Here is a 55,636-nt window from a genome sequence, read left to right on the forward strand (position 1 = left end):
CCAAGTTTCTGGGTAGCGCCTACAGCCCGCAACAGGCGCAGGGCTTTGCGCAGTACTGGAACAAGCTCACCCCGGAAAACGGCGGCAAGTGGGGCACGGTAGAGGCGGTACGCGACCAGATGGACTGGCGCACATTGGATACCGCTTACCGGTTCGCAAAAGCCAACGGCATGCCGTTCCAGATGCATGTGATGGTGTGGGGCAATCAGCAGCCGGAATGGATCAAGACCTTGCCCCCGGCCGAGCAGCGCCGCGAGATCGAGCAGTGGTTTGCCGCCGTGGCCCAGCGCTACCCGGACATCGACCTGCTGGAAGTGGTCAACGAGCCGCTCAACGACCCGCCCAGCAAGGCCGATACCGGCGGCGGCAATTATCTGCAGGCGCTCGGCGGTGACGGCGCCAGCGGCTGGGAGTGGGTGCTGCAGTCGTTTCGGCTCGCGCGCCAGCACTTTCCGCATACCAAGCTGATGATCAACGACTACAGCATCACCAACAACACGCAGGCCACGCAGAAATATCTGCAGATCGTGCGGTTGCTGCAGCGCGAACAATTGGTCGATGCCATCGGCATCCAGGAGCATGCGTTCGAGACCACGCCAAACGTGGCGATGTCGGTGCATCGCACCAATCTGGATGCATTGGCCGCCACCGGCTTGCCGATCTACATCACCGAATTCGACCTCGATGGGCCAAGCGATGCGCAGCAGCTGGCCGATTACCAGCGCGTGTTTCCGATCTTCTGGGAGCACCCGGCGGTGCGCGGCATCACGCTGTGGGGATTCCGCCCTGGCCTGTGGCGCGACAAGGAAGCCGCCTATCTGGTGCGTGGCGATGGCAGCGAGCGCCCGGCGATGACCTGGTTACGCGATTACGTGGCTGCCCATCCCGGCACACCTGCGCCCTGACGCGTGCGTTGCACGACCCATCTCAACTGTTCGGTGCCCCGACCCCATGCCCACCTCCTTGCCGCTGACCTTGCACGACGACCGCCTGTTGCCAGCCGACCCCGGCACGCGGGCGATTGCGCGCCGGTTTTATGCGCAGATCGCCACGCTCCCCATCATCAGCCCGCACGGCCATACCGACCCGGCCTGGTTCGCGACCAATACCGCGTTCGCCAATGCCACCGAACTGTTGCTGGTGCCCGATCACTACGTGTTCCGCATGTTGTACAGCCAGGGCATCGATCTGGATGCGTTGGGCATCCCGCACGCCGATGGCACGCGCGCGCCGGTGGACCCACGCGTGGCCTGGCGCGTGTTTGCTGCGCACTACACGCTGCTGCGCGGCACGCCGTCGGCGGTGTGGCTCAATCATGTCTTCCACACCGTCTTCGATCTGCGCATCCGCCTGGATGCCGGTACTGCCGATCATTACTACGACCACATCACCGCCGCGCTGCAGACGCCGGGCTTTCGTCCGCGTGCGCTGTTCGAGCGTTTCAACATCGAGGTGATCGCCACCACCGAATCGCCGCTGGACACGCTGCAGCATCACGCGACCATTCGCGACAGCGGCTGGGCCGGCCGTGTGGTGACCGCGTACCGCCCGGACCCGGTGGTGGACCCGGAGCATGAGCAGTTTGCCGGTGCGCTGCAGCAGTTCGGCGCGCTTACCGGCGAGGACGTGCTGACCTGGCCAGGCTATCTGCGCGCGCATCGGCAACGCCGCGCATTCTTCGCCGCGCACGGCGCGACCTCCACCGATCATGGGCATCCCAGTGCCGCCACCGCCGATCTGTCGCCGGGCGAGGCGCAACGCCTGTTCGACACCGTGGTACGCGGCGCTGCAACGCCGCAACAGGCCGAGTTGTTCCGTGCACAAGTGCTGACCGAAATGGCGGCGATGAGCCTGGACGATGGCTTGGTGATGCAGCTGCATCCGGGGTGCTTTCGCAATCACAACCGGCCGTTGTTTGAGCGCTACGGGCGCGACAAGGGCGCCGATATTCCGATGCGCACCGACTATGTGCATGCACTCAAGCCATTGCTGGATCGCTACGGCAATGATCCGCGCCTGCGCCTGATCGTGTTCACGCTGGACGAAACCAGCTACAGCCGCGAACTGGCACCTTTGGCCGGCCATTACCCCTCGCTGCTGCTGGGCCCGGCATGGTGGTTTCACGATGCGCCGGAGGGCATGTGGCGCTTCCGCGAGCAGACCCTGGCCAGCGCGGGTTTCTACAACACGGTGGGTTTCAACGACGACACGCGTGCATTCCTGTCGATCCCGGCCCGCCACGATGTCGCGCGGCGCGTAGACAGCGCGTTCCTGGCCAAACTAGTCGCCGAGCATCGGTTGGAGGAAGACGAAGCGGTGGAGGTGGCGATGGATCTAGCGTATCGGCTGCCCAAGCAGGCTTACAAGCTGTGACGCAACCGCAGCGCTGCGTGTGCGGCAGTGATACGACGCAGCAGCGGCGTGCAAGGTCGCGTCATACGCAATGCAGGGGGATGAGGTCATGACCAGCGGACAGTCGCCACGCGCTGCAACGTGGCGCAATGCCATGCGCGTTAGCTGCACCAACATGATCTGCACCGTCATGATCTGCGCCGGGTTTGCACTGCCCACCCTCGACGCCATCGCACAAACCAGCGCACCGCGCGAGCGGGTGTCGCTCAACGCGCAATGGCGCTTTCAGCGTGACGACCCGCCGGGTAATAGGGTGGTGCTCGATTACGACGCGCGCCCGCAGGTGATCCGCAGCGAAGACGGCAAGGTGGCCGATGCGCGCCCGGATCAGGCGCAGCAGCTGCGTGCAGCGGCCAAGGACGTGCTCAAGCCGTGGATTCTGCCAACCGCCAACGCCCTGATCGCCGACCCGGCGCAACGGCATCGACGCCCGCCCGGCAATCCCGGCAACGACGTCGCGTATGTGCAGCCGCAGTTCGACGATAGCCGCTGGCAAACCGTGGATCTGCCACACGACTGGGCCATCGCCGGGCCGTTTCTGGTCGATGGTCCATACGGCGGCATGGGGCGTCTGCCGAGTTGGGGCATCGGCTGGTATCGCAAAACCCTGGACATTCCGGCCAGCGATCGCGGTCGCTCGCTGTTTCTCGATCTCGATGGCGCGATGTCCTATGCCACGGTCTGGCTCAACGGCAGGCTGGTCGGCGGCTGGCCTTACGGCTATAGCTCCTGGCGTGTGGACCTGACACCGTATGCGATTCCCGGCGCGCGCAACCAGCTGGCGATCCGTCTGGACAATCCACCCGACTCGGCGCGCTGGTATCCCGGTGGCGGGCTGTATCGCAATGTGTGGCTGACCAAGACCGCGCCGCTGCATATCGCGCAGTGGGGCACGCAGCTGACCACCCCCCAGGTGTCGGCGGCATCGGCACAGATCCAGCTGGCCGTGACGCTGGATAATGCTGCGCGCACTGCGGCGCAGGCGCAGGTCAGCACCGCCATCTACGTACTCGACGCGGCAACGGGCACACGCAGTGGCGATGCGGTGGCGCAGATTCCCGTAGCGCAGATTGCCGTGCCTGCCGGCGGTAGCACCCGCGTGCAGGGCAGCGTGCAGATCGACGCACCACGCCTGTGGGGCCCACCGCCGACCCAGCAACCGCATCGCTACGTGGCGGTGACCGAGGTGCGCCAGCGGGGGCAGGTGGTGGATCGCTACGAAACCCCGTTCGGCATCCGCAGCATCGTGTTCGATGCGGACAAGGGCCTGCTGGTCAACGGCGAGCATGTGCCGATTCGCGGGGTGAACAACCATCACGATCTCGGCGCGCTCGGTGCCGCGTTCAATGTGCGCGCCGCCGAGCGGCAGTTGCAGTTGCTGCAACAGATGGGTGCCAACGCCATCCGCATGAGCCACAACCCACCCGCACCGGAGCTGCTGGAACTCACCGATCGCATGGGCCTGTTGGCGGTGGACGAGGTGTTCGACAGTTGGGAGATGAAGAAGACGCCGCTGGATTTCCATCTGGTATTTGGGCAATGGCATGAGCCGGATCTGCGCGCGATGTTGCGACGCGACCGCAACCATCCGTCGGTGATGCTGTGGAGTGTCGGCAATGAAGTCGGCGAGCAGTACACCGGGCAACAGGGCGCCGCCATCGCGCGCACGCTGCACGCCATCGTGCATGACGAAGATCCGTCGCGGCCGGCCACGGTCGCGATGAACTACGCTTCGCCGGACATGCCATTGCCGGCCGCGCTGGATGTCATCAGCCTCAACTACCAGGGCGAGGGCATCCGCGATGCCCCCGAATTCGCAGGCACCGAGCGCATCCGCAAACCGCCGCAATACCCGGCATTTCATACCGCATTTCCGCACAAGGCCATTGTCAGCAGCGAAACCGCATCGGCCCTGAGCAGCCGCGGCGTGTATCTGTTTCCGGTGAGCCCGGACATCAGCGCGCCGGTGCGCGACGGGCGCGGCGGCGACTCGGTGGCGCATCAGGTCAGCGCCTACGAACTGCATGCGGTGGACTTCGGCTCCAGTGCCGACAAGGTGTTTGCAGCGCTGGACCGGCACCCGTATGTCGCCGGCGAATTCGTCTGGACCGGCTTCGACTATCTGGGCGAACCCACGCCGTATTACAGCTCGCGCAGTGCGTATTCGGGCATCTTCGATCTGGCGGGGTTTCCCAAGGATCGCTACTGGTTGTATCAGGCGCGCTGGCGCCCGCAGCTGCCCATGGCGCATCTGCTGCCTCACTGGAGCTGGCCCGGCCGCGAGGGCCAGGTGACGCCGGTGCATGTGTTTACCTCTGGCGATGAGGCCGAGCTGTTCGTCAATGGTGTCTCGCAGGGGCGCAAGCGCAAGCGCGCGCTGCACTACCGGCTGCGCTGGGACGATGTGGTGTACCAGCCCGGCGAGCTGCGTGTGCAGGCCTACAAGGACGGCAAGCCGTGGGCCAGCGACCGCGTGCAGACCGCCGGCCGCGCGGCGCGCCTGCAGATCACGCCCGACCGCAGCCGCATCGACGGCGACGGCCGGGATCTGAGCTTCGTCACCGTGCAATTGCTGGATCGCGACGGACGGCCTGCGCCCACCGCCGGCGACCGCCTGCGGTTTCGGATCGATGGCCCGGGCGAACTGGTCGCCACCGACAACGGCGACCCCACCAATCTGGAGTCGTTCGCTTCGCCGCAACGCAACGCCTTTAACGGGCTGTGCCTGGCGATCGTGCGGGCGAAGGCAGGCGCACGCGGCACCATCACGCTGCATGTCGAATCGGACAGCCTGGACGCCGCGCAGGCGCAGATCGTGGCGCAATGATGGGATTGCGCATGACCTGTCGCCTGCAGCACCTCACCTTGGAACCTGCCATGCACACGCACCTGCCCACTCTTGCAACCCTGTTGCGCATTACCGTTGTGGGCATCAGCGCGATCGCCGCCCTGCCCGCAGCCGCGCGTTGCGACACCGCCGCCACATCGCTCAAGCACGCGTATGCCGACGGGTTTTTGCTCGGCACTGCGGTCAATGCCGACATCGTCTCCGGCAAGGACGCCGCGGCCGCCGCATTGGTGGCCTGCCACTTCAACGCGGTCACCCCGGAGAACGTGATGAAGGCCGAGGTCGTTGCGCCGCGCCCGGGCGTCTTCGACTTTCGTGCTGCAGATGCGTTCGCGGACTACGCGCAACGCAATCACCTGTTTGTGGTGGGGCATACGCTGGTCTGGCACAACCAGACCCCGGACTGGTTCTTTGTGGATGCCCAGGGCAAGCCCAACAGCTCGGCCGCGCAGATCGAGCGCATGCGCGCGCACATCGCAGGCGTGGCCGGGCGCTACGTCGGCAAGGTGCAGGCCTGGGATGTGGTCAACGAGATCATCGACGAAGACGGCAGTTACCGTTCCACCAACTGGGTACAACGCGTGGGCGATGGCGACACCGTGGTGCGCAATGCGTTTACCTTTGCGCAGCGGTATGCACCGGATGCAGAGCTCTACTACAACGATTTCAATGCATGGCGACCGGCCAAGCGCGACGGCATCGTGCGCATGGTCAAGATGCTGCAGCAATCCGGCATCCGTATCGACGGTGTCGGCATGCAAGGACACTGGGGGCTTGACTATCCCAGCCTGCGCGATATCGAAGACGCCATCGACGCCTACGCCGCACTCGGCATCAAGGTCATGATCACCGAACTCGATGTGGACGTGCTGCCGCTCACCAAGGAAGGCCAGGTCATCGGCACCGGGATGGCACACAAACAGTTCCAACTACCGGAGTTCAAGCGCTTTCTGGACCCCTACCGCGATGGGCTGCCGCCTGCTGTGCAGGCACAATTGCGCGACCGCTACGCGGAGCTGTTCGCACTGTTCTGGCGCAAGCGCGACAAGCTTGCGCGCGTGAGCGTGTGGGGCGTCAGCGACGGCATGTCGTGGAAGAACGATTACCCGGTGCCAGGCCGCACCAATTACCCGCTGCTATTCGACCGCAATCACCAGCCAAAACCGGCGCTGGATGCGGTGTTGGCGGTGCCTGCGAGTGCTGGTCGATAGTCGCGTTCGCCAACATGCGCAGGGACCCTGCCGCCGCATGATGGCATGATGCACTCACCTGGATTTCCGGACTTCCCGATGCGCTTGCCGTCCTATCTGTTGTTGGCCGTTCCGTTGTTGGCGATTGTCGCTGCCTGCACCAAGAAGGATCCGCCGCCGCCGCGCTTCCCAGCCATCGGGCATGTGGAAACGTTCGATCGCAGCTTCGGCGAGGTGGTTGCTGCAGACGCGCGGATCGAGAAGCTCACCGAAGGCTTCACCTGGTCCGAAGGCCCGGCATGGGTGCGCAATGGCGGCTATCTGTTGTTTACCGATGTGCCGGAAAACAAGCTGTATCGCTGGTCCGAAGAGGCCGGCCTGTCGGTGTTGCTGTCGCCCTCGGGCTATGTCGGCCCGGAGCAGGCCACGCTACGCGAAGCCGGTGCCAACGGGCTGTATGCCGAGCCCGATGGCACCGTGTTACTCGCGGACTCCGGTACCCGCATCGTCGCCAGGCTCGACCCGGCCACACGCAAGAAAACACCGCTGGCTACCAGCTTCGATGGCAAACGTTTCAATAGCCCCAACGATGTGGTCCGTCGCACTGACGGCGTGGTGTTCTTCACCGACCCGCCGTACGGCTTGAAGGATCTGAACGACTCGCCGGTCAAGGAGCTGCGTTTCAACGGCGTCTATCGGCTGGACACCGATGGCAGCGTGCATCTGCTGGACGACAGCCTGAGCTTTCCCAATGGCATTGCGCTCTCGCCCGATGCGCGCACCTTGTACGTTTCCAATTCCGATCCGGAACGGCCGATCTGGATGGCGTACGCGCTCGACGCGCGTGGCGCGGTCACCAGCAAGCGTGTGTTCGCCGATGCCTCGGATCTGGTGGGCAAGGACTCGCCAGGACTGCCGGACGGCATGGCGGTGTCCGCCGACGGTCACTTGTTTGCCACCGGCCCCGGCGGCGTCATCGTCTTCAACCCGGCCGGCCAACGCCTGGGCCGTATCGAAACCGGCGAAGCCATCTCCAACTGCGCCTTCGGCAACGACGGTCACACGCTCTACATGACCTCGCACGCGATGCTGACACGCGTACGGGTCAAGGCGCTGGGGTTGCAGTTTGCGCGGTAGCACCTATCGGGCGATCAAACCTTGGCCCATCCAGTCGCCGCTCTTGTAGGAGCGGCCCTGGCCGCGATGGAGCGTTAGCGATATCCCTGCATGACAAGTAGCCCTGCATGACACGTCGCTTTTCCTTCAAGCCACTCCTGCGATTCGACTCGGCTGTCGCCCACGCTGCTTAGCGCATGGCTTCCGCGTCACCCAACATCAACACATCATCCAACTCCGGCCCACCACCCCGGTTGCCGCTGCCTGCAACGATGTAGAGATCGTCGCCGACTGCTGCGGCCTGGGTGCCGTGACGCCCTTGCGGGAGTGCGGCCAGCGCTGTCCAAGTAGATTTAGCCGGGTCGTAGGCTTCTACCTCGTCATGCGCTTTGACCTGACGCATGCTCTCGCCACCGATGATCAGCAGCTGGCCATTGCGCACGATGGCGGCGGTGCCCGCACGCTGTGTCGGCAAGGCCGCCGGCGCGACTGACCATGTGCCGCGTTGAATATCGTAAATGTCCACTTCCGGAATCGTCTGCGCCAGGGTGTTGCCGCTTTCATGCGCAGACCTGCGCCCACCGGCGGCGTACAGCTTGCCGTCGATCACTGCCGCATGAAAATGGTCGCGTGCGTGCGGGGCGTCGGCCAGCTGCGTCCACTGCTGGGTCTTGGTGTCGAAGGCGTCCAGCCACGGCACATAGCCACTCATGTGTCCGCGCGTGTTGCCGCCCACCAGATACAGCATGCCCTCATGCACAACTGCGCCTGACGCGCCACGCCGACGGTGCGCGGGGATTTCCGGCCCCACCTGCCAGGTGTCGGTCTGCGGATCGTAGATCAGCAGGTGGGTCAGCGAGGCTTCCTCCGGGTAATCGCCGGTAAATCCGCCTACAAAATACAGCTTGCCCGCTACCACCACTGCCTGCGCGTGGCTCACCATCAGTGGTGGCGCACTGCCTTGCGACCAGCGACGCGTTCGGGTGTCGAAGATATCCAAGGGCCGCTGGTCGCGCCCGCCGATCAGATACAACCGCTCGCCGATGGCCACCATGCTGTTCTCGTGACGTGCATGCGGTGTGCTGTCGGCGTGGATCTGTTTCCAGCTCTCGCCTGCAACTATCTGATCGTGCGATGCCCGCTCTACAGCACGCGCGTCCTCGACCGGCAGTGCAAGGAGCGGCGCGGCGAACGCGACGGCGGTGATGACGGCGAGTGCTGACAGTTTCAAGGCATGTTCCCTCCGATGACAACGTGTGATCGAGTGTATCGGCACGACGATGCCACGTCTTCGCTGCGAGCAGACTGATCCATAGATGATCAATCGCGGTTTGATGGGCAATTCGACGTGGCAAGCCTTTCACGAGCATGCAGCAGCGCGGGTTCGCGTCGCCGCTTCAGGCGGCTGCCATTCAATCGACGACATACGCGGTGCACCGCAGGCTTGCGGCAATCCTCGGCTGATCTGCTGGGTCATCGCGCAGCACCGACGCATGGCACCAGGGAGTACGCGTCATTCTTCGGCGATTAGCTGATTGGCGTTGCGCGGGCAGTCGCTGCAGCGCATGTAGCACAGACAGGCCAACGATACTCGACCGCTGCACGTCTTCACGTAGGCTGCATCGCGGATGCGAACACTACCGGTCACGCTTCCTGTCAGGACTCTTCGCATGGCGCGCACCGCTACGACGCACACGGTTGATCTCTCACCGCCAAAGAATGTCGCGCAGGCGGCCGCACGCGGCCTGAAGCTACGCGAGCAGCATGGGCGTGGCGGCACCGCGATTGGTGTGGCGCGGGCGCGCGATCTGTCCGCGCAGAAGTCGCTATCTGCACAGACGATACGGCGCATGCATTCTTACTTCGCACGTCACAGCGTGGACAAGCAGGGCAAGGGGTGGGCAGATGCCAAGGCACCTTCGGCCGGCTACATCGCCTGGCTATTGTGGGGCGGCGATGCCGGGCAACGCTGGGCAGAGCGGGTGTTGCGACAGCTGGACGCGCAAGCCACCACCAAGACGGCCACCCCATCGAAGCGGAGAACCAGCGGTACCGCTGCCGCAGGCAAGAAGGCAGCGACCAAGACAAGCGCAGCCAAGAAAGGCGCACCTAAAAAGACCGGCAAGAAGGCCGTAGCGAAGAAGGCCGCCACTAAAACGACGGCAAGTAAAAAAGCAGCTGGAAAAAAGAGCGACGCGGATTCTGTCGTGAAGAAGGTTGCAAGGAAAGCCAGCAAGAACACAGCCAAGAAAGCCGCAGCCAAGAAGACAGCAGCCAAGAAGGTGGCTACCAAGAAGGCTGACACTCGCAACGGCGCTGCAAAGAAACGTGGTACTGCGCGTAGTGCAAAGACGAGCGGCACGAAACAGGCCGCGCCTTGGACCAAGCCCAATCCGGTCAAAAAGTCGGCCTCAACGTCGCTGTCTCCTACCCAGAAAGCCAAAGCCAAAAAGCGCGCCAAGGCAGCTGGCCGGCCGTATCCGAACCTGGTCGACAATATGGCAGTCACCAGCAAGCGCAGCAGCACCAAGCGTGCAAGCAAGTCGAGTACGACGAAGAAGGCGGCAACAAAGCGTTAGCGGTTGTCAGTGGATACCCGTCATCGGGTTGCGCTGCGTCAGCGTCAGACGCCTGGCCGCAACAGAGCAGCGACCTTATCAAGCCAAGCAGCCGGCAAACGTTGCCAGCATTCTTCATCTGGCATTAGTGGCGGGTACGGCACGGCGCACCTTCAGCGGCCGTATGCGGCATACCGATCCGAGCACCGACCCTGCCTGTTCGCCGACGACGCTAGCGCTAGGCCAGCTTCGCTAGGGGACGGGTCGGTGCCGCTTGCTATCGCCGCGGCATCGATCCGAGCAGTACTTCACCTCGTCCCAGACCTTCTCCCACTTCTTGCGCCAACGGAATGGCCGCCCGCATTGAATGCAGACCTTCTCCGGCAGATCCTGCTTTTTGCGCATCGCCATGTCTATGGTGGTAACGCATGTGGTCGTGAACACGGAGGTCAAGCATGTCACAGCGACACGCAGCGCCGAAACCCATACGTGATGTGTCTCGCCTGGCGTGCCGCAGATTCATCGCGGACGTGTCGGTCCGAAATCCAAGATCACCTGCCTTGATATAGTGCAGGCCAATCTTCCAGCGCAGATGCTGCCGCACAACACCGCAGCTGTGCATCATTTCAAGATAGGGACGTGTGTGAAGCTATTCCTGCTCGTGTCGTCGGCGCTTCTCTACCTCGTCGCGCTATGCCTTCCCGTGCTGCATGGGGGCGGAGATTACATCGGCGGTCTGGTCATCCTGCTGTTCGGCTGGATGCAGGTCTTCGACGGTCAATGCATTGCCTGGATGAGCAATCCGCTGTTTTTCATCGCCTTGCTGTGCTATTTCCTCAAGCTGTACCGGATGGCGTCGGCTTTGATGCTGTCGGCTTGCCTCATCGGGCTGGACACCTTTCGTGCCACGAAGTTTGCAAAGAACGAAGCCGGGCACGAGGTGCTGATCGATCACATCGGTGTGGCGTTCTATGTGTGGGAGTTGAGCTTCCTGGCGCTACTTGCGCTGGTACTGATACGTCTTTCAGAATCCAGGCGTCAGGTCGCAGTAAGTTAAAGCCACCACTGGCGTTTGAACGCCGATCATCTGCAGGCAGGAGTCCACGATGAGCACCCAGAGCAACGTAGTTGACCAAACCATCCCAATCCTGCCCAGCCGCTCGATTGCGCAGACGCTGGCGTTCTATCGGCAGCTCGGGTTTGAGGGCGATGCGCATCCGCATGATGCGGGATACGCGATTATGCGGCGTGGCGCGGTGGAGCTGCATTTCTTTGCGCATACGGATCTCGACCCGGCCGCTTGTTATGCGGGGTGCTATCTGCGGGTGGGTGATGTGGATGAGATCTACGCGGCGATGCAGTCAGCGGCACTTCCGCAGCGCGGCATTCCGCGGATCGACCCGGTGGGCGACAAGCCTTGGGGGATGCGCGAGTTTGCGATTGTGGATGAGAGCGGCAATCTGCTGCGGATTGGTCAGGTCATTGCAGCCGGGTAACCGGGCAGGGGCTGACGACGCTGGAGCAGCGGATTCGACTCCCGTCGACAGCGCTCGACGGCAATGCTGACGCTGGTGCCGCGTCAGATTGCATGCCCGCTGATCTGCCATCGCGTCAGGCCGTGGCGCATTGCGCATCGCAGCGCTTTCAAAGCAGCGCTTTCAAATCCACGGCCGACTTATCGCTGGCCGAAATGGCACCCAGCGCATCCGCTAGGCAATACGCATCGCGACAAGCGCTTTCTCCACGGCGTGCGGTGTCGCGGCACCCAGCGCTGCATATGCGGTAGTCAGCGCTGAAGAAAACCGCACATCTGCAGACAACGGTGCGAACACGGAATCCAGCTTGAGAAACAAGGCGATGTCATGGCCGGCATCGCCGGTTGCGTCGCGTCCCAGCGCGCTGAGCACCTCGCTCAAGGGATCGATCAGCGCGATACCGGTGTGCGCCTGCCTGCGAACGAACTGCAGCCACGCGGCCAGCGGCAGGCAGAGGCGATCGATCGGTTGGTCTGCAGCGAGCGCGTCGCTGATCGTAGAGAGCAGCCGCACGGGAAGTTTTTGCGAGCCGTCCCAGGCGATCTGTGCCAATAGATGGCGAATGGCGGGATTGCGGAACCGCGCAAGGATGGCATCGCTGTAGCGCTGCGCGTCGAAGCCCGGCATAGGCTGCAGGGTGGGGGCGATGTCCTCGCGCATCAGTGCTTCCACAAAAGCTGCCAGTGGCGGCTGACGCATGGCGTCGGCCACGGTGTCGCGCCCCAGCAGACTGCCCAGGTAGGCCAGTGCGGAGTGAGGTGCATTGAGCAGGCGCAGCTTGGCGCGCGCGTAACCGGCGATGTCGTCGCTCAGCACGACACCGGCGCGCTCCAGCGCAGGACGTCCATTGCAAAAGCGATCTTCGACAACCCACTGGGTGTAACGCTCGCGCTGGATAGGCCACGCGTCGGACTGACCGAGTTGTGCTTGTACCTGCTGGCGCACCGCATCGTCGGTGGCAGGCGTGATGCTGTCGACCATCGAGCGCGGAAAGCTGACGTGCTGGTCGATCCAGGCCGCAAGCGTGGGATCGTGCTGGCCTGCAAGCGTCACCACCGCGCGACGCAGCAGGCTGCCGTTGTCTGCCAGGTTGTCGCAACTCAATGCGGTGAACGGTGCGATGCCGCGCTGCATGCGCTGCTGCAGGCCGGCCACCAGATAGCCGATGGCGCTGCAGGGTGTGGCGGGGCTGGCGATGTCGTGCACGATGTCGGGGTGGCTCAGATCCAACGTGTCGCCGGCCAGGCAGTAGCCTTTCTCTGTGATGGTGAGCGTGACCAGGCGCACCGCTGGGTCGGCGAGGCGTGCGAGCACGGCGGCGTGTTCGTCTGCAGCGCATAGCACTTCGCAAATGGAGCCGATGACGCGCAGCTGCGGCGTCTCGTCGAGCAGGGCGAGTGTGTAGAGACCATCCTGCGGACGCAGGGCGTCGCGCACCTGCGGGCTGTGCAGCGAGACGGCGCTGATCGCCCAACTTGGGTCGGTGGCAAGCAGGTCATCGATGTAGACCGCCTGATGCGCGCGAAAAAAAGCGCCGGCGCCCAGATGCACGATACCGATGGTGGTGGCTGCAGTGTCGTAGCCGGGCGTGATCACGGTGGGTGGCAGGGCGGCGAGTGTACTGCGTGACAAGCGTGACGTTGGCATATGGGTTTCTGCGAAAAGTGTTGCCTGGAGAGGGTGCTTGGGGCCGTACCCTCACCCCAACCCCTCTCCCGGTGGGAGAGGGGCGAATGCATTACTTTTTGTCGATATTGAAGGCTTTTTTGGCGCGGATGTCGCTGCTGGAGGCACCAATCTGCACTTCATACGCGCCCGGATCCACGGCGTACGACTTGCGCTGCTCGTCGTAGATACGCAGGTCGGTCTGTGGGGTGATGGTGAAGCTCACCTCGCGGTGTTCGCCCGGTTGCAGGGTGATGCGCTGGAAGCCACGCAGCTCCTTGCCGGCACGTTCGCGTTGCGGTGCGAGTGGGTGCAGGTAGAGCTGCACCACTTCGTCGCCCGCACGTTGACCGGTGTTTTTCAGGGTCATGCTGGCGCGTAGCGTGCCATCGGCTGCGACGGTGTTGCGATCCAGGCGCAGGTTCGAATACGCAAATTGCGTGTACGACAGGCCATGGCCGAACGGGTACAGCGGTGTGCCGTTGAAATAGCGATAGGTGCGGCCGCGCATGGCGTAATCATCGAAGGCCGGCAAGCGCTCGTTTTCCTTGTAGAACGTGATCGGCAGGCGACCGCCGGGATTGGCTTGACCAAACAACACATCGCCCACCGCGCTGCCGCCGCGCTGGCCGGGATACCAGGCCAGCAGAATTGCGGGGATGTGCTGCTGCGCCCAATCGATGGCCAGTGCCGAGCCGGTGGTCAGCACCATCACCACCGGGGTGCCGGTGGCCTGCAATGCCTGCAGTAAGTCACGTTGCGGTTTGGGCAGGCGCGTGTCGGTGCGGTCGCCACCGGCAAAGCCGGGGTAGTTGACGTCCATCTCTTCGCCTTCGACATCGCCAGTGAGCCCGCCGACGAAGACCACCACCTCCGCATTGCGCGCTGCGTCTACGGCTTCCTGCAACGGTGGCTTGGCGCCGGGCATGCGCCAGGCCAGACGCACCCCGGCATCGCGGGTGGCTTCGTAATACTCCACGCGCAGGTCGTAGGCCTTGCCTGCTTCCAGGTGCACGCTGGCGTTGCCGCTGCGCATGCGCGGTGCATCGCTCCACTGGTCGATCAGCAACTTGCCATCCAGCGATAGCCGCACGCCATCATCGGCGGCGATCTGCAGTTCGTAATCGCCGGTGACCGGCGGCAACAGCTGGCCGTGCCAACGCACGCTGAAATCGTCTTTCTCCAAGGCCTGCCCGGGCTGCAGTTCGCCACGGCCCAGCGCATCGTCGGTCGGCGCATTGCGGTCCCAGCGGAACGCAATACGCGGGTCGATGCGGGTCAGCACCGGTTGCCCGGCCAAGCTGCGTCCCTTGAAGTATTCACCGGTCAATCCGTTTTGTTTGGCATCGGCGGCTGGACGCAGATAGCGTGCGTCGATTGGCGCGGCGGCATTGGGGTCTTCGCGTCCTTCCACCAGATCGCTGCCGCGCGCATACACCACCTGCGCCTGTGGCGCCGCATGGCGAATACCCTGCAGGATGGTGACCGGCGCGGCAGGCGTGCCGTAGTAATTGCCCAGCAGCGACATCGGGTCATCGGCGGTGGGGCCGACCACGGCGATGCGTTTGAGCGTGGATTTGAGCGGCAGCAGGCCATTGTTTTTCAGCAGTACCAGCGATTCGCGCGCGGTGCGGCGTGCCAGTGCATCGTGCTGCGGCGATTGATTGGCCGATGCGGGAATCTGCGCCCAGGGCACCTTGGCCGGTGGGTCGAACATCCCCAAGCGCATGCGCGTGATCATCAAGCGCTTGAGCGAGGTATCGATGGTGGCTTCGTCGATCAACCCGGCGCGCACTGCCTTGGGCAATGCCGCATAGGTGTCGCCGCAATCCAGGTCGGTGCCGTGTTTGACGCCCAATGCGGCAGCAGCCTCTGGCGTGGGCACGATCTTGTGGTTCTGCCAGATGTCGCGGATCGCCGCGCAGTCGCTGACGATATAGCCATCGAAGCCCCAGTCGTTGCGCAGGATGCCTTCCAGCCGCGTGCTGGCCGAGGCGGACTCGCCGTTGACGCGGTTATAGGCGCCCATCACCGCGGCCACATGGCCTTCCTGCACCAAGGCCTGAAAGGCCGGCAGGTAGGTTTCATACAGATCGCGTTCGCTGGGATGCACATCGAAGTGGTGGCGGTCGGCTTCCGGGCCGCTATGCACTGCGTAGTGCTTGGCGGTGGCATCGAGCTTGCGATACGCGCCCTGCTGCGCCTGCAGGCCTTGCACGAAAGTCACGCCCATGCGCGCGGTGAGAAACGGGTCTTCGCCGTAGGTTTCCTGGCCGCGGCCCCAGCGTGGGTCGCGGAAGATATTGATGTTGGGCGACCAGAACGTGAGCCCTTGGTAGCGCTTGTGTTCGCCGCGCGCCAGAAAGGCGTGATGTTTGGCGCGCGCTTCGTCGCTGATCGCGGTGGCGACCTCGGCCATCAGCGGGGTGTCGAAGGTGGCTGCCAGCCCGATCGCCTGCGGAAACACCGTGGCGCCACCGGCGCGCGCCACGCCGTGCAGCGCTTCGTTCCACCAATCGTAGGCGGGCACCTGCAGGCGCGGGATGGCCGGCGCGGCGTTCTGCATCTGCGCGGCCTTTTCGTCCAGCGTCATGCGCGACACCAGGTCGGCGGCGCGCGTCTCGAACGGCAGTTGGGTGTCCAGATACGGCGGCGGTATGGCCGCCTGTGCGGTGCCGCTGGTGACGGCAATCGCCAGCAGCAGGCCGGCGGCCAGGGCGCGGCGCGGGCCGGTGGTGAAACGGGCAGAGTGCGAAAGCATGGTCAGTCCTCCTTGGTGCGGTCCTGTTCCAAATCCAACCGGGCGAAGGGCCCGATCATGCTGCCGACGAAGCCGCCGGCCCGTGCGGTGCTGAGCATGCCGGCGTCGTCGTTGCGGCGCAGCGATTGCCAGCCGGCGCCGGTGGCGTCGTAGTCGAAGCTGTACGCGCCACCATCGCCACTGATCTGCAGACGCAGCTGCGTGGTGGTGGCCGGGATGCGGGTACGCGCCAGCGTGGTGGTGGTGGCGCCGTCGCGCTTGTCGACAAACACTTCCAGTGCAGCGCCGTCGCGGCGCACGCCCAGCGCATACCACGCGTTGGCGTTCTGGAACGCGGCCAGCCCGGCCTGCACGCCGGCCTGCGTGGGCACCGCCAACGCGGTGCTGGCATGAAAGCGCGTGTGTTGCTGGCGACGCGCAACAAACGCGGGCGTGCCGCTGCCCTCCAGGCCTTGCGCGGTCGCATGCAGGGTCAACCAACCGACGCGTGCCTGTGTATCGGCCACCGCGCGTTTGGGTACGCGCAAGCTGAGCCATTCGCGCTGCAAGGTGGCGGCAGTGAAGTCGTCGTGCCAGGTGAAGTTGCCCGACAGCGGCGCCTGGTCGACAGGCGACTTTGCCCCTGCAGGTGCGTTGGCGATGGAAGGAATCGGTGTGCCGGCGGGCAGGATCGACGGCCAGCCATCGCGCCACTGCACCGGCAACAAGAACGTTTCGCGCCCGGTGTTGTAGCGCTCGCCGGAGTACGGCCGGCTGGCCAGAAACACCGCCCACCATTGTCCGTCGGGTGCTTCGACAAAATCGGCATGACCGGCATTGCTGATCGGATGCGCACGCTCGGCCGGCAGGTCGCGCTGGGTGAGGATGGGATTGTGCGGCGAGGGCGCATACGGCCCCCATACGTTGCGGCTGCGCAGCACCACCTGCGAATGTTGCGGCCCGGTGCCGCCTTCGGCGCACGACAGGTAGTACCAGCCGTCGCGTTGATACAGGTGCGGGCCTTCGATCCAGATCGGCTTGCTGGCCAGGTCTACGCCGCCGTTGAGCAGCACCTTGCGCGGGCCGGTGGGCTGATTGGTGGCGATGTCGAAGCGCTGCATCCAGATCGCGCGGTGGCCTTCGTACAACGGTGTGCCTTGTGGTGGGCCGTTGTTGAGCAAATACGCGCTGCCGTCGGTGTCGAAGAACAACGACGGGTCGATGCCATCGATGCTCGGCAGCCATGTGAGCGCCGACCAGGGGCCGGATGCATGCTCGGCGCTGGCGATGAAATTGCCGCCGCTGTCCACCGACGTGCCCACCACGTAGAAGCGCCCGTCGTGATGCCGAATGCTGGCGGCGAACATGCCGCGCGATACGCCCAGGCCGTCGTAGTCGAGCTGGTCGGCACGTTCGACCACATTGCCGATCTGCGTCCAGTGCACCAGATCGCGGCTCTCGAACACCGGAATCGCCGGAAAATACGCAAACGTGGAATTGATCAGGTAATAGCGCTCGCCCACGCGGGTGATGCTGGGGTCCGGATAGAAGCCGGCCAGGATCGGGTTGCGGTACTGGCCAGCTGCCAGCGGCGTGGCGAACACCGCATCGTCGCCGCGATAATCGAACCAATCGAAGGCGACATCGGCAGTGATAGTGGCGCTGGCCTGCGCCTGCGCATGCGCCACACCAGGCGCAAGCGCTGCCATCAGCAAGCTCAGCGCTGCCGGCAACAGGCGCATCACCAGTCCCACATCGCGCCGTCTTCCAGGCGTGCAATCGGCAACTGCTTGGGCACATAGGGATACTTGGCAGCGAGTTCTTCGTCGATGTCCACGCCATGCCCTGGGGTTTCGCCGCAATGCAGCCGCCCGTCGCGGAACACGTAGTCGTGCGGGAACACCGCATTGGCTTCGTCGGAATGGAACATGTATTCCTGGATGCCGAAGTTGGGCACCCAGGTGTCAAAGTGCAACGCCGCGCCCATGCACACCGGCGACAGATCGGTGGCGCCGTGGAAGCCGGTACGTACCTGATGCAGGGCGGCAAGATCCGCCAGCCGCCGCACATGGGTGATGCCGCCGGCGTGGACAATCGTGGTGCGGATGTAGTCGATCAGTTGCTGCTCGATCAGGTGCTTGCAGTCCCAAATTGAATTGAACACCTCGCCCACCGCCAGCGGCGTCACCGTGTGCTGGCGAATGATCTCGAACGCGCGCTGGTTTTCCGCCGGCGTGGCATCTTCCAGCCAGAACAGCCGGTATGGCTCCAGATCGCGGCCCAGGCGCGCGGCTTCGATCGGGGTGAGCCGGTGATGCGCATCGTGCAGCAATTCGATTTCATCGCCGTGATCGTTGCGCAGTTGCTCGAACAGTTTCGGCACCACGCCGAGATAGCGCGGCGTGGACCACACGGTTTCGGTGGGCAGTTCGCTCTCGGCCGGCTCGTAGGGCTTGCCGCCGCTGGAAATGCCATAGGTCTTCTTGATGCCTGGCACGCCGCATTGCGCGCGGATGGCGATAAAGCCCATCTCGCGGAAGCGGCCCACTTCGTCGCTGGTTTCGGCGATATCGCGGCCGTTGGCGTGGCCATAGACCAACGCACCTTCGCGCGAGCGCCCCCCAAGCAGCTGGTATAGCGGCATGCCGGCCATCTTGCCCAGGATGTCCCACAGCGCCACGTCCACCGCGGCAATCGCGCTCATCGTCACCGGGCCACGGCGCCAATACGCGCCGCGATAGAAGAACTGCCAGATGTCTTCGATGCGGCCGGCGTCGCGGCCGATCAGGTTGGGCACCAGGTGTTCTTGCAGATACGCCGCCACCGCCAGTTCGCGGCCATTGAGCGTGGCATCGCCCAGCCCGGTGATGCCCGAGCGGGTGCGGATCTTCAAGGTGACGAAGTTGCGGCCCGGGCAGGTGACGATGACGCGCGCCTCGACGATCTCGCGATCGCGGGCCGAGCCTTGCAGCGGAGCAGGGGAGTCGGGGGTCTGTGACATCGTGGTCTCGCTCATGGGGAAGAGGCGGTAGTGATGGGGAGTTCGAACGGGCCGGCGGGCAGGCCGCTGCGGTCGTACAGCGTGCACACCGGGCTGTCGGCCCAGCAGTAGCGCACGCGCGTCGCGGTAATGCCGGAAGGAATGCGCAGGCTGACCTCGCGGCCCTGCAGCGTGGCGCTGGTGTAGCGGCAACTGTTGGCTGCCGCGGCGCAGACTTCAAAGCCGATCGGTGCGTCGTTGCCATAACTCAACAACGCAGCATCAACGTCGTCGAAAGCGATGCGGATACTGTCGCCATCGCGCCGTGCGCTGCGCGATACCGGGCCGGATGGCGCAATCGCCTCGCCATACACCACATGCCGCGCTGCACGCGCCAGGCGCCGCCCCAGTTCCTGCTTGTTGGCTGGGTGGATGTCGTAGCGGTCGCCGATGTCGATGGCCACCGCCAGGCCGGCATGCGCATCGTCGGCGACGAAGCGGCGCTGCGCCTCGCGCAACTGCGCCCAACCGCTTTCCACCGGTTGGGTGGGCGGCGGGCCGTAATTGGCCAGCTGCACAACCAGCAGCGGCAGCTGCGCACCGAAGCGTGCACGCCAGTCGCGCTGCCACGCCTGCAGCAGCGCCGGGTAATGCACCGCGTCGCCGGCATTGGATTCGCCCTGGTACCACAGCACGCCACGCAGCCCGAGCTGGCCGAGCGGAGCGATCATGCCGTTGTACAAGGTGGTCAGCCCGGCCGCCGACGACCACGGCGCGCGTGGCGGTGTGCCCAGTTGCGGCGACACGATCTGGTACTGCCAGGGCGCATCCAGCGGCAACGTGCTGCCATCGGCAAACTGCAGTGCACGCGATGACGCATCGCCCAGCAATCCACCACGGCGATAGGTGTTGAGCACGTTGAGCACGATGCTGTTGCGCCCGGCATGCAGGTGGCCGCGCGGCAGCGTGTAACGGCGCGGCTGATCGGCGCCGTAGCTGCTGCCTACGCCCGTGCCATTGACCCAGGTTTGGTCCAGCTCGTCCACCGGCCCCAGCAACAGGGTCGCTTCCTGCGCGGCCTGCGCTGCGGTCAGCTCAATGCTGGTGCGGTACCAGACCATGCCGTTGAAGCCGACCAGCTGCGGCACGCCCCAGTCGTCCCATGCGCCCAGCGCCGCAGGTGCGGGTTGCCACGCGCCCGGCGCATCCGGCTGCCATGGCGTGCCGTCGCCATGCGCACGCCACCAGGTTTCCCACAACGTGCCCCAGCGCGGCGCGGCATCGGTCGGGCTGGTGGCGTAACGCGCCAGCACGTCTAACGCGGGACCATCGTCGCCTGCCGCGCGCAATGCCTTGTCGCCGATCCAGGCCTGCATCTGCGAGCCGCCCCACGAGGCGTTGATCAAGCCCATCGGCACCGCGACGGTCTTCTGCAATTCGCGTGCGAAGTAGTAACACGCCGCAGAAAAGTCCTTCACCGTTTCCGGCGTGGTGAGTTGCCACGCCGCGTTGTCACCGAAGCGTGTCTGTGGCGTGGGGCTGGATTGCGCCGGCACCTTGAACATGCGGATGCTGGGGTGATCGGCATCGGCAATTTCGCTGCGCGCATCCAGCGAGCGATGTACCTGCAATTCCATGTTGGATTGGCCCGAACACAGCCACACATCGCCAATCAATACATCACTCACCTGCTGCGTCGCGCCGTTGGGCGTGCTCGCCTGCAAGCGGTACGGACCACCGGCCGGGTGTGCAGGCAGGCGCACCTGCCAATGGCCATCACGGTCGGCGCGTGCCTGCACCTGCTGCGCATCCAGCTGCACGGTGACGCGTGCGCCGGGCGCCGCATCGCCCCAGACCTTGATCGGTGCATCGCGCTGCAACACCACATGATCTTGAAAGAGCGCATGCAGCAATGGTGCATCGGCAGCTTGCGCAGCGTTGGACAGCATCGCCGCAGACAGCAGCACCGCCAGGGTCGTCATCACGCGCGCGCTCATTTCGGATTTCCTGGTGCGTAGGGAAATTTCAATGCCTGGTAATACGCCAGCGGATGCGCAGGCGGTACCACGCCGGCCGGCAATGCGCGCCCGGAGACGCTCTGAAAATAGGCAATGCTGGCATCGCGCCACCACTGCGCCTCGTTCTGCTGGATGGCTAAAAAATTGCCCACCTGCTGGTAGCGCGGCGCATCGATCTTGCCTGCCAGGCCTTGCCAGGTCGCACGCATCGCACGCACTTCGTCCACGCCATGGTCGTAATGCCACACCAGCTCATCCCACAGCGGCCGCCCGGAGGCCATGCGCAGGTCCCACGGCACGTGGTGGAACCACAGCAGGGACTGCTCGGGTACGCGCTGCACATCGCCGAACACACGCGCCACCGGGGCGGCGTATTGCGCCACCGCGTTGCTGCCGCTGGCGCTGCGATCGAAGCCAATGCCGTTGCGGTCGGCGCGGTGGTAATACACCGGGTCCCAATCCGGTCGCTCGCTGCCCGCATCCCACGGCGCCGGCCCGTAGTGATGGCCGCGCCCCATCAGGTGGTGCAGCCCGAGCGGGGTCATGTAATCCACCACCGCCTCGCGCGAGCGCAGCATCATGCCGACCACCGGCGTTACCACCGCAGGATCGTTGGACAGGGTCATGCGCACCCAGTCCTGCGCGATGGCCTCTGGCGATAACGCCGGATCCCACGCCAGCCGCCCGTAGGCGTACCAGTTGGCCTGATCGAACACCGAGCCGCTCCAGTTGCGATCCGCCCCGATATTGGCCACGCCGGCAATGCCGGTGAGGCGCGGACGCTTGCCAGCGTTGAACAGCGTGCCGTCCACCGTTTTTGCCACGGTCGAGCCCTTGCCGCGCGCATATGTATCGGCCTGCAGGGTCTCGGCAAACAGCGTGCCCAGATATGCCAGATGGGTGGAAAAGCCCAGATACTCCTTGGTGATCTGAAACTCCGGCATCAGCGGTGTCTTGCGCATCGCGCCGAACAACGGATGAAACGGCTCGCGCGGTTGAAAGTCGATCGCGCCATTTTTGACCTGCACGATCACGTTGTCGCGGAAGGCGCCGTCGAGCGGGACAAACTCGCTATACGCCTGCTTGGCGCGGTCGTCCGGCTGCTCGTGCGAATAGACGAACGCGCGCCACATCACCACGCCGCCGTGCGGCGCCAGCGCGTCGGCCAACAGGTTTGCGCCATCGGCATGGGAGCGCCCGTAATCCTGCGGTCCGGGCTGGCCTTCGGAGTTGGCCTTGACCAGAAACCCGCCAAAATCCGGAATGCGTGCGTAGATCTCGTCGGCCTTGGTCCGCCACCACTGCTGCACCTGCGGGTCCAGCGGGTCGGCGGTGCGCAGGCCGCCAATCTCGATCGGCGCACTGAAGCGCGCGCTGAGAAACACGCGGATACCGTACGGACGAAACACCGTGGCCAGCGCCGCGGCCTTGTCCAGATACTGCGGGGTCAGGCTCCAGGCTTTGGCATTGACGTTGTTGAGCACGGTTCCGTTGATGCCCAGCGATGCGTTGGCGCGCGCATAGTCGGTATAACGCGGGTCCAGGTAGCCGGGCAGGGTCTGCCAGTTCCACAACGATGCACCGGCATAGCCGCGTTCCACCACGCCATCCAGGTTGTCCCAATGATTGAGCATGCGCAGCTGCAAGCGCGGCGATTCGCGCACGTTCAGCGCGGTGATCGGTTGGCCGGTCTGCAGCAGGCGCAGGAAATGAAAGGCGCCATACAACGCACCGACATCGCTGCCGCCGACGATGGCGGTGGCGCGATGCCCATCCACACGCACCGTCTGGATCAGATACCCCTCACGGCCCAGATCGCCGGTTTTCAGCTGCAATGCGGCGATTTGCGGTGCGTTGGCGGCGCCCAGCAAGAGTGCGCCATCGGCGGTCACCGTGGTAGCGCTCTGCAATGCGTGGCCGAGCAAGCCCTGTACGCCGCGCGCCAGCTCATCGCGCGCCGCATGCAGGGTGGGCGAATCGCCGGCAACCACCAAGGTCCGTGCGCTTGCCTGCAACTGCGAGGCGTCGCGCACGGTCTGGTAGCGCAACCATAGTTCGTAGCCATCTTCGGCCTGTACCGGTGCCGCCGGTAGTAGCACAGCCCCCAACAGCACCAGACACATCAGCGCCAACGCACGCACGCTTGCGCGAGTGCGTCCCATCGGCCAAGCGCTCATGCCGTACGCTCCGATGCGGCAACAGCGTTTGCGCGCATCACCCCGCTCTGTCTGCTTCCCGGTACCATGACGTGCATCCTCATGCACGCACCCGCTGCACGTGCACCGGCAGCAACACGCATGCATCCGCCAACGTTCGTTCGCACTTGAAGAGGCCACGCTTGGAGAAGGTCAGGAAATCGGTCCGCCGCACCAGCCGCGCGACCACCATCGACGAGGTAGCGGCGCTGGCAAAAGTGTCGCCGATGACCGTTTCGCGTGTGGTCAACAACAACGGCAGCGTGCGCGATGCTACCCGCGAGCGCGTGATGCGTGCGGTCGACAAACTCGGCTACACACCCAACCTCGCTGCAAGTGCGCTGGCCGCTGCGCAGAGCACGCGCATTGCGCTGATCTACAGCGACCCCAGCGGCGCGTATCTGCGCGAGTTGCTGCTGGGCGTGCTGCGAGTCGCCTCGCGCACTTCGATCCAGCTGGTGATTGATTGCTGGGACGACCTGGACGCCGATGCCGAACGCAAGGCCGCGCGCAAACTCGCCAAGGGTGTGGCCGGGGTGATCCTGCCGCCGCCGTTGTGCGAATCCCGTGCTGCGGTGCTGGAACTGGTGCGCGCCAAGGTGCCGGTGGTGGTGATCGCGTCCAATCATTTCAGTCCCGACGTGGCCTGTGTGCGCATCGATGAATTTGCTGCGGCCAAGGAGATCACCGAGCATCTGATCGAGCAGGGGCATACCCGCATCGGCTACATCGCCGGACATCCCAATCTGTCGGCCAGCACGCGGCGTTTCGAAGGATTTCAGGCCGCGCTTGCGCAAGCCGGGCTGCGTCTGGACAAGCATCTGGTGCAGCCGGGTGATTACACCTACCGCTCGGGTCTGCTGGCGGCCGAAAAACTGCTGGCCCGCAAGCGCCGTCCCAGCGCGATCTTCGCCAGCAACGACGACATGGCCGCTGCGGCCATCTCGGTGGCGCATCGGCGTGGGCTGGACGTGCCACGCGATCTGTCGGTCGTTGGCTTCGACGACACCTCCGCCGCCACGGCCGTCTGGCCCGAACTCACCACCGTGCAGCAGCCCATCGCCGCCATGGCCGATGCCGCGCTGGACATCTTGTTGAAGACGATTCGCGCCAAGGAACGCACGTCGAAGATGGTCGATCATGTGGTCGCGCACCTGCTGGTCAAGCGGGATTCGGTGGCCGCACCGATCGCAATCGACCCGGCCGAGTAAGGGTAGCTAGCGCACCAAGTTGTCGCTGCAAGGTGGGCGCTAGCTGAGTTGTGCATATCTCACGTGTGCTGTGCGGTTGTCGGTGCAGTGATCCCCTGACTAGAGCACCACGTTGTCAGCCATGTCGATACGTCGCGCGGTCACGTGCATCGCGTAGTGGCACTGCACGCAGTTGCCGTACACGCGCGGCGTCATACGACGCGCGTGCGGTGGCAAACATCAACGCGTCAGGTACTGATTGATCAGGTTTTCGTAGGCTTCCTGGCGGCCGCTGATCTGGGTCGGCACATTGCCGGCCGCATGCTTGGCCACGTCCACCAGCGTGCTGGACCCATTGGCGAACGCCGCACCGGCGCCGCTGTCGAAGCTGGCGTAACGCTGGGCGCGCCAGGTTTCCAGCGGCGAGGAGGTCAGCAGCGCATTGGCCACTTCCAGACCGCGTGCGAATGCGTCCATGCCGCCGATATGCGCCATGAACAGGTCCTGCGGGTCGGACGATTCGCGACGCACCTTGGCATCGAAGTTCAAGCCGCCCGGCGCCAGCCCGCCCTGCCGCAGCACCACCAGCATCGCGCCGACGGTGTCGTACAGGTCGGTCGGGAACTGGTCGGTATCCCAGCCGTTCTGCGGATTGCCGCGGTTGGCATCGATGCTACCGAGCAGGCCGGCATCGGATGCCACCTGCAGGTCATGCTCGAAGCTGTGGCCCGACAACGTCGCATGGTTGGCTTCGATATTGAGCTTGAAATCCTGGTCCAGGCCATGCTGACGCAGGAAGCCGATCACCGTGGCGCTGTCGAAGTCGTACTGGTGCTTCATCGGCTCCATGGGCTTGGGCTCGATCAGGAAGTTGCCTTTGAATCCGATCGCACGGCCGTAATCGCGTGCCAGGGTGAGGAAGCGCGCCATGTTGTCCTGCTCGCGCTTCATCTGCGTGTTGTGCAGGCAGGCATAGCCTTCGCGGCCGCCCCAGAACACGTAGTTTTCGCCGCCCAATTCCACGGTGGCATCGATCGCAGCCTTGACCTGCACCGCCGCACGCGCCACCACATTGAAGTCCGGGTTGGTCGATGCGCCATTCATGTAGCGCGGGTGCGAGAACAGGTTGGCGGTGCCCCACAGCAACTTGATGCCGGTGTCGGCCTGGCGCTGCTTGGCGATGCCGACCATGTGGGTGAGGTTGCTTTCGTATTCGCCGATGTCGTCGGCATCCGGCGACAGGTCGATGTCGTGGAAGCAGTAATACGGCACGCCGAGCTTGGTGAAGAATTCGAACGCGGCGTCGGCCTTGGCTTCGGCGCGACCCAGTGCGGTGTTGCCCGCATCCCACGGATACGCGCGCGTACCGGGGCCGAACGGATCGGCGCCGTTGCCGCAGAAGCTATGCCAGTAGGCCACGGCAAAGCGCAGATGCTCGGCCATGGTCTTGTTGCCGATTTTCTTGTTGGCGTCGTAGACCTTGAACGCGAGCGGGTTGTCGGAGTCGCGGCCTTCGAAGCCGATCTTGCCGATGCCGGGGAAATATTCCTTCGCGCCGATGAAAACGGTGTTGCTCATGGGGTGGACTCCTGCAGAAAGGGGGGCGTCATGGGGGAGAGGGATGGCATCGACACACAGCAGTAATGGAACGCGCAACGGCCGGTGGCGCCGCGTCGCTGCAGCACATGCCGTAGATCTGTGCATGCGTGTTCTGCTTCGCAACCCAAAAAAATGTTAGCGCTACCAAAAAGCCGACTGAAAAAAGCCGCGCCATACAGCGAAGCCCAAGGTGTCATGCCGATCCCAGCTGAAACGGTCCTGCGGACTTTACCCAGCCCGCCGCCGAAAGGCTTGCTGCGCTGCGAGATGCGGACTGTTCCGTGGCTGCCGGATGTGGGGATGCCGGTGATGTGCGTTGGTGTGCTGCCCTCACCCGCCCTTCGGGCACCCTCTCCCGCGTGCGGGAGAGGGGACCAGCGGGAGAGAGAGGACCAGCAGGAGAGCGGACTGCCGGGGGATGGCTAGGTGGGAGGCGCTCCCCCGTAGACGAGGGCTTGCTCCCTTCCCCCGTGTACGGGGGAAGGTGCCCGAAGGGCGGATGGGGGCGGCCACCTCAGGCACGACCCAATCCTCCGGGCAGCTACAATGGGCGGCTTATGACCGCTGTCCTGCCGCTGCCACAACCCCTGGCCGACCCCGCGCCGCGCGACCCGCGCCAGCGGTTGCAGCGTGAGCAGCTGCGCCTGGGCAAACGGCTGCAACGTCAGGTGGGCCAGGCGATTGCCGATTTCGGCATGATCGCCGCCGGCGACAAGATCATGGTGTGCCTGTCCGGCGGCAAGGACAGCTACACCTTGCTGGACATGCTGTTGCACCTGCAGCGCAAGGCGCCGGTGCCGTTCACCCTGGTGGCGGTGAATCTGGATCAGAAACAGCCCGACTTCCCCGCCCATGTGCTGCCGGCCTACCTGCGCGAGCTGGGCGTGCCATTCGACATCGTCGAGCAGGACACCTACTCGGTGGTCAGCCGGGTGATTCCGGCCGGCAAGACCCTATGTTCGTTGTGCTCGCGGCTGCGGCGCGGCGCGCTGTATGCCTATGCGCAAGCGCATGGGGTGACCAAGATCGCGCTCGGCCATCACCGCGACGACATCGTCGCCACGTTCTTCATGAATCTGTTTCACCACGCGCGGCTGGCCGCAATGGCGCCCAAGCTGCGCAGCGACGACGGTGCGCATGTGGTGATCCGCCCGCTGGCCTATGTGCGCGAGGCCGACATCGCCGAGTACGCGCAGGCGCGGCAATTTCCGATCATCCCGTGCAACCTGTGCGGCAGCCAGGAAAACCTGCAGCGCCAGAAGGTTGGCCGCATGCTGCAGCAGTGGGACCACGAGCAGCCCGGCCGGGTCGAGCAGATTGCGCGCGCGCTCGGCGACGTGCGCCCCGAGCAACTGGCCGACCGCACGCTGTTCGATTTTATGACTCTGGGCCGTGCGCCCGATACCGCCGCGTCCGCGCACGATTCCACCACCTGGTTCGCCACTGGCGACACCACACACGACAGCGACTGACGCGCCCACCCGGTCGCCGTCGGTCTTCCACCTCCACGTTTCTCTTCTTCGGTCTTACGCATGTTCTTTCGCAATCTCACCCTGTTCCGTTTTCCCACCACGCTGAATTTTTCCGAGATCGAGACGCTGCTGCCGCAGGTGCAGCTCAAGCCGGTCGGCCCGCTGGAAATGAGTTCGCGCGGTTTCATTTCGCCATTCGGCCGCGACGAGCAGGAAGTGCTCTCGCACCGCCTGGAAGAGTTCTTGTGGCTCACCATCGGTGGCGAGGACAAGATCCTGCCCGGCGCGGTGGTCAACGACCTGCTCGAGCGCAAGGTCGCCGAGATCGAAGAGAAGGAAGGCCGCCGCCCCGGTGGTAAGGCCCGCAAGCGCCTCAAGGACGATCTGATCCATGAGCTGCTGCCGCGCGCCTTCGTCAAGAGCTCGCGCACCGACGCGATTCTGGACTTGCAAAACGGCTACATCGCGGTCAACACGTCCAGCCGCAAGAGCGGCGAGAACGTGATGAGCGAGATCCGCGGCGCGCTCGGCAGCTTCCCGGCGTTGCCGTTGAATGCCGAAGTCGCACCGCGCGCCATCCTCACTGGCTGGATTGCCGGCGAGCCGCTGCCCGAAGGCCTGAGCCTGGGCGAAGAATGCGAAATGAAGGACCCCATCGAAGGCGGCGCGGTGGTCAAATGCCAGCATCAGGAACTGCGGGGCGACGAAATCGACAAGCATCTGGAGGCCGGCAAGCAGGTCACCAAGCTGGCGTTGGTGCTGGATGACAATCTGTCGTTCGTACTCGGCGACGATCTGGTGATCCGCAAGCTCAAGTTCCTCGACGGCGCCCTGGACCAGCTCGAACACAGCGACGACGACGGCGCACGTGCCGAACTCGATGCGCGCTTTGCGCTGATGAGCGCGGAAATCCGCCGGTTGTTCCTGCTGCTGGAAACCGCGCTGAAGTTGAGCAAGGCGGAGTAATCCGTACGACGCCAGCCGCAGTTGTCAGCGCGGCTGGCATCGCATCCCAGCGTGCGGCGGATGCCTCGCGCACCGATTCGCACTGCGTGGCACGCAGCGCGTTGACCGCACCGCGTGCGCATCCGGTGCCTGGCATTCTGCGCTGCAGGCGTGTCATGCAGACGGGCAGCCACGGTGTCCACATCGCGTCCGATGCAGGCAGTCATCCGGCCTCACGTACGCATCCATGCCAATGCCTCCGGCGTCTCACCACCTGACACATCGCAGCGCTATCCTGTGCCCATGTTCAAGCCCGTCCGCCGCCTGATTGCGCCGCCCTCGCAGGTTGTCCAACGCGACTGCGTGCGTGTGCAACTGGAAGGCCGCGAGATCGAGGTGCTGCGCGTGCGCGACTCACGCGCGCGGCGCATCAAACTCAGTGTCGACGAACGCGGTGCGCGGCTCACCTTGCCGCTGCGGGCCAGCCTGATCTCCGGCGAACGGTTCCTGCATGCGCATCTGGATTGGCTGAGCACGCAGTTGTCGCGGTACCAGCAGGTCGATGCGTTTCCTGCATTGGAACGCGGTGTGCCCGGGCTGCTGCCGTTGCGTGGCGTCTTGCTGCCGCTGCACTGGCACGAAGGCCGTTACACGCGCATCGAAGTCGATGAGGCGGGCGCGCATTTCCACGTGCCGTCCCGGTTGGGCGACGCCGGTCTGCGCCGCACGCTGAAGGAATTCTACGAAGCGCAGGCACGCGCCGACGTCGGCCGCTGGTTGCCCACCTATCTGCCCGGCTTGCCGCGTCCGCCCACGCGTCTGCGGCTCAAGGTGATGTCGTCGCAGTGGGGCTCGCTCGCGCCGGATGGCTCGATTGCGCTGGATCTGGCGCTGGTCCTCGGGCGCCCGTCGGCGTTCGAATACGTGCTGGTGCACGAGCTCTGCCATCTGCTGCAGGCCAATCACTCGCCCGCGTTCTGGGCCGAAGTGGAACACCGCTTCCCCGCCTGGCGCGACGAACGCAGCTACTTCCACGAACACGGCCGCCAACTCAAGGCGCAGCTACGGCGGTTGTTGCAGGGCGAGTGACGCACACGTCGTTGCGGAAATCACGCCTGCCGCAGCCGCGGCAATCATCAGTACGCGTTTTGAATCCCGCAATGGCTCAGCAACAGGGCCGCCGCCTGCCGATCACGCGTGATGGCACGCTTGGTTAGCGCCACGCGTACGACGCAGCCCTGGCAAGTTGCCGGCAGGCCTGCGCTGACAACCACGCAAAGTGCGATGTCAGGGCACTCTCCGCTGCCGCCGCGCCTGCATCCAGCGTGCCACCCGACGTCCAGTGCTCGGCATGACACGCCATTGACCACACCTGCTGCAACAGCAGGCGATCATCGGCAGTCAAGTGTGGCGTCGCGTGCACCGTGTCGAAAAACGTCCACGGCGCATTCCATAGAGCGAAGGATTCAATCGCAGTGACCACACGGATGGGATCTGCCATCGCGTCAGCTTATCTGCGTATCGCGCATGCCTGCATCACGGCTGCGGCAGCGTCGCCAAAAACCCATTGATCACCGCAGCCACCGCCTGCGGTGCTTCCATATGCACATGGTGGGTGCCCGGAAGCAGGTGCAGGCGGGCGTCCGGCACCATAGCCACACGGTGATCGCGCAGGGTGTCGGAGAAATACGGCTGCCCCGGCGTGGCGAAGATCGCCTGGGTGGGACATACGATGGCGGCCAGCAACGCGTCGATCTGCGCTTCGGTCATGCGGATGGCGGTGGGCAAGGTCAGGCGCGGGTCGGTGCACCAGCTGTAGCCGCCTTCGACCACGCGCAGGCCGCGTTCCACCAGCAAGCGCGCCGCCGGCTCGGTGAGTTGATTGGCCATCATGCGTGCGCGCACCGGCGCGTCCATCGAGCTGAAGACACGCAGCGGCCGCTGCGGCAGGGTACGGGTCGAGCGCACGGAGTCGCGCAGTCGCTCGGCGGTGCTTTCCACCGGTTCGGCCAACGCGCCCAGCGCTTCGATCGCCACCAAGGCCTCGATGCGCTCCGGCGCGGCGGCGGCCATCAGGCTGGCGACGCCGCCACCCAGCGAGTGGCCCAACAACGTGAAACGGTCCCAACCCAATGCATCGGCCACCTGCAGCAGGTTATGGATTGCGCTGCTCAGCGTGTATTCCGCAGCCATCGGCAGCCACGCACTGTGGCCGTGACCGGGCAGGTCGAGCAGCACCAGATCCAGATCGGGTGCATGCAGATGCGCACTGAGCGGGACAAAACTGGCCGCGTTATCGAGCCAGCCGTGCAATGCCAGCACCCGGCGTGACCCGCGGTCTGTGTTGCGCAAGCCGGTGACACGCCCGATGGCCAGCTCGCACGCAAACGGCTCCAACCTCACGCGCGACGCGCCAATGCAGCCAGTGCCTGCGCGTGCGACGGGGCAGCGTTGAGGCAGGGGATGTAGCTGAGCGTGGCGCCGCGTTCGGCCAGCGTTTCGGCAAAGCCCAGGGCCACTTCTTCCAGCGTCTCGAGACAATCGGTGGCAAAGCCCGGGCACACCAGATCGAAGCTACGCACGCCGCCTTCGGCCAGCGCCCACAGCGTCGGTTCGGCATACGGCTGCAGCCAGCGCTCGGCACCGAAGCGCGACTGGTAACCCATCTGCCACTCGTCCGGGCCCAGGCCCAATGCGGTCACGATTGCCTGCGCGCTGCGCTCGCATTGCTGCGGATATGGGTCGCCGGCATTGGCCACGCGTTGCGGCAGGCCGTGGAAGGAAAACATCAGCTTCTCGCTGCGCCCGTGTACCTGCCAGTGCGCGCGGATGGAATCGGCGATCGCCGCCACCCAGCCGGCGTCCTCGCAATACTCCTGGATCACGGTGACGTCGATCTCCGGTGCGCTGGGCCGCCACGCATCCACCACGTCCTGGATCGAGGCGGTGGTGGTGGTCGAATACTGCGGATACAGCGGCAACACCACGATGCGCTTGATGCCGCGCGCGCGCAGGGCATCGAGCGTCTTGCGCAGGGCCGGCTCGCCATAACGCATGGCCCATTCCACCTGCCAGTCGGGCATCGCGTCCTTCAAGCCCTCGGCCAGGCGGCGGGTGTACACCGCCAGCGGCGAGCCGTCGGGCAGCCACACCTTGGCGTATTTTTCCGCCGACTTGGGTCCGCGGATCGGCAGGATCACCCCGTACAGCAGTGGCTTCCAGAACAGCGGCGGGATCGCGACCACGCGGCGGTCGCTGAGGAACTCGGCCAGGTAGCGGCGCACGGCCGGGGCGGTCGGCGATTCGGGGGTGCCGAGGTTGACGACCAGCAGGGCGGTATCGGAGGTGGTGTTCATGCGCGCCATTCTGGCAGAGCCGGGCAGGACTGCCGAGGACAACGCATCAATCGTCCCGATCTGCGCCGTCTTGCCGCCGGATGCGCTCACCACCGATTCATTGCGCCAGCACTAACGTCGCGGCATTGCTATCTTTGACGGATCGTCCTTTGGAGCTTGTCATGCCTCGTTTGTCGCGTCTGGCCCTGTTGTTGTCGCTGACCTTCGCCGCCGGCCACGCCGTCGCCGGCCCGGAAGAGGACCAGCGTGCGCGTAACGCAGTGCGGGTGCTCAACGAGATCATGAAGATTCCCGAGCAGTCCATCCCGGACAAACTGCTCGACGAGGCGCGCGCCATCGTGGTCATCCCCGACACGCTCAAGGCCGGCCTGGTGATCGGCGGCCGTCGCGGCCACGGTCTGATGTCGATGAAGAACGCCGACGGCAGCTGGTCGCAGCCGGTGTTCGTCAAGCTCACCGGCGGCAGCATCGGCTTCCAGGCCGGCGTGCAGTCCTCCGACGTGGTGCTGGTGTTCCGCAACGACCGCAGCCTGGACAACATCGTCAACGGCAAGTTCACCCTCGGCGCCGATGCCGGCGTGGCCGCAGGTCCGGTGGGCCGCAACGCCGCTGCCGCCACCGATGGCCAGCTCAAGGCCGAAATCTGGTCGTGGTCGCGCGCCCGCGGCTTGTTCGCCGGCGTGGCGCTGGATGGCGCGGTGCTGCAGATCGACGATGCCGCCGACCTCAACGCTTACGGCGGCGGTGCCACCCCGCGCATGATCTTCGAAGGTCGCACCAACGAGCGCCCGTCCACCGACGTGATCGCCTTCCGCGACCGTCTGGAAGAGGTCACCTACACCGCGCGCGCCAATCGCAGCAGCGATGGCGACAGCGATGAGACCGCGCCGCCACCGCCGGCGCGTGCGCCAAGCGTGGCCCCGGCAGCGCAGTCGGCCCCGCCGCCGCCGGCCAACGAGGCCAGCACGGTCCCGATGCAGCCCAGCACCACGCCGCCTCCGCAGCAGGGGTTCCAGTCGGTGTCCGATGGCGAAATCCGCACCGAATCACTAGACGGCAACCGCTAAGCCGCTGTCATCCCCCTGCGCGGTGCGCTGGGGTATCCTGAGTCTTCCTTCTTTTCAGCAAGCGAGCAGATCATGGGCGGTTTCAGCATTTGGCACTGGCTGATCGTGCTGGTGATCGTGTTGCTGGTGTTCGGTACCAAGCGTCTCACCAGCGGTGCCAAGGATCTCGGCAGCGCGGTCAAGGAATTCAAGAAAGGCATGCACGACGAAGACAAGCCGGCCAGCAAGCTCGGCGACGAGTCCCGCACTGCCGAGCAGGCGCGTGAGGCGCAGGCCGAACGCGACCGCGACGCGCGCTGATCCGGAGCAGCGTCGGTGTTTGACATAGGTGTTGGCGAACTGACGCTCATTGCGATTGTCGCCTTGGTGGTGCTCGGCCCCGAGCGCCTGCCCAAGGCCGCGCGCTTTGCCGGCTTGTGGGTGCGCCGTGCGCGCATGCAGTGGGATTCGGTCAAGCAGGAGCTCGAACGCGAGCTGGAAGCCGACGAACTCAAGCGCAGCCTGCAGGACGTGCAGGCCTCGCTGCGCGAAGCCGAAGGGCAGTTGCGCAACACCCAGCAGCAGGTCGAAGACGGTGCGCGCGGTCTGCATGATCAGGCACGCGGCCTGCACGACGAGCTCGGCCGCGATATCGACATCCGCACCAGCGCCACTCCGGTGGCCGCACCGCTGGAGCTGCCCGCCGATGCGCCGGTGGTGCTGGCGCCGGGCAGCGTGCATACGCATGTGCCGGTGCCGTCCCCGGTCATCGCCCAGGCGCAGCCGATTGCGCCGGCGCCCCGGCAGACGCTGGTGCCGGCTCCGCACGGCAGCCTGGCCTCCACGCCGGTGAACGTGCAGGGCACTACTGCCCCAACGACTGCAGATAGCAGCAGCACCCAGGAGAAGGCGCCTTGAGCCTGTTCGACGACGCACAGGCCGAAAGCAGTCTGATTGAGCACCTGGTCGAATTACGCGCCCGTTTGGTGCGTGCACTGATCGGCCTGGGCGTGGTGTTGCTGGCGCTGCTGCCGTTCTCGCGCGCGATTTACTCCTGGCTGGCCGCACCGCTGGTCTCGCAGCTGCCGCTGGGGCAGACCATCGTTGCGGTCAATCCGGCCGGCGCGTTCTTCGCCCCGCTCAAGCTCACCTTCTTCGTGGCGGTGTTCTTCAGCGTGCCGTGGCTGCTGTATCAGGCCTGGGCGTTCGTGGCCCCGGGCTTGTATCAGCGCGAGAAGAAACTGGCCTTTCCGTTGCTGGCCTCGGCGGTGGCGCTGTTCTACATCGGCTGCGCGTTTGCGTATTTCCTGGTGTTGCCGGCGGTGTTCCACTTCCTGACCACGTTCAAGCCGGACGTGATCGCGATTACTCCTGACGCCACCTCGTACCTGGACTTCGTGCTGGCGATCTTCTTCGCCTTCGGTGCCAGTTTCGAACTCCCGGTCGCATTGGTGATCCTGGTGCTGATGGGCTGGGTCAGCCCCAAACAACTCAGCGAAGGCCGCGGCTATGCCATCGTCGGCATCTTCATCCTGGCCGCCGTACTCACCCCGCCGGACGTGGTCTCGCAGCTGATGCTGGCCATCCCCATGTGCCTGCTTTACGAGCTGGGCATCATCGCCTCGCGCGCTGTGGTGCCGAAGAGCGCTTAGTCTGCGCAAAGTCCCCGGGCTGGTTTGGGAATGCAGAGAACCGTATCAGAGCAGGTGTTCGAAACCTTCTGTGCGCACCATCGGCTGGACTGTAAGCGAATTGCCGAGACATCCACCCGCACGCCCGATTATCACGTGTGGCTTGGCAGCACGGTGGTGGCTGTAGAGATCAAGCAGATTGAAAGTACGCGCGGAATCGATCCGAATGGCGGATGGTCCAGGACGATCGGTTGGCACGTGCGCCAGAAGATTTCCGAGGCGCGGGCGCAGCTGCGTGTGGCTGCCAGTGCCGGTATGCCGACCGTGTTGCTGATTCACAACACCGTCGATCCGTTCCAGTTGTTCGGTACCGAACAACACGACTTCCTGAGCGCCATGTATGGCGAGCTGACAGTCCGCATCGATACGTCCGGCAAGGCGGCGAGTAGTCTCTACCACGGCCGTCATGCAGCCTTGAGAGAGAACGTCAATACGTCCTTCAGCGGCGTGGGACACCTGCGCGCAACGCGCTCCGGTGCAGAGGTGACCGTTTACGAGAACGTGTTTGCTGCGCATGCATTGCCGTTCGGCGAGATACCCGACTGCATTGCGATCGTTCGCGTGGAGCTCGACCAGACGGACTGACCGATCGAACATCGTAGGAGAGCACCCGGGCGCGAGGAGCGTTACCGGGAAGGCCTCGTCGCGCCCAGGTGCGCTCCTACGGTTCTGCGGGATCGGCGGCAACACATCCGGACGCGAGGGCGGGGTGGGCTGTGCGGTGGCGCCTTCGTGGGTGAACATCTGCTTCCACGCGGCGTAGACCGAGCCGGCGAAGACCGGCATCAGCACCGCCATCAGCAGTAGCTGCGCCAGCCACATCGCCACGGTTTGCCCGGCCACCAGGCCGACGATCAGCGCGACGATCATCACCGCGAAATAGATCGCGAAAATGGCGATAAAGGCCAGCACGAAGAACACCAGCATCGCCGGCAGGTTGTGCAGGCTGGCGCGCAGGCTTTCGCGCAGCGCATGACCGCCGGTACTGCGGTCGAACATCACCTGCGGCGGCATCACAAACAGCGCCAGCGTCATCGCCGCAAACGTGGCGATGGTCAGCAGCAGCCACAGCAGGATGCGCCCGGCCGGCAGGCTGGCGGCAAGCTGCTCGATCTGCACCGGGTCCGGCTGCGCGCCGGACTGGCTGATCTGGTTGATCTTGAGCATCACCTCGGACAACTGCTGCAACCCGTTGGCGCCAATCATCGCCAGCAGCAGCACGCCCAGCAGCAGGCCGGCGATCAGCTGCGGCAGCAGCGACACCAACAGATGCGGCGCGCGGCCGTCCTGCAGGCCATGCAGCAGGTGCGATGGCTTGGCGATGCGGCCCTCGTCGACCTCGCGGATCGCCCACAGCATGCCGCCCATGAACAACGGGCCGGCCAGCACCAGCAGGAATTGCAGTGCCGGGCCCAGCAGCGGCACCAGTACCGACAGCGACACCACCAGCGAGGCGGCCACGCTCCAGATCACTCCCAGCGAGCCAAGCGCCAGCGGCGCCCGCTTCAGCAACGAGAAACCGGTCAACAGCCATTCTGCGCCGGCAGACGCCGGCACCTTGCGAATTTCGCTCATTCCCATTCCGGATCGATACGCACCGGACCATCCGGCGTAACGCGATTATCGCTGCTTTTGCGTGTGCGCGGCGGGATGAGCGTTCACTGTTTGCAGGCCGCGTGCGTGATGCACGAACCGGCGCAGCAGCTTGCGGGCGACCGGAGCGGCGGTAACCTCGCGGGCGACCGTGCGGGCGCAGTGGCCGTGGCGGGCAATGCACTCGGCACGCGCGCGCACGTAGCCGCGCATATGGTGGGTGGCGAACTCCGGGTGGAACTGCACGCCCCAGGTGGCGCGGCCCCAGCGAAAGGCGTGGCAGCGGTCCTGACGCGAATGCGCCAGCACGATGGCACCGTCCGGCGCGCGCACCACCGTCTGCAGGTGGGTGGCATGGGCCGGAAACTGCGCCGGAAGGCCTGCAAACAAAGGGTCCTGTTCGGCCGGCGGGTGCAGCTCCAGCGCGATTGTGCCGGACTCGCGGCCGGCCGGGTTGTAGTCGACTTCGCCGCCCAGCGCGTGGGCCAGCAGCTGATGGCCGTAGCAGATGCCCAGTAAGGGCTTGCCGTCATGGGCGGCGTCGCGCAGCCACTGGGCACTGCGCTCGCTCCAGTCGGCACGGTCGGTGACGAAGGCGGCCGAGCCGCTGATGATGATGCCGGCAAAGCGGCCGCGGTCTGGCAGGTCGTCGCCATTGGCGACATCGATCACCACGGTTTCGTGTTCGGCCAGGCCCGCCGCCACGCGGATCCAGTGCGGAAAGCGGCCGTATCGCTTCATCTCCGGCACGGGGTGACCGGTTTCGATGATCAGGAACGGCAAAACGGACATGCGCGACAACCCGGACACGACAGATGCCCCCGATTGTAGGCGGCAGTGGCGCGTTTTTTTCAAGCCAGGGCCCACTGCGGACGCTGTGCGTGATTGCCGATTGCCATGTGCTGATGCCCTCGCGGCCGGGTAGATGGAATGGCGATGGTGGTGGCTGGCGGCCATCGCACATCTTCGATATCGGCAGGCAGGCCCACGACTGGATTGCCTTAGCGTCCTCACTCTTGCAGTCGGAGCATGCCGTGGGGCGCTTGAACGGGAGACGGACGGGGCGCTGCAAGGCGCAGTCCCAGGGTGTTTCAGCGCGTTGGTTAGCGGCGTGGTCGGCCCGTCCCGATATTGGCAGGCCGGCAGGCGGAGCATGATTGGACCGCCGCAGCCTACTTAAGCCTGCCGTCGGCGCATGTCTTGGGGCGCCCGCACGTGCGGCGGACGCGGCGCTGCACTCCTCAGCGCCATGGCTGCAGCGCGGTCTTCAGTCAAGTGATCGGGCGATACCGATGATCGGCGGCAGCACACGAGTGGACCGCTGCAGTGCCCTCAACGTGGTAGTCGGAGCGTGCCTTGGGCGCTAGAACGGGACAGCGACGGGTGCCGTCACGTCTGCTCCCAGGGCTGGCAGCGTCTGCGCGAACAACGTGGGTCGGGGCTGTAACGTGTGTCGAGCGGTTTTTGTAGGGGCGCGTTCTTGCTGGTTGAGTGCCGGGGGGATAAACGCCTTCGCACCAGGTGGCGGTCCTGCGTGCGTGCGGTTAGCAGAGTGCATGCCCGCATCCGCATCCGTATGCTGCATGCCGCGTCCTCGGCTCGCACGTGCCCATCGATGCCGCCGTCGGTCTGCCCAGAATCGGCGCAGCTGCCCCCGAACATGCACAAACGACCTGCGTCGTTGGCGATCACCCGCTTATTCGCGCGGCGGCAGCACCGACAGCACTTCTTCGATGGTGGTCAGGCCGGCGGCGACTTTTTCCAGCCCGGTGCGACGCAGGGTGCGCAGGCCGTCGCCGCGGGCGGCCTGGCTGAAGCTGGCCAGGTCGGTGTCGGCGCGGATCAAGCTGCGCAACCGCGGGCTCACCGGCAGCAACTCGTACAGGCCCACGCGGCCCAGATAGCCGGTGCGACGGCATTCCAGACAGCCGACCGGGGCGTGCACGTTGAGCGTCTCCGGCAGCGCTTCGCCCGGTTCGCGGATCGCCGCCCAGTCGTCGTCGCTGAGCGTGTGCGGGCGCTTGCAGTGCACGCACAGCGTGCGCACCAGGCGCTGTGCCAGCACGCCGTTGAGCGTGGAGGCGACCAGGTAATGCGGCACGCCCAGATCCAGCAGACGGGTGATCGCCGACGCCGCATCGTTGGTGTGCAGCGTGGACAGCACCAGATGCCCGGTGAGCGAGGCCTGCACCGCCATCTGCGCGGTTTCCAGGTCGCGGATTTCGCCGATCATGATGATGTCCGGGTCCTGCCGCAGGAGCGTGCGCACGCCGCTGGCGAAATCCAGGTCGATGTTCTGCTGGACCTGCATCTGGTTGAATTCCGGCGCGATCATTTCGATCGGGTCTTCCACGCTGCACACGTTCACATCCGGCGTGGCCAGGCGCTTGAGCGTGGAGTACAGCGTGGTGGTCTTGCCCGAGCCGGTGGGGCCGGTGACCAGCACGATGCCGTGCGGGCGCTCGACCAGCGCGCTCCATCCGGCGGCTTCTTCGGGGCTGAAACCCAGTTGTTCGATGCTCTTGAACGCCGAATCCGGGTCGAAGATACGCATCACGCATTTTTCGCCGAACGCGGTGGGCATCGTCGACAGACGCATTTCCACCTCGCGCCCACCCGGCGAGCGGGTCTTGATGCGGCCGTCCTGCGGGCGGCGGCGCTCGGCCAGGTCCATGCGGCCGAGCACCTTGATGCGGCTGACCACGGCGGTCATCACCGACGGCGGTACTTCCAGCACCTTGTGCAGCAAGCCATCGATGCGAAAGCGCATGCGCCCGGCTTCGCGGCGCGGCTCCAGATGGATGTCGCTGGCCCGCTGCTCGTAGGCGTATTGCAGCAGCCAGTCGACGATATGCACGATGTGGTGATCGTCGGCATTGACGTCGCCGGCGCGGCCCAGTTCCACCAGTTGTTCGAAGCTGGGCAGGCCCGCTCCCGGCTCGGCACTGCGCGCATCGCCACGCGCGCCACGCACCGATTGGGTCACGCCGAAGAACTCCATCGTGTAGCGATGCAGGTCCAGCGGGTTGATCAGCGCCAGCTCGATGCGGCGGCGGCTCAGGTGCTGCACGTCGGCCAGCCACTCCAGCGCCAGCGGCTCGCTGGTGGCGATCAGCACGCGCTCGGCATCCAGTGCCAGCGGCAGGATGCGGTGGCGGCGCGCGTAGGCATGCGAGACCACGCCGGTGACGGCGGCCACATCGATGCGGGTGGGGTCGATACGCAGATAGCGCAGCCCGGTGCGGGTGGCCAGCCATTCGGTAAGCCGCTCCAGGCCCAGCTCGCCGGCCGGTGCCTGCGCGGCATGCAGCTTGAGGTTGGCCAGCAGCACCAGCGGGTGCACTTCGCTGGCGTTGCGCACGCCGGCGGCGGAGAACTGCACGCGCTCGTGTTCGTGCGGTACCACCATGCCATCGGCAAGCAATGCAGCAGCCACCGGGTCGAACATCAGCCGGCCGCGCGGCAGGATCGTCGCTGCGCTGTCCGGGTCGGCGTTGCGCCGCTGTTCCATGCTGGTGGTTCCCCTGCCGCGATGCTCCCGCGGCAAAGCGCCGCGGGTGGGCCGGTATACTAGCGCACCCCTTTCGCACGGCCCTTGCTGCATGTCCGATTCCCGCCGCGTTCCAATCACGTTCCAGGGCCTGATCCAGACTCTCAACCAGTACTGGGCCGATCAGGGCTGCGTGCTGATCCAGCCGCTGGACCTGGAAGTGGGTGCGGGCACGTTCCACCCGGCCACCTTCCTGCGCGCGCTGGGCCCGGAGCCGTGGAATGCCGCCTATGTGCAGCCCTCGCGCCGTCCCACCGACGGCCGCTACGGCGAAAATCCCAACCGGCTGCAGCGGTACTACCAGTACCAGGTGGCGATGAAGCCCAACCCGGACAACATCCAGGACCTGTACCTGGGCTCGCTCAAGGCGCTGGGCATCGACCCGCTGGTGCACGACCTGCGCTTTGTCGAAGACAACTGGGAATCGCCCACGCTCGGCGCCTGGGGCCTGGGCTGGGAAGTCTGGCTCAACGGCATGGAGGTGACCCAGTTCACTTATTTCCAGCAGGCCGGCGGGCTGGAGTGTAAGCCGGTGCTGGGCGAGATCACCTACGGCCTGGAACGGCTGTGCATGTATCTGCAGAGCTGCGACAACGTCTACGACCTGGTGTGGACTTACGGCCCGGACGGCAGCCCGGTGAGCTACGGCGATGTCTACCACCAGAACGAAGTGGAGCAGAGCGCCTACAACTTCGAGCATGCCAATGTGGAAGAGCTGTTCCACCGCTTCGATGCCTGCGAAGCGGAGGCCAAGCACCTGATCGAGGTCGGCCTGCCGTTGCCGGCGTATGAGCAGGTGACCAAGGCCAGCCACGCGTTCAACCTGCTGGATGCGCGCCGCGCGATCAGTGTGACCGAGCGCCAGCGCTACATCCTGCGCGTGCGCGCGCTGGCCCAGGGCGTGGCGCAGGCGTATCACGCGCAGCGCGAGAAGCTGGGGTTTCCTGGCGTCAAACGCTGATGCAGTGCCCTTCCCCCGCTGGCGGGGGAAGGTGCCCGTAGGGCGGATGGGGGCAGCATGCCTTCGCCGCCGGCTCACAACCCTCATCCGGCGCATCGCGCCACCTTCTCCCGCTTGCGGGAGAAGGACATCATCAAGCCACCTTTCGTCGGTTGACGAACGAAGGGAAAACCAAGGTCCGACGCAATGACTCAGATGCACCCCCTGCTGATCGAACTGGGCACCGAAGAGCTGCCGGTCAAGGCGCTGCCGGGCTTGGCGCAGGCGTTCTTCGATGGCGTGCTGGCCGGGCTGGAGAAGCGCGGCATCGCGGTCACCCGTGGCGATGCCAAGCCGCTGTCCACCCCGCGCCGTCTGGCGGTGCTGCTGCCGGGCGTGGCCACCGAACAGCCGGAACAGCGCTCCGAAGTACTGGGGCCGTATCTCAACATCGCACTGGATGCCGATGGCAACCCGACCAAGGCACTGGCCGGTTTTGCCGCCAAGGCCGGCATCGACTGGACCGTGCTGGAGCGCACCAGCGACGCCAAGGGCGAGCGCTTTGTGCATCGCGCAGTGACGCCGGGTGCGCAAACCGCCGCGCTGTTGCCGGAGATCCTGCGCGAATCGATTGCCGCCATGCCCATCCCCAAGCCGATGCGTTGGGGCGCGCATACTTACGCCTTCGCGCGGCCGGTGCAGTGGTTGGTGCTGCTGTTCGGCACTGAGGTCATCCCGGCCGAACTGCTGGGCGTGCGGGGCGACCGCATCACCCGCGGCCATCGTTTCATGCACGAAGGCGAGGTGTTGTTGTCAGCGCCGGGCGATTACATCGACGCGCTACGCAGCGCGCATGTGCTGGTGGATGCCGATGCACGCCGCACGCGGATCGTCGAAGAAGTCGAAGCGGCTGCCAAGCAGGCCGGTGGCCGCGCGCGTATCAGCGACGACAACCTGGACCAGGTGGTCAATCTGGTCGAATGGCCGTCGGCGGTGCTGTGCAGCTTCGAGCGCGACTTCCTGGCGGTGCCGCAGGAAGCGCTGATCGAAACCATGGAGATCAACCAGAAATTCTTCCCGGTGCTGGATGACGGCGGCAAGTTGACCGAGCAGTTCATCGGCATTGCCAACATCGTCTCCAAGGACGTGGCCGAAGTGGCCAAGGGCTACGAGCGGGTGATCCGGCCGCGTTTTGCCGATGCCAAGTTCTTCTTCGACGAAGACCTCAAGCAGGGGCTGGAAGCGATGGGCGCAGGCCTTGCCGGTGTGACCTATCAGGCCAAGCTCGGCAGCGTGGCCGACAAGGTCGCGCGCGTAGCCGCTCTGGCCGAGGCGATCGCGCCGCAGGTCGGCGCCGACCCGGCGCAGGCACGCCGCGCTGCGGAGTTGGCCAAGAACGATCTGCAGTCGCGCATGGTCAACGAATTCCCGGAATTGCAGGGTATTGCCGGGCGCCATTACGCAAAAGCCGCTGGCGAGCCGAGCGAGATTTCGCTGGCCATCGACGAGGCGTACCAGCCGCGTTTTGCCGGCGACGACATCGCGCTGTCGCCGCTGGGCAAGGTGCTGGCGATTGCCGAGCGTCTGGACACGTTGGCCGGTGGCTTTGCGGCCGGCTTGAAGCCGACCGGCAACAAGGACCCGTTTGCGCTGCGGCGTAATGCGTTGGGATTGGCGCGGACGGTGATTGAGTCGGGGTTTGACTTTGACCTACATAATCTTATTTTTAATGCATGTTTGAAGGCTAAAGCTTCTATTGAAACTAGCAAAGCCAAATTGGAATTTGTTGAGCGAATGAAGTTAATGAAAACCTTGTCTGACCTCTATGGTCATTCCGACTCTGGGCAGGTGGGTGGGCTGGGGAATGACAAGGTCAAAGTCTTTTTTCCAACGCACGCAGAAACAGTCGAGCTTTACGACTTCATCATCGACCGTTTGAGGGGTTACTACACCGACAAAGGTGTGCCTGCCACGCACTTCAACGCCGTCGCAGAATTGCGGCCGGCATCCCTCTACGACTTCGACCGCCGCATCGATGCCATCGGCATTTTCGCCACGTTGCCCGAGGCCGAAGCGCTGGCCGCGGCCAACAAGCGCATCCGCAACATCTTGCGCAAGGTCGACGGCGAAATCCCCGGCGACATCGACACCACGCTGCTGCGCGAACCGGCCGAAGAAGCGCTGGCCGAAGCGGTGGAAGCGGCCATCGGTGACACCGGCGATGCGCTGCACCGCCACGACTACGTCGCCGTGCTCGCGCGCCTGGCCCGCCTGCGTCCGCAGGTGGACGCGTTCTTCGATGGGGTGATGGTCAACGCCGAAGACCCCCAGCTGCGTGCCAACCGCCTGGCGCTGCTGAAGAAGCTCGGCGACCGCCTCGGGAGCGTTGCCGCCATCGAGCATCTGTCCAGCTGATGTCCACCGCTGCCGGCGCGACGCAGTGGCAACGTGCCCAGGACGCGCTGGCCCGCCGCGACATGGCCGCAGCAGCGTCTGCGTTGCAGGCGGTGTTGGCGGTGGAGCCGACGCATGTATCGGCTCGTGTGCTGTTGGCCGGCACCGTGCTGGCGAGCGGCAAGATGCGCGAGGCGGTCACGCAGCTGCGCTTGGCCGCGCGCGATCTGGGCGACGATGTGACGCTGCGTTGCCGTGTGGCGCAAGCGCTGCTGCGCGTTGGCGAACATCGTCCGTTGCATGCGCTGCTGCGGCATCCATCTGTGCTGCAGTGTGGCGATGGCGCGACGCTGGCCTTGCTGGCGCATGTGCATCAATCCCTGGGCGAACATCCCGAGGCGTTGGCGATGATGCAGCGCGCGCAGGCCCGCGGATTCGATGGCGCGGATTTCCGCTTTTTCCTTGCCGTGCAATTGCAGTTCAACGGGCATCTGGATGCGGCAGCGCAGGCGCTGGAGCAGACCTTGGCGCAGCAGCCCGGCTACGGTCGTGCGGCGCTGACACGTGCACGCTTGCGCCGCCAGAGCGCGACCAGCAACCATGTCGCGCCACTGCGCCAGCAGTTGCAGCGCGCTGCACCCGGTAGCGAAGACCGGGCCGGGCTGGCATTCGCGCTGTATAAGGAGCTGGAAGATCTGGGCGAGACCGATGCCGCCTGGGAGGCGCTGCAGCATGGCAATGCAGTCATGCATGCGCGCTTGCGCCACGACGCCGAAGCCGAGGCATCGCTGTATGCGCAGTTGGGCGCCTTGGCCGATCAAGGCGTGTTTGCGGCCCAGCCGGCTGATGCTGCACCCGGCCCGCAACCCATCTTCGTGCTCGGCCTGCCACGTTCGGGCACCACGGTGCTTGAGCGAATGCTGGGTAACCATTCGCAGATTGTCTCTGCGGGCGAACTGAGCGACTTCGGCCATCAGTTGCGCTGGGGCGCGGACCAGGCCGGACGCAGCCTGCTGGATGCGGGCCTGTTGCAGGCGCTGCCCACGCTGGACTATGCACAGGTCGGGCAGCGCTATCTGGAGCAGACGCAGTGGCGTGCGGGGTCGGCGCGCTGGTATATCGACAAGTTGCCTGCCAATGCAGTGGCGATCGGGCCGATCGCACGTGCCTTGCCGGGTGCACTGATCGTGCATCTGGTGCGCGAGCCGATGGCAGTGTGCTTTTCCAACTATCGCGCGCTGTTCGGCGATTCCTATGCTTACAGCTACGACCTGCAGACACTGGCGCGTCATTACCAGGCGTATCACTGTTTGATGGCGCAGTGGCGCGCTGCGCTACCTGGCCGGGTGATCGATGTGGACTACGCGCAGATGGTGCGCGATCCATCTGCGGTGCTGGAGCAGTTGATGACGCGCTGCGGGTTGGCGATAGAGCCAGGGCAAATCGACATCACCCGCAATGCCGCAGCATCGGCCACGTTGAGCAGCGTGCAGGTACGCGAGGGTGTGCATGGGCGCAATGTGGAAGCGTGGCGTCGCTATGCAACGCAACTGGAGCCGCTGAGGCAGGCCTTGTTGCAGGCGGGCATGATCGAAACAGACGCTACACGCTAAGCCCAGCTGACAAGCGAATGCGCTCACCGTCAGGTGGGCAGCCTGCTGTTTGATCCCCGTCAGCCCACTGCCACGTTGGCAGGTGCGATGTCCTTGCTGCTTGCGGGACCGCTGTTGGCGGGATGGATGTCACGTAAGAACCTGCGTGGATGGACGCGCGGCGTGTCGTGCAAGCGGTGAGGGCATCGCGCCCTCATCCCACGTGTTTGGCAACATGTCTGCCAAGGCGAGTGCGACCAGACCTGTCCTCCATCGAGACAGCGTTCAAGCGCTGCTGGTCGCTGCTTTCAGTACAATCCAGGCGCCTATAAGTCAGCGGCCTTGCATCAAAAAAAGACCGGCAGTCATGATGACTGCCGGCCGTTGGTCACAACCGATGACTCACTGCGCGCCAAAGCGCCAGTTCAATTCCAGCATGTACGAACGGCCATAGCCGGTGTAGTTGAAGATGTTGTAGTAAGGGTAGTCGGTGTAGGTGCGATCACGCGGTGGGCGGGTGTCGGCGAGATTGTTGACGGTTGCCGTCAGCGAGATGTCGTCGTTGATCGCATAGTCCAGCGTCGCATTGAAGGTGGTCCACGCTCCGACCTTGCGTGCGCCTTCCACTGCATAGCCATCGGTACTCTGCTGCGCGAGGAGGTTAGGGGTACGGCCGTAACGCTGGCCGAACAAGGTGGTGGTCCATGCATCCTTCTGCCAGGTGATCGAGGCATTGGTGATGCTGCGGAACTCGGTAGAGAAGAACGGCTCGCTCAGCAGGTCGCGCACCGGGTCTTGCGGGAACTGCTGGCTTTCATGCTTGAGCGTCAGGTTGTATTGCGCGTCGAACACAAACAGGCCCCAGGATTCGGTGGCCAGGTTGTAGGTCGCCTTGGTCAGCACACCGGAGATTTCCTCGCTGGAGATGTTGACCGGGTTGATGCGGATGTTGCTCAGACGATTGGGTACCTGCGCATCGGCGGCGGTGCGGTCGATGCGCGACAGCGCGTCCACGCAGGTCGGCGAGTTGATGTCCAGAGCGCCGAGCCGGCAGGCCGATTCGTTTTGCAGCAATGTATCGGTGCTCAGGTCGCTGACCTTGTCATCGATCTTGATGTTGTAGTAATCGGCATTGACGCTGAAGCGTGCGCTCGGCGACCACACCACGCCGGCGCCCCAGGATTTTGCGGTGATCGACTGCAAATCCGCATTGCCGGACCGACGGCCCTGGATGGTGGCGCCGGCATAGGTGCAGTCGGCAATCGGCACGCCGGGTTCTTCGACCGCGCAGCGGTAGTAGTCGTTGACGCCCTGGAAGAAGCCGCTGTCGCCAGCGAACGAGAACGCCATGTCCGGTGCCTTGAACGCTGTGGCGTAGTTGCCGCGGAACAGCAGCGAATCGATCGGGCGGAATTCCAGTGCGGCCTTGTAGGTGAACTTGGAATCGCCACCGCCGCCCTGGTTCTTGTAATCGTCGTAGCGGCCGGACAGATTGGCGGTGAGGGTGCTCAGGATCGGCACCCGCATTTCGAAGGCCGCCGCCCAATTCTCGCGCTTGCCGCTGCCCTGGGTGCCGGTCAGCTGGTAGAAGTCGCCGGCAATCACGCGCGGGTCGGTCGGATTGGTCCAGTACTGATTACCGGCCTGCAACACACCGGCGACGCCGACCGCACCGGCCGGCAGGTTGAACAACTCGGTGTTGGTCAGCTGCAGGTTGATGTTCTGGGTCCAGGTCCTGGACTTGGTGCGGATTTCATCGTTGAAGCTGCGGTATTGCGCCGGCGTCAACGCGCGATAGAAGTTGGCATCGTTGGGCGAATAGATCGGGTAGCCGGCGAAGTCGCCCTGCGACGCGCCAAGAAACTGTTCGCGGAAGAAATCTTCGATGCGGTCGGCCAGCGGCCACTGCTGACGGCTGTCGATCCGATACTCCGAGCGTGCGTAGTACGCATCGTAGGTCCAATTGCTGGCACCCAGGCCGCCTTTCAGGCCGAGCGCGATGTTGTAGGAGTCGGCGGTCTGGCGGTTGTTGTTGAAATCTTGATTGCCGGTTTCTTCAGGTGCAAAAACGCGTTGATAGCTTTCGAGCTGCTGGCTGTTCTGATTGTAGAAAAGGCCACCGGTGTCCGACGAGGTCTGCCAGAAGCCGGGTCCGCTATTGACCTCGACCTTGGTGCGATTGAGTAACAAGGTCGAGTAAAGCTCGGTGTTGTCGTTGAACGCATAGCTCAGATTGGCATAGCCGCTGGCGCTGCGTTCCTTGTTGAGGATGCTGGCGTAGCCTGGTACTGCGCGGCTGCTGCAGAAGTTGCCGCGGTTGGCGCGGTTGTCGTATTGCACCGACCCATTGAACAGCGCCCCCAACGCCGCGCAGTTGTCTGCGCCGGGGTCGACATAGGTGGCCGGGGGGCCGGCGACGTTATGCAGCGCGATGCGTGAGCCATAACGCAGCGTCGGGTCCGGATTGTCGTTGGTGGAATCGAAGTCGCGGCGCTGATAGCCGTAGATCGGATCCTGATTGTTGAGCTGCAGGCCCCATACGATGTTGGCGCCGCCGATCTCGTTGCCGCCGGTGAGCTGAAAGCGCTGGTTGTTGCCGCCACCGCCGTCGTAGGTGCCCATGCGGTAATTCATCTGCACGCCGTCCATGCGCTTTTTCAGGATGATGTTGACCACACCGGCGATGGCGCTGGAGCCGTAGATCGAGGACTGGTTACCGGGCGCCACGTCGATGCGCTCGACCATGCCCACCGGCACGCTGGCCAGATCGACGAAGTTGCTCTGGCCGTTGTAGAGCAACGGGTAGTCGGCCATCGGCCGGCCATCGATCAGTACCAGGGTGAAGCCGGGATCCAGGCCGAGCAGGCTCAGCGACTTGGCACCCGCGGTGAAGCCGTTGCTGAACTGGCTATCCTGGACCGCGCCGGTGGCCATCGGTTGCGAGCGCAGCACGTCGTAGACGTCTTTGAAGCCGCGGCGCTGGATGTCCTGGGCGGTGATCGAAAACACCGGGGTTGCGGTTTCAACCTGGGAACGGGGGATCAACGATCCTGTCACCGTCACCTTGTCCAATTGAGTCACTTCACCTTGCTGCTGTGCCATCGCAAGCGATGGCATGGTCAGGGCGGTGCACACGGCGGTAACCAGCAAATGACGCTTCATGAAACGAACCTCTCTCTCCAAAGGTATGAACGGGCGCGCGGCAATCGGGGGGCCGCACGCGATGGGTGTCAACGAAACGTTAACAACGTACCGACTGTACCCAGTCCCGTCCGGTTCCGTATAGGCGTGTTTGCGCAGATTTTTTGTCCCTTCACGCCTAGGCTGGGTATCCTTTGCCGATGCTTAAAGCCGTCTTTGCTCTCTCCCTGCTGTGCACCCTGTTTGTTCCGCTGCAAGCGATTGCCCGGGCGACCATCGACAAGATCGAGATCAAAGGGCTGGACGACGGCGACGATGCCGAGATGATCGAGAACATCGATGTCTCCCTGTCTCTGTATGAGGCCGTCGGCAAAGAGCAGGGCGAGTCGCGATTGGAGTACCTGCTGGCGCAGGCGGAGCGGCAGACGCGCGAGGCACTGGAGCCGTTTGGTTACTACTCGCCGACCATCGAACTGGCCGCGCCGCGCAATGGCGACAAGGTGACGGTGGTGATCACGGTAGACCGTGGCGAGCCGGTCCGGGTACGCACATCGCATATCTCCATCACCGGCTGGGCCGAGCAGGACCGTTATCTGGGGCAAGACCTCAAGCAGTTCGAGCCGCGCGAAGGCCAGGTCTTCAGTCATCCGCAATACGAAGCCAGCAAGGTCCGCATCACGCGGCGTCTGGCCGAGCGTGGGTACTTCGACGCCGATTTCACTCAACGCCGCGTTGCCGTCACCCGTGCCGAGCATGCCGCCGACATCGACCTGAATTGGGATAGCGGCCGTCGCTACGACATGGGCAAGGTGCGCTTCGACTACGACTACTTTCGCGATGGCCTGTTCGATCCGCTGGTCTATTGGGACGAGGGCAGCTACTACCACGAAGGCAAACTGGATCGGTTGCGCGAGTCGCTGACCAAGCTGGATTACTTCAGTACCATCGATATCCAGCCCAAGCCCGAAGACGCCGATGCCGATGGCCGCGTGCCGGTGGACGTCAAGCTCACCCGCGCCAAGCGCACCGTCTACACCTCCGGTCTGAGCTACGGCAGCGAGAGCGGCGCCGGTGTGCGCGGCGGCGTGGAGCGGCGTTATGTCAATGCGCGTGGCCACAAGATGGACACGCAGCTGGACTACGCGCAGAACCGCAAGAGCCTGACCACCAGCTATCGGGTGCCGGCGTTCCGTTGGCTCGACGGCTGGTACACCGCCTCGGCGCGCCTGTACGACGAGCAGACCGAATACATCGACCTGCGCAACGTCAAACTCACCGGCAGCCGCAGCGGCCAGATCAACGAGCGCTGGAGCGCGATTGCCTCGATCAACGCCTTGCGCGAGCGCTGGCGGTTCAGCAGCGGCAACGATTTTGAAGGTGCGGTGTACGAAACCTCCACGCTGATCTATCCGCAGCTGCAGGCCAACTACATCAATGTCGACGACCGGCTGTTTCCGCGCAGCGGTGTGTCGGGCCAGGCGCTGATCCGTGGTGGCGCCGAAGGTGCGGGCTCGGACACCAACTTCGGCCAGCTCTACGGGCAGCTGCGCTGGTTTTTGGGCGCAGGCGAGAACGGGCGGGTGATCCTGCGCGGCGAAGGCGGCACCACCTGGACCAGCGATCTGGTGGCGATGCCGCCCAGCCTGCGCTTCTTTGCCGGCGGCGCCAACAGCATCCGCGGCTACGCCTTCCGCGAAGTGGGCCCACGCACGCCCAGGCCGGACGAATTTGCGCTGGGTGCCAAGAACGTGGTCACCGGCAGCGCCGAGTACGAGCATTACCTCAAGGGCGGCCCGTGGGGCGGAGCGGTCTTTGTCGATAGCGGCAGCGCCTTCGACGACCGGCCCGACTGGCATACCGGTATCGGCTTCGGTTTGCGTTGGCGTTCGCCGGTGGGACCGGTGCGGGTGGATATCGCACATGGCTTGAACGACCCCGACTCGCAGTTTCAGCTCTACATCGATATCGGGGCCAACCTGTGAGCACACCCACTCCACTTGCCGCACCGCGCCGCGCGCGTTTTTATCGCCGGCGCCGGTTCTGGGTGGGCTCGGGGCTGACCGTGCTCGGGCTGGTGCTGCTGGCCCTGATCGCACTCTATTGGTTGCTGCAGACCGTGGCCGGGCGCGACGTGTTGCTGGCGCAGGTGGTTGCGCGCCTGCCGGTGGGTGCCAGCTTCAGCTACGGCAGCGTCGAAGGCCCGGTGGCCGGCCCGCTGACCTTGCGCAATGTCGACTTCACCTATCAGGACATCCACTTCACCGCCGAGCGCGTGTATCTGGAGCCGGATCTGCGCCCATTGCTCGGCCGCAAGCTGCAGCTGGATGCGGTGCAGGTGAGCAACGCCACGTTGAATCTGGGCAAGAGCGACGAACCGTTCAAGCTCCCCAGCTGGCCCGAATCGCTGCCGCAGATCAACGTGCCGCTGGCGATCCAGGCCGACAAGATTGCAGTGGACAATCTGCGCATCACCCAGTTGCAGCAGCCGATGATCGTGCTGCACAAGATGCAGGGCGGGTTGGAAGTGGCGACCGGCGAATTGCGCACGCGCGATCTGGTGATCGATACCGACATGGGCGACTTCCGCCTGCATGGCGATTACATTCCCAACGACGCTTACCACGCCGATCTCACCGCCACCGCAGTGCTGCCGGCTGCGCGTGGCCGCACGCCGGCCAGCCTGGGCCTGGTCGCACGCGGTGACCTGGACAAGATGGAAGTGGCGATCGCCGGCCGCGCGCCGGCACCGCTGCAGGCCAGCCTGGTGTTCACCGGCCGCAACGACCCGACCTGGGCGTTGAAGGCCGTCACCGAGGCGCTGGATACCTCGCTGCTGATTCCGGCCGCCGCTGGCGCGACCAACCCACCGGCCACGCCGATCGCAGTGAACCTGACCGCGTCTGGCAAGGGCGGCAAGGCCGATCTGCAGGGCAGCGTCAAACAGGGCGCGCTGAGCGCGACCTTGCAGCCGTCGCACATCAGCTTGCAGGAGCAGGTGTTGACCGTCGAACCGTTGGTGATCGATACCTTCGAAGGGCGCACCCAGCTGCGCGGCACCGCCGATTTCCGCGATACCCAGAATCCGAGTTTCCGTTTTGCGGTCAATGCCAAGGGCCTGCGCTTCACTCCCGCGGCCGACCCGGCCACCCCCGATGCGCCGGTGGTACCGGTGGAATTGATCGATGCTCGCCTGGGCGTGGCCGGTACGCTGAAGGCGTGGGCCGCAATCGGCCGCGCCACCGTGGAGCGCGACGGCCAGCAAGCCGCGCTGGTGTTTGACAGTCGTGGCAACGACCAACGCGCGCAGCTCAAGCAGGTGCAGGCCACCACGCCGGGCGGCTCGCTGGATGTCACCGGCGAAGTGGGCTGGGCACCGGAGCTGCAGTGGGATGTCACCGCGCAGCTGGCCAAGTTCGACCCGGGCTATTTCGCGCCGGGCTGGAACGGCAATCTGTCCGGCAAGATCGCCTCCAAGGGCCGGCAGTTGCCGGCGCCGGCCGGTGGCGTGTCGCCGGGCTTCGAAGCCACGGCCAATGTTCCCAGCCTGACCGGCCAGCTGCGTCAGCGCGCGCTGTCGGCCAACGGCAAGTTTGCCCTGCGTGGCGAACAAGGCGAAGGCGAACTGCAACTGTCGCTGGGCAATAGCCGCGTCACTGCCAAGGGCAAGGTCGGCGACCAGCTCGATATCGCCGCACAACTACAGCCGCTGCAACTGGACGACGTGCTGCCTGGCGCCACCGGCACCGTGCGCGGGCAGTTGCAGGTCAGCGGCCGCCGCGATGCGCCGGACATCACCGCCGACATCGCCGGCAATGGCCTGCGCTGGAACACCTATACCGCGCAAAGCATCAGCTTGCGTGGGCGCTTGCCGTGGCGCGGCAGCGATGGACAACTGGCGCTACAGGGCACCGCCATCGAAGCGGGTGTTGTGCTGGACAGCGTGCGGGTGCAGGCACGCGGCGCGGTGGAAGCGCTGCGTCTGGATGCAGATATCGCCAACAGCATGGCCAGCGTCGCGCTGCAGGGCGATGTGCGTCGTAATGGCGCGCGCTGGCAGGGCCAGGTCGCCACGTTGCGCATCGCACCGTCGAAGGGCGATGCCTGGGCGCTGCGGCAGCCGGCGCAGTTCAGTACCGATGGCGCGGCCTTCACCTTGTCCGACACCTGTCTGGGTGCAGCCACCGGCGGCGCGCTGTGCGCCAGCGCCAACTGGCCGCGCGAGGGCATGCTGGTGCATGGCGACGCGTTGCCGCTGTCGTTGGTGCAACCGTGGTTGCCCAAGCAAGAAGGCCGGCAGATCTATCTGCGCGGTGAGCTCGCACTCGACGGCAGCTTCAAGCCGCGCGGCAATGCATGGGAAGGCAGCTTCCGCATCGCCTCGCCCGAAGGCGGTATCCGCCTGGGCGAAACCCGCTACGCCGCGGTGGCCGGCAACCCCAATCGCGGTGAGTTGCTGCGCTACGACCAGTTCAGCATGCAGGCCGATTTCACCCCGCAGCAGATCCAGGGCAAGCTCGGTGTCGGCTTCCAGGGCGCGGGCTTTGTCGATGCCAAGTTCAACACCGGCTGGGACGCGTACGCGCCGCTCAATGGCGAGCTGTATCTCAACATGTCGCGGCTGTACTGGCTGGAGCTGGTGGTGGCCGATGTGGTGCGGCCCAAGGGCCTGGTCGAAGGCCATGTGAGCCTGCGCGGCACCCGCGACAAGCCACTGCTGGGCGGCGATGCCACCTTGAGCGATTTCACTGCCGAATACCCGTCGATGGGCCTGACCTTGAGCGAGGGCAAAGGCCGCTTCGATGCCTTGCCGGACGGCTCGGCCAAGATCACCGCATCGGCCAAGTCCGGCGAGGGCACGCTGACCGTCGATGGCGGGCTGTCGTGGTTCGGCACCAGCACCCCGTTGCTGCTCAACATCCGCGGGCAAAACGTGCTGGCCTACAACACCAGCGAGTTGCGCATCATCGCCAACCCGGACATGCAGTTCGGCATCGTCGACAAGACCATGCAGCTGCGCGGCAAGGTCACCGTGCCCGAAGCCGATATCGACCTGGAGCGCCTGGATCGCGGCACCTCGGTGTCCGAAGACGTGGTGGTGCTGGACCCGGTCGACCCGGAGGTCGCTCCGTCCTCGCCATTGGATATGGACCTGGCCATCGTGCTCGGCGACAAGGTCAACATGAGCGGTTTCGGCCTGAAGGGCGGCCTGAGCGGGCAGATGCAGATCCGTGCGCGCCCGGGGCGCGAGATGACTGCCAATGGCGGGCTGGATGTGCGTGGCCGCTACAAGGCCTATGGCCAGGATTTGACCATCAGCCGCGGCCAGCTGACCTGGAACAACAACATCGTCTCCGACCCGCGCGTGAGCCTGCGCGCCGAACGCAAGATCGGCGATGTCACCGCCGGTATCGACGTCAGTGGCCGCGCCGAATCGCCACGTGCCGATGTGTGGTCGGAGCCGGCGATGTCGCAATCCGAAGCGCTGTCGTACCTGGTACTCGGCCGCGGCCTGTCCACCGCCAGCAGCGACGAAACCCAGCAAGTCAGCGCCGCTTCGGCTGCACTGTCGGCAGGCAGCAGCCTGATCGCTTCGCAGATCGGCGCCAAGCTCGGCCTGGACGAAGCCGGCGTCAGCCAATCCAGCACGCTCGGCTCAGTGGTGGGCTTCGGCAAATACCTCTCGCCCAAGTTGTACGTCGGCTACGGCGTCTCGATGATCGGCGGCGGCTCGGTGCTCACCCTCAAATACCTGCTCAGCCGCGGCTTCGATGTGGAAGCCGAATCCAGCACGGTGGAGACCAAGGGCTCGGTGAATTGGCGGCGGGAGAAGTAGGGGGCGGCAGTTGACTTGCGGGAAGCTTCTGGTCCATTTGCGAAGTCTGCCGTCTGTAACTTGCAGATATTGCTGCGGTGGATAAAAGGTTATGTCGCTCGCGTCGGCGTGTATCTTCCGAGTGGTAGTGAGAAAGAACGCCAGGCGGACTGGTTTGTGATTGACCTGTAAGTGATGTTGCAAAATGATTTTCCAGGTAGTCCAGGAGAGCGAGCACAGCATGAGGGCTGCGAGGAGAATATGGCTTAGGAGGCTTGTCGTTTATCAGGTCGGTTACATCATCATGTTTTGCATGTTCTTTCTGATACTCCAATGGTCTGGAGTGGATTTGGCATTGACCAAAACAGTGAAGCTGTTTTTCGTCTCGGAATTGTTGTTCATGGTAGCGCTGGCAATCGACTACTCGAAAATGTGTAGGCGGTAAGTGCTCGCCCTGCGGAAACAGGTTCCCACGGCGTAAACGCTTTTCAGCCCCACGTGCGTTGAACACCGTCATCACTTGCACGTCGTGCGGTTTCGACTGGTGAGGGCAAGCCGTTACGTACTCTTTATGCCCACGCAGTGGTGCGGGCCTATCCTGTTTACGCACGGTAGATCTACCTTGGCACTCCCGCACAGTGGTGCGTTGAGCCAAACACGATGTGTATCCTGATTTTGCAAGGTCCCCAGGTTGATCCGGCGCAAGCGTTGCCGGTCATGGCGCCCGAGTGTGGTGGTCGCGCGCTACGGACGGTGGCGTGCGCCGATGTCGATAGCTTGATTGCGAGCTTGCAATTGGCTGGCGGCGATGCGGAGGTGGAGCTGGTGCTGCTGGACTCGGGCGATCTGCCGTTGTCCGAGCGCAGTTGTGCCAGGGCCTTGCGTGCAGCGGTGGATGCGCTGCCTACGCCGTACATCGAGCTGCATGCCGATGCGGCGCAGGAGCTGGAGCCGTGGCTGCATCCGCAGCATGCGCCGTTGGCGGTCGTGATTGCGCCGCACGATGCGCCGCGTGCGTATGCGATGTCGTTGGGGATTGCCGCGCGCTGTCTGCCGTCGTTGCATGCGCCGTTGCGCGTGGCTGCCTGAGGACGCCGGCATGTCGATCATGATCGTGCGTGGGCCGGATGCGGTATCGCCGCGGGTGCGTGGGCCGCAGCCGTTGCCGCGGGCCGTGATCCGGCAGCTGGTGCAATGTGCCGGCGATGCGGGCAAGACGGTGGCGTTGCGCGCCTGCGGGTCGGAGCAGGAGTTGCTGGATGCGTTGCGCGTAGCCGGGCAGGCGCGGATGGAAATTGCGTTGATCGATCCGGGCAGTTGCGTGGACAGCGTGCGCCTGCATCGGGTGCTGGCGGCGTTGCGCTATCCCTATGTGGAAACGCACGACGACAGTACGGACCGGCCGGAGCGCTGCCTGCCGGCAGGTCTGGGCGAGTGCGTGGCGACGGTGCGCGGTTACTGCGCGCAGAGCTATCTGCTGGGGCTGGAAATCGCGTTGGAACATCTGGGCTGCACGGAGATTCAGGGCGATGTCCACGTCGGGACCTGAGCAGCGCCAGCTGCATTACTTCGCCGACTACGAAGGCTATTGCGATGGTCGGCCAGTGCTATGGGGGCAGCTCGCTCACAGCGTGGAGGTGTCTGCCGATGGCGTGCTGGATGCCGCCGAACTGGTGTGTGCGTTGCGCCGTCGTGCGGCAGAAGCGCATGGGCTGGAAGCCGGGCAGATCCGGCTCTGCCAGGTCACGCGGCTGTAGCGGCGTGACCTGTGCCTTTGGTGTAGCGCGCTGTGCGCATGTTTCGGTCGATCAAGAACGCGGCGCTTCTTCCCATGCGCCGCAACGAGACGGTGTCGGAGACGGCACACCCATCGCTGCACCCGCACGCAGTGGTCTTACGCACGCCACCCATGATGCGCCACCAGCCGGCGTCGCTGTTCTGCGATCACGCGACGGCACCGAATGCAGAGCATTGCTTGGCGCCGTCTCCACATTCGATCAGCAACAGCCAACAGCCAACAGCAACAGCCAACAGCAACAGCCAACAGCAACAGCCAAC

General features: G+C 64.9%; 38 protein-coding genes and 2 pseudogenes (1 of these 40 running past the window's edge). 25 read left to right on the plus strand and 15 right to left on the minus strand.

Annotated features, from left to right (window positions below; genetic code table 11):
* The 5 genes from RQH86_RS19270 to RQH86_RS19290 form a co-directional block, all read left to right on the plus strand.
* A protein-coding gene (locus RQH86_RS19270) for an endo-1,4-beta-xylanase (RefSeq protein ID WP_115514334.1) crosses the window boundary here: on the plus strand, nucleotides 1-905 show its 3' portion. It extends 88 nt beyond the left edge of the window; 905 of the gene's 993 nt are visible here — the last part of the coding sequence; its start codon lies off the left edge, out of view; its stop codon occupies nucleotides 903-905.
* Between the two features lie 46 nt (nucleotides 906-951).
* Complete coding sequence (gene uxaC, locus RQH86_RS19275) at nucleotides 952-2,373, plus strand: glucuronate isomerase (RefSeq protein WP_311240319.1); 1,422 nt, start codon at nucleotides 952-954, stop codon at nucleotides 2,371-2,373.
* Nucleotides 2,374-2,542: 169 nt separating this feature from the next.
* Complete coding sequence (galB, locus tag RQH86_RS19280; RefSeq protein ID WP_311240327.1) at nucleotides 2,543-5,239, plus strand: beta-galactosidase GalB; 2,697 nt, start codon at nucleotides 2,543-2,545, stop codon at nucleotides 5,237-5,239.
* Nucleotides 5,240-5,289: 50 nt separating this feature from the next.
* Nucleotides 5,290-6,471 (plus strand): endo-1,4-beta-xylanase, encoded by a 1,182-nt coding sequence (locus tag RQH86_RS19285; protein ID WP_311240320.1) that lies wholly within the window; start codon nucleotides 5,290-5,292, stop codon nucleotides 6,469-6,471.
* A 78-nt stretch (nucleotides 6,472-6,549) separates the two neighbouring features.
* Nucleotides 6,550-7,587 (plus strand): SMP-30/gluconolactonase/LRE family protein, encoded by a 1,038-nt coding sequence (locus tag RQH86_RS19290; protein WP_311240328.1) that lies wholly within the window; start codon nucleotides 6,550-6,552, stop codon nucleotides 7,585-7,587.
* A 169-nt stretch (nucleotides 7,588-7,756) separates the two neighbouring features.
* On the opposite strand, the gene RQH86_RS19295 is transcribed toward RQH86_RS19290, so the two are convergent.
* On the minus strand, nucleotides 7,757-8,689 hold the full coding sequence (locus tag RQH86_RS19295; RefSeq protein WP_311240329.1) for a kelch repeat-containing protein: 933 nt from the start codon (nucleotides 8,687-8,689) through the stop codon (nucleotides 7,757-7,759).
* Between the two features lie 1,252 nt (nucleotides 8,690-9,941).
* On the opposite strand from RQH86_RS19295, the pseudogene RQH86_RS19300 reads away from it, so the two are divergent.
* Nucleotides 9,942-10,145: pseudogene (locus RQH86_RS19300) on the plus strand (hypothetical protein); the annotation flags it as partial.
* A gap of 231 nt (nucleotides 10,146-10,376) precedes the next feature.
* Here the strand turns inward: RQH86_RS19300 and RQH86_RS19305 are convergent.
* Nucleotides 10,377-10,535: a DUF2256 domain-containing protein gene (locus RQH86_RS19305; protein ID WP_311240321.1), complete on the minus strand. Its 159-nt coding sequence runs from the start codon at nucleotides 10,533-10,535 to the stop codon at nucleotides 10,377-10,379.
* Nucleotides 10,536-10,767: 232 nt separating this feature from the next.
* Between RQH86_RS19305 and RQH86_RS19310 the strand changes: the two genes are divergently transcribed.
* Together RQH86_RS19310 and RQH86_RS19315 are read left to right on the plus strand one after the other, a co-directional pair.
* Complete coding sequence (locus RQH86_RS19310; RefSeq protein WP_311240330.1) at nucleotides 10,768-11,181, plus strand: hypothetical protein; 414 nt, start codon at nucleotides 10,768-10,770, stop codon at nucleotides 11,179-11,181.
* A gap of 49 nt (nucleotides 11,182-11,230) precedes the next feature.
* A complete protein-coding gene (locus RQH86_RS19315; protein ID WP_311240322.1) occupies nucleotides 11,231-11,620 on the plus strand; it encodes a VOC family protein in 390 nt (129 codons plus the stop codon).
* A gap of 213 nt (nucleotides 11,621-11,833) precedes the next feature.
* Here the strand turns inward: RQH86_RS19315 and RQH86_RS19320 are convergent, their stop codons facing one another.
* The 6 genes from RQH86_RS19320 to RQH86_RS19345 form a co-directional block, all read right to left on the minus strand.
* A complete protein-coding gene (locus RQH86_RS19320) occupies nucleotides 11,834-13,306 on the minus strand; it encodes a mannitol dehydrogenase family protein (RefSeq protein WP_311240323.1) in 1,473 nt (490 codons plus the stop codon).
* 91 nt (nucleotides 13,307-13,397) lie between these two features.
* Nucleotides 13,398-16,016: a glycoside hydrolase family 3 C-terminal domain-containing protein gene (locus RQH86_RS19325; protein WP_311240331.1), complete on the minus strand. Its 2,619-nt coding sequence runs from the start codon at nucleotides 16,014-16,016 to the stop codon at nucleotides 13,398-13,400.
* Nucleotides 16,017-16,087: 71 nt separating this feature from the next.
* Entirely contained in the window at nucleotides 16,088-17,785 is a 1,698-nt protein-coding gene (locus RQH86_RS19330; RefSeq protein ID WP_311240332.1) for a glycoside hydrolase family 43 protein, read from the minus strand.
* Between the two features lie 20 nt (nucleotides 17,786-17,805).
* Nucleotides 17,806-19,065 carry a D-mannonate dehydratase ManD gene (gene manD, locus RQH86_RS19335; RefSeq protein WP_311240324.1) on the minus strand — a complete coding sequence of 420 codons (1,260 nt, stop codon included), beginning with the start codon at nucleotides 19,063-19,065 and terminating at the stop codon, nucleotides 17,806-17,808.
* Between the two features lie 11 nt (nucleotides 19,066-19,076).
* A complete protein-coding gene (locus RQH86_RS19340) occupies nucleotides 19,077-21,041 on the minus strand; it encodes a sialate O-acetylesterase (RefSeq protein WP_311240325.1) in 1,965 nt (654 codons plus the stop codon).
* The gene (locus RQH86_RS19345; protein ID WP_311240333.1) at nucleotides 21,038-23,224 is read right to left on the minus strand and encodes an alpha-glucuronidase family glycosyl hydrolase; all 2,187 of its coding nucleotides are present in this window, start codon (nucleotides 23,222-23,224) and stop codon (nucleotides 21,038-21,040) included. The genes RQH86_RS19340 and RQH86_RS19345 overlap by 4 nt, the downstream gene beginning before the upstream one ends.
* A gap of 176 nt (nucleotides 23,225-23,400) precedes the next feature.
* Between RQH86_RS19345 and RQH86_RS19350 the strand changes: the two genes are divergently transcribed.
* On the plus strand, nucleotides 23,401-24,468 hold the full coding sequence (locus RQH86_RS19350) for a LacI family DNA-binding transcriptional regulator (RefSeq protein ID WP_311240326.1): 1,068 nt from the start codon (nucleotides 23,401-23,403) through the stop codon (nucleotides 24,466-24,468).
* A gap of 219 nt (nucleotides 24,469-24,687) precedes the next feature.
* On the opposite strand, the gene xylA is transcribed toward RQH86_RS19350, so the two are convergent.
* The gene (xylA, locus tag RQH86_RS19355; RefSeq protein WP_311260733.1) at nucleotides 24,688-26,025 is read right to left on the minus strand and encodes a xylose isomerase; all 1,338 of its coding nucleotides are present in this window, start codon (nucleotides 26,023-26,025) and stop codon (nucleotides 24,688-24,690) included.
* A gap of 578 nt (nucleotides 26,026-26,603) precedes the next feature.
* Here xylA and ttcA point away from each other — a divergent pair.
* The 3 genes from ttcA (at nucleotide 26,604) to RQH86_RS19370 (ending at nucleotide 29,552) form a co-directional block, all read left to right on the plus strand.
* A complete protein-coding gene (gene ttcA / locus RQH86_RS19360; protein ID WP_311240653.1) occupies nucleotides 26,604-27,518 on the plus strand; it encodes a tRNA 2-thiocytidine(32) synthetase TtcA in 915 nt (304 codons plus the stop codon).
* A gap of 60 nt (nucleotides 27,519-27,578) precedes the next feature.
* A complete protein-coding gene (locus RQH86_RS19365; protein WP_055846659.1) occupies nucleotides 27,579-28,484 on the plus strand; it encodes a recombination-associated protein RdgC in 906 nt (301 codons plus the stop codon).
* A gap of 282 nt (nucleotides 28,485-28,766) precedes the next feature.
* Nucleotides 28,767-29,552 carry a SprT family zinc-dependent metalloprotease gene (locus RQH86_RS19370; protein WP_311240652.1) on the plus strand — a complete coding sequence of 262 codons (786 nt, stop codon included), beginning with the start codon at nucleotides 28,767-28,769 and terminating at the stop codon, nucleotides 29,550-29,552.
* A gap of 447 nt (nucleotides 29,553-29,999) precedes the next feature.
* On the opposite strand, the gene RQH86_RS19375 is transcribed toward RQH86_RS19370, so the two are convergent.
* Together RQH86_RS19375 and hemH are read right to left on the minus strand one after the other, a co-directional pair.
* Entirely contained in the window at nucleotides 30,000-30,866 is an 867-nt protein-coding gene (locus tag RQH86_RS19375) for an alpha/beta hydrolase (RefSeq protein WP_311240651.1), read from the minus strand.
* Complete coding sequence (hemH, locus tag RQH86_RS19380) at nucleotides 30,863-31,828, minus strand: ferrochelatase (RefSeq protein WP_311240655.1); 966 nt, start codon at nucleotides 31,826-31,828, stop codon at nucleotides 30,863-30,865. Before hemH ends, RQH86_RS19375 begins: the two co-directional genes overlap by 4 nt.
* Nucleotides 31,829-31,980: 152 nt before the next feature.
* Here hemH and RQH86_RS19385 point away from each other — a divergent pair, with 152 nt between their 5' ends.
* The 4 genes from RQH86_RS19385 to tatC all read left to right on the plus strand — a co-directional run bounded on the left by RQH86_RS19385 (nucleotide 31,981) and on the right by tatC (nucleotide 34,517).
* Complete coding sequence (locus RQH86_RS19385; RefSeq protein ID WP_055846670.1) at nucleotides 31,981-32,886, plus strand: YSC84-related protein; 906 nt, start codon at nucleotides 31,981-31,983, stop codon at nucleotides 32,884-32,886.
* Nucleotides 32,887-32,958: 72 nt separating this feature from the next.
* A complete protein-coding gene (tatA, locus tag RQH86_RS19390; protein ID WP_055846673.1) occupies nucleotides 32,959-33,186 on the plus strand; it encodes a Sec-independent protein translocase subunit TatA in 228 nt (75 codons plus the stop codon).
* Nucleotides 33,187-33,201: 15 nt separating this feature from the next.
* Nucleotides 33,202-33,783 carry a Sec-independent protein translocase protein TatB gene (gene tatB, locus RQH86_RS19395; protein ID WP_311240650.1) on the plus strand — a complete coding sequence of 194 codons (582 nt, stop codon included), beginning with the start codon at nucleotides 33,202-33,204 and terminating at the stop codon, nucleotides 33,781-33,783.
* Nucleotides 33,780-34,517 (plus strand): twin-arginine translocase subunit TatC, encoded by a 738-nt coding sequence (gene tatC / locus RQH86_RS19400; protein WP_115529300.1) that lies wholly within the window; start codon nucleotides 33,780-33,782, stop codon nucleotides 34,515-34,517. Before tatB ends, tatC begins: the two co-directional genes overlap by 4 nt.
* Nucleotides 34,518-35,243: 726 nt before the next feature.
* Here the strand turns inward: tatC and RQH86_RS19405 are convergent.
* The 3 genes and pseudogenes from RQH86_RS19405 to RQH86_RS19415 form a co-directional block, all read right to left on the minus strand.
* Nucleotides 35,244-36,131: pseudogene (locus RQH86_RS19405) on the minus strand (BPSS1780 family membrane protein); the annotation flags it as partial.
* A 45-nt stretch (nucleotides 36,132-36,176) separates the two neighbouring features.
* Complete coding sequence (locus tag RQH86_RS19410) at nucleotides 36,177-36,941, minus strand: glutamine amidotransferase (protein ID WP_115584631.1); 765 nt, start codon at nucleotides 36,939-36,941, stop codon at nucleotides 36,177-36,179.
* A gap of 904 nt (nucleotides 36,942-37,845) precedes the next feature.
* Nucleotides 37,846-39,660, minus strand: a complete 1,815-nt coding sequence (locus RQH86_RS19415; protein ID WP_311240535.1) for a GspE/PulE family protein — start codon at nucleotides 39,658-39,660, stop codon at nucleotides 37,846-37,848.
* 91 nt (nucleotides 39,661-39,751) lie between these two features.
* Between RQH86_RS19415 and glyQ the strand changes: the two genes are divergently transcribed.
* From glyQ to RQH86_RS19430, 3 genes are all read left to right on the plus strand, one after another.
* Nucleotides 39,752-40,660, plus strand: coding sequence for a glycine--tRNA ligase subunit alpha (glyQ, locus tag RQH86_RS19420; protein WP_055846691.1), 909 nt, complete (start codon nucleotides 39,752-39,754; stop codon nucleotides 40,658-40,660).
* Nucleotides 40,661-40,846: 186 nt separating this feature from the next.
* Nucleotides 40,847-43,054: a glycine--tRNA ligase subunit beta gene (glyS, locus tag RQH86_RS19425; RefSeq protein WP_311240534.1), complete on the plus strand. Its 2,208-nt coding sequence runs from the start codon at nucleotides 40,847-40,849 to the stop codon at nucleotides 43,052-43,054.
* Complete coding sequence (locus RQH86_RS19430; protein ID WP_311240533.1) at nucleotides 43,054-44,646, plus strand: sulfotransferase; 1,593 nt, start codon at nucleotides 43,054-43,056, stop codon at nucleotides 44,644-44,646. The genes glyS and RQH86_RS19430 overlap by 1 nt, the downstream gene beginning before the upstream one ends.
* Before the next feature lie 381 nt (nucleotides 44,647-45,027).
* Here the strand turns inward: RQH86_RS19430 and RQH86_RS19435 are convergent, their stop codons facing one another.
* A complete protein-coding gene (locus RQH86_RS19435; protein ID WP_311240536.1) occupies nucleotides 45,028-47,727 on the minus strand; it encodes a TonB-dependent receptor in 2,700 nt (899 codons plus the stop codon).
* Nucleotides 47,728-47,966: 239 nt separating this feature from the next.
* Here RQH86_RS19435 and RQH86_RS19440 point away from each other — a divergent pair, with 239 nt between their 5' ends.
* The 6 genes from RQH86_RS19440 to RQH86_RS19465 all read left to right on the plus strand — a co-directional run.
* Nucleotides 47,967-49,748 carry an autotransporter assembly complex family protein gene (locus RQH86_RS19440; RefSeq protein ID WP_311240532.1) on the plus strand — a complete coding sequence of 594 codons (1,782 nt, stop codon included), beginning with the start codon at nucleotides 47,967-47,969 and terminating at the stop codon, nucleotides 49,746-49,748.
* Nucleotides 49,745-53,599 carry a translocation/assembly module TamB domain-containing protein gene (locus RQH86_RS19445; protein ID WP_311240531.1) on the plus strand — a complete coding sequence of 1,285 codons (3,855 nt, stop codon included), beginning with the start codon at nucleotides 49,745-49,747 and terminating at the stop codon, nucleotides 53,597-53,599. Before RQH86_RS19440 ends, RQH86_RS19445 begins: the two co-directional genes overlap by 4 nt.
* A 639-nt stretch (nucleotides 53,600-54,238) precedes the next feature.
* Nucleotides 54,239-54,667 (plus strand): hypothetical protein, encoded by a 429-nt coding sequence (locus tag RQH86_RS19450; protein WP_311240530.1) that lies wholly within the window; start codon nucleotides 54,239-54,241, stop codon nucleotides 54,665-54,667.
* Between the two features lie 10 nt (nucleotides 54,668-54,677).
* Nucleotides 54,678-55,127 carry a 3-dehydroquinate dehydratase gene (locus RQH86_RS19455; RefSeq protein WP_161964762.1) on the plus strand — a complete coding sequence of 150 codons (450 nt, stop codon included), beginning with the start codon at nucleotides 54,678-54,680 and terminating at the stop codon, nucleotides 55,125-55,127.
* Nucleotides 55,108-55,335 carry a hypothetical protein gene (locus RQH86_RS19460; protein ID WP_055846715.1) on the plus strand — a complete coding sequence of 76 codons (228 nt, stop codon included), beginning with the start codon at nucleotides 55,108-55,110 and terminating at the stop codon, nucleotides 55,333-55,335. The genes RQH86_RS19455 and RQH86_RS19460 overlap by 20 nt, the downstream gene beginning before the upstream one ends.
* A 38-nt stretch (nucleotides 55,336-55,373) precedes the next feature.
* Nucleotides 55,374-55,636, plus strand: a 263-nt coding sequence (locus RQH86_RS19465; RefSeq protein ID WP_311260734.1) for a hypothetical protein, incomplete at its 3' end; no start/stop codon positions are given.

It is taken from the genome of Xanthomonas sp. WCS2018Noco2-27, assembly GCF_031843525.1.
Lineage (GTDB): Bacteria > Pseudomonadota > Gammaproteobacteria > Xanthomonadales > Xanthomonadaceae > Xanthomonas.

Bases quoted from the DNA above. Each gene is read 5' to 3' on its own strand.
- uxaC (WP_311240319.1), top strand. From the start codon at position 952: ATGCCCACCTCCTTGCCGCTGACCTTGCACGACGACCGCCTGTTGCCA.
- galB (WP_311240327.1), top strand. From the start codon at position 2,543: ATGATCTGCGCCGGGTTTGCACTGCCCACCCTCGACGCCATCGCACAA.
- RQH86_RS19285 (WP_311240320.1), top strand. From the start codon at position 5,290: ATGCACACGCACCTGCCCACTCTTGCAACCCTGTTGCGCATTACCGTT.
- RQH86_RS19290 (WP_311240328.1), top strand. From the start codon at position 6,550: ATGCGCTTGCCGTCCTATCTGTTGTTGGCCGTTCCGTTGTTGGCGATT.
- RQH86_RS19305 (WP_311240321.1), bottom strand. From the start codon at position 10,535: ATGGCGATGCGCAAAAAGCAGGATCTGCCGGAGAAGGTCTGCATTCAA.
- RQH86_RS19315 (WP_311240322.1), top strand. From the start codon at position 11,231: ATGAGCACCCAGAGCAACGTAGTTGACCAAACCATCCCAATCCTGCCC.
- RQH86_RS19320 (WP_311240323.1), bottom strand. From the start codon at position 13,306: ATGCCAACGTCACGCTTGTCACGCAGTACACTCGCCGCCCTGCCACCC.
- manD (WP_311240324.1), bottom strand. From the start codon at position 19,065: ATGTCACAGACCCCCGACTCCCCTGCTCCGCTGCAAGGCTCGGCCCGC.
- RQH86_RS19340 (WP_311240325.1), bottom strand. From the start codon at position 21,041: ATGAGCGCGCGCGTGATGACGACCCTGGCGGTGCTGCTGTCTGCGGCG.
- RQH86_RS19345 (WP_311240333.1), bottom strand. From the start codon at position 23,224: ATGGGACGCACTCGCGCAAGCGTGCGTGCGTTGGCGCTGATGTGTCTG.
- xylA (WP_311260733.1), bottom strand. From the start codon at position 26,025: ATGAGCAACACCGTTTTCATCGGCGCGAAGGAATATTTCCCCGGCATC.
- ttcA (WP_311240653.1), top strand. From the start codon at position 26,604: ATGACCGCTGTCCTGCCGCTGCCACAACCCCTGGCCGACCCCGCGCCG.
- RQH86_RS19365 (WP_055846659.1), top strand. From the start codon at position 27,579: ATGTTCTTTCGCAATCTCACCCTGTTCCGTTTTCCCACCACGCTGAAT.
- RQH86_RS19370 (WP_311240652.1), top strand. From the start codon at position 28,767: ATGTTCAAGCCCGTCCGCCGCCTGATTGCGCCGCCCTCGCAGGTTGTC.
- hemH (WP_311240655.1), bottom strand. From the start codon at position 31,828: ATGGCGCGCATGAACACCACCTCCGATACCGCCCTGCTGGTCGTCAAC.
- RQH86_RS19385 (WP_055846670.1), top strand. From the start codon at position 31,981: ATGCCTCGTTTGTCGCGTCTGGCCCTGTTGTTGTCGCTGACCTTCGCC.
- tatA (WP_055846673.1), top strand. From the start codon at position 32,959: ATGGGCGGTTTCAGCATTTGGCACTGGCTGATCGTGCTGGTGATCGTG.
- RQH86_RS19410 (WP_115584631.1), bottom strand. From the start codon at position 36,941: ATGTCCGTTTTGCCGTTCCTGATCATCGAAACCGGTCACCCCGTGCCG.
- RQH86_RS19415 (WP_311240535.1), bottom strand. From the start codon at position 39,660: ATGGAACAGCGGCGCAACGCCGACCCGGACAGCGCAGCGACGATCCTG.
- glyQ (WP_055846691.1), top strand. From the start codon at position 39,752: ATGTCCGATTCCCGCCGCGTTCCAATCACGTTCCAGGGCCTGATCCAG.
- glyS (WP_311240534.1), top strand. From the start codon at position 40,847: ATGACTCAGATGCACCCCCTGCTGATCGAACTGGGCACCGAAGAGCTG.
- RQH86_RS19430 (WP_311240533.1), top strand. From the start codon at position 43,054: ATGTCCACCGCTGCCGGCGCGACGCAGTGGCAACGTGCCCAGGACGCG.
- RQH86_RS19435 (WP_311240536.1), bottom strand. From the start codon at position 47,727: ATGGCACAGCAGCAAGGTGAAGTGACTCAATTGGACAAGGTGACGGTG.
- RQH86_RS19440 (WP_311240532.1), top strand. From the start codon at position 47,967: ATGCTTAAAGCCGTCTTTGCTCTCTCCCTGCTGTGCACCCTGTTTGTT.
- RQH86_RS19450 (WP_311240530.1), top strand. From the start codon at position 54,239: ATGTGTATCCTGATTTTGCAAGGTCCCCAGGTTGATCCGGCGCAAGCG.
- RQH86_RS19455 (WP_161964762.1), top strand. From the start codon at position 54,678: ATGTCGATCATGATCGTGCGTGGGCCGGATGCGGTATCGCCGCGGGTG.
- RQH86_RS19460 (WP_055846715.1), top strand. From the start codon at position 55,108: ATGTCCACGTCGGGACCTGAGCAGCGCCAGCTGCATTACTTCGCCGAC.